This window comes from Runella sp. SP2, from assembly GCF_003711225.1.
Taxonomy (GTDB): Bacteria; Bacteroidota; Bacteroidia; order Cytophagales; family Spirosomataceae; genus Runella.
In genome coordinates, this window is the sequence record NZ_CP031030.1 from 1,091,552 (window position 1) to 1,149,222 (window position 57,671).

The window sequence follows — 57,671 nt, forward strand, 5'->3', positions numbered from 1 at the left end:
TGCACCCGTGTTTTTATAACCACTGTCAATCGTTATATATCCTGTGGTATCACGAAGAGTGTTGATGTCGATGGCTTTTTCTTTTTCCGACCCTTCGATGGTAGGAAATTCATAGGTTTTTCCTTCTACTATTAATTGTGCTTTATCTGACATACAGTGGGTATTTATGAATATTAGATGGATTTGGACTAAGCTACAATTTTCCGAAAAAATTTCGGATTTTCTTAGTGAAAACCTACTTTTTTTAAACGTTTTTCGCAAAATTAGTATTGATATACGTTGTTTGCGGAGTTCTAATGTTGTTAAAAAAGTAGGGTACTAAGACCTTTACTAATGTTGAATTTCTCCATTTTTGATGACCAATTTGACATTGCGAACGTCGTTTATCCGAACGTCAGGGCGTCCTTCAACCGCCACTAAATCAGCCAAAAAGCCTGTTTTGATTTGACCTAGTTGTTCTTGGTGGAAAACGCGGGCGTTGACCGACGTCGCCGAACGCAGCACGTCGAGGGGTTTCATGCCATAATCGACCATCATTTCCATTTCACGGGCATTGTCTCCGTGAGTAAAAACACCTACGTCACCCCCGAAACAAATCGTAACTCCCGCATCTAGGGCTTGTTGGAATGTCTTTCGTTTGTTTTTGATTCTTTCAGGTTCGGGTTCAATGCCTTTTTTCCAACCTCGGTATTGCGTAATGGCATCGCCTGCGGCCAAGGTAGGGCAGAGTGCAACGCCCTTTTCTTTCATCAGCGCAAAGATTTCGGGCGTACCTGCATCGCCGTGTTCGAGGGTTTCGCATCCACCCAAAATCGCCCTACGCATCCCTTCGACACTTCCCGCGTGGGCAATGACGGGGCGGCCGCTACTCTGTGCGGTTTCTACAATAAGTTTGATTTCGTCAATCAAAAAAGTAGGGCGGGCTTCACCCATCAAACCCCACCGATAATCGGCATAAATCTTGATGACATCGGCTCCTTTTCCGATTTGATTTCGTACGGCGCGTATGAGCGGGTCGCGGCCGTCGGCTTCTTCTGCGCCTTGGGGTACGGTTACATCGGTACTAAAACCTTTGGGTGCGTAACTTCCCGTGGCAATCAGGGCTTTGGTGGCAATAATCATACGTGGGCCTGGGATAATTCCTTGTTGAATGGCTTGTTTTAACCCAACATCGTCAAACTCAGCCCCTTCTGTGCCTAAGTCACGCACGGTCGTGAACCCTGCCATTAATGTTTTTTTTGCGTGAACAACCGCTCGTGAAGTACGAAGAGAACGTGCTTCTTTGAGCACTTGGTCGTCCCAAGTTGTTTCGTTGTAAGGGTGTAAAAATAAGTGGGAGTGTCCTTCGATAAAGCCAGGAAGTAACGTACATCCTTTCAACTCAATAATTTCAGCTTTGGAAGATTGGGGTAAGGCGGTTATTGATTTGGCATCGCCTACGGCTACTATTTTATCGTTTACGACCAGTAAATGCCAATTTTCGCGAATTTCTTGCCCATCAAAAATGCGGTCGGGGCGTAGCAGGTACGATTTCTGAGCGACAACGCCATGAGCCGCCAAAAGAACTATCCAAATGATTCGATTTAGTTGATGAAGTGACATGCTTGTTAATTTGTATCCTACAAAAATAGGCGTCAAACTGTATTGATAACCTCAAAATGTACCCGAAAGTTTTAACATTAAGCTAAAAACAGAACGTTAGCCATGATTTTTAAGAAGGTAAAAGAAGGGTTCTGAAATTTTACCAAACGAACGTTTGGTAAAATAGATTTGTTTTTTCACCTTTGTAAACCACGCGGTCAGACGATAGTCAGACCGAAAGTAGTTTGCAAGAAGTGGTGTATCTGTCTGACTGTCGTCTGACAGAGTCGTAGTCCCTCACCATAAGGTTAGACGATAGACAGACCGAAAGTAGTTTGCAAGAAGTGGTGTATCTGTCTGACTATCGTCTGACAGAGTCGTAGTCCCTCACCACACGGTCAGACAATAGTCAGACCGAAAGTAGTTTACAAGAAGTGGTGTATCTGTCTGACTATCGTCTGACAGAGTCGTAGTCCCTCACCATAAGGTCAGACGATAGTCAGACCGTAAGTAAGTTTGCAAGATGTATCTGTCTGACTATCGTCTGACAGCGTGTATTAAGAAGTATCTGTCTGACTGTCGTCTGACAGAGTTGGTACCTATAAACAACCTCAAATGCCCGTTCAGAAAGTCACCAAAGAAGAAGTTGTAAAACAAGCCCTGTTTTTGTTCAAAAAACAAGGGTATCATCGTACAAGTATGTCAGACCTTGCGGTGGCTTGTGGGCTGTTAAAAGGGAGCTTTTATCATTATTTCAGCAGCAAAGATGCTTTGATGTTGGAAGTGCTTGAAACAGTCCATCAGTATTTTGCCACAAGGGTTTTTTCTATTGCCTACGACGAAACATTACCGCCCCGAGAACGCCTTGAAAAAATGATTGCGAAACAAATTTATGTTGCTGCAAGCACAGAAGGTGGTTGTTTGATGGGAAATATGGCGATAGAAACCGCCCTAATTACGCAGGAGTTCTTGCCAAAAATGCGGGAGTTTTTTGAAGAGTACCTACGCGCATTGGCACATTTATATAGTTCCAAATTTGAACCAACGATTGCCCAAAAGTTGGCTGAACAGGCCATAGTTGAATACGAAGGAGCATGGATTATGGTGAAATTGACCCAAAATAACCAGTTTTTACACGATGTGCATCAACGCGCTCTTGAGCGATTTGAAGCTTAAAATTATTACTTACAACCTATACAGCTTTATTGAAAATGAAAGAAATAGCACTCACGATACCGACAGCCGATGGCTTTGACTTATCGGCAGTTCTTTATGAATATCCAGGCCAGCCCAAAGGAGTGGTGCAGTTTAATATAGGCACTGGAATGCGGAAAGAGTTTTACGGAAACTTAGCCCGCTACCTTGCCGAACAAGGGTTTATCGTGTGTCTTTGGGAATATAGAGGTATGGGAAAATCGCGGCCAAAAGAGAAAGAGGCTTTTGCGGCGATCAGGATGCAAGATTGGGCCAAAGACATGAGCGAAGTCTTGATTTTTTTGGATCAGCGTTATCCCGATTGGCCCAAATTAATGATTGGCCATAGCATCGGAGGGCAATTGCTAGGCTTGATGCCTAATCATGGTATTTTAAAAGGAGTGGTATTGCTAACGAGTTCGACGGGTACGTGGTGGCGTCAGACCTTTCCGTACCGACTGAAAGCCTATTTTTTCTTTAATATATTGTCGCCGCTGACTGCTCCTTTGGGGTACTTACCAGCAAAGCGAATGAAAATCATGGAAGACCTGCCCAAAGGCTTGATTATGGAATGGCGTATGTGGTGTAATTCGGAAAATTACCTCTTTGATTTTCTAGACAAAACCATTCCACAACATTATTATGATGAAGTAAGGCTACCCATCAAATCGTACTGGACGACCGACGACCCTATTGCTAATGCGCATACCGTTCCTGCCTTACTACGCCATTTTCGGAATGCTGATATTATGAATGAAGCCCTTCGGCCCAAAGACTACCGTGTAAAGCGGCTAGGGCACTTTGGCCTATTTTCGAGAAAATTCAAGGACACAATTTGGAAAAAAGTAGCCCAAGACCTCGAAGCGATGGCTTCCAAAAATCACCATTATAATAATCCAGCACTTCGGAAAATCAATTTGTAAACAATTAAACAACACATTTTATGAACAAAGCAGAAGTAAAAGGACTGCTCCAAGAGCGAGTCCAAGGGGTTGTTGTGTTTTCAGAAAACCAAACATCCGAAATTTTTTATGCCAAACCCGCCGCTGATGTATGGTCGGTGGCTGAGAATGTTCAGCACCTGATTTTATCGGTGCAGCCATTGGCGCGTCTTTTTGGCGCACCTAAATCGTATTTTATTGAAAAATGGGGAAAAGCACCCCATTCGTCGAGAGCGTACGAACAGATGGTAGGGATTTACGACGCGGCGTTGGGTGGAGGAGGAGTAGCAACGGGAGCGTTTGTTCCATTGACTATGGCACCATCAAAGGAACAACTGTTAGCGGAGTTTGTACAAATACACCAAATGTTGTTGCAATTGGTGGAAGCCAATTGGTCGGAAGAAGAGCTGGACGAGTACCCGATACCACACCCACTTTTGGGGCTAATCACCGCCCGAGAAATGTTGTATTTTACCGCTTATCACCTCCTTCATCACCATCAAATTATGCAGAAAAGGGCAGCACAGGTAGCTTAAAAAAGTAGCCCTAAAAGCGAATTTGTACATTTTTGATAGCAAAAAGGATTATTAAATGTAGTACTTTTCCTATTTTCGTTGTACTATTTAAAGAACTTTTCATTTTTAGCAAAAATTTATTTGTACTGAACTAAGTAGGGTTTGAATTTTTCAGTCAAGAAGAAAGAGTGTTTGTACTATTCTAAGAAAAGGTTGAAACCCAAGATATGAATTTATCAAGAGGGTGTTTTTGACCTATTTTTTTGTAAATCAAAATCTTACACCTTTGCATTGTCAAAGCGAAGTCACCGCGACTGAGCGGCACAAGATGGTACAAAAACTATAACACACTATGAAAAAGATCACAATGCTTTCGACAGTATTCGCAGCTATGATGCTTGCAACCGCAGGAACTGCTTCGGCAGAAACTCACCTCCTTACCAAAGATGTAAAATTGGTAAAGCGTGACACCAAGAAGGTTGAAGTAAAAATCAACCAACCTAATGTAGGCGTACTTGATGTAGTAATTAAAGATATAGACGGCGTAGTTGTTCACGAAGGAATTTTTGAAGTGAACGAAGGCGTGTCAACTCAATTGAACCTTAACGCACTTCCAAACGGTGAGTACGTTATGAGTTGCTCTAACAACAATTTCTGGTCGGCACAAACACTTTTCATCAAAAATGGTAACGTGGAAATCGATGAGAATAGCTACAAAGAAGCAGTTCTTCCAAAAGTAGAAGCGATTGGTGTGAATCGTTTTGAAGTATCAACTTCTAACAAAAACGTAGCCGACATGAGCGTAGCCATCTCAGATTTGGCTGGAACACCAATTTATAACAGTTATTTGTCAGCAGGTAGCCGTTTTAACTTGAGCCACTTGCCAGCAGGTGAATACGCGTTTGAATTTACCGTGGCTGATAAATCTTTCAAGAAATTCGTGAAAGTGAAATAAGCCAACAGTTGCAATGACTTCTCAAAAAAACAGACTATAACCACATCATCTTGCGATTTTGCGACACCCGTCGGCGGATACCCGCCGACGGTTTTTTTTATGGTTAGTCCAAAAACCAACCTGCAATCCATTGAATTAATGATAAACCTACGCTAAATAAAAAAGCTGCTGTAATGCTTGATACGCTGAAACCATCAACCAAATAAGCGCAAAGGTAAACAAGGGCGATGTTGATGATAAAGTAAAATAACCCCAAAGTCAGGATGGTAATGGGGATAGACAAAAGCTGTAAAACGGGCTTTACAAAGGTGTTGAGGAGTCCCATCACAATCGCGACAATTACGGACGTAGTGAGCGTATCTACGTAAAACCCTTGTAGCACGCGGCTCGAAACAATCACCACAACGGTGCTGATAATGAGTCGAATAATCAGACTAGTCATTGGTTTAGAGGTTTATTGGTTAGAAAAGTTGATTGTAAATAAAGGTCAGGATATGAGTATCCTGACCCACATTTATCAGGTTGTAAAGTAAGTCAGGTTGTGAGCAACCTGACTTACTTTTATTAAGAAACTGCAAGGTTAGCCGAATCGAACTGCAACTTGATGAGATTGGCGTAGAGACCCTCTTCGTTGAGGGCAAGTTCGTCGTGCGTACCTGATTCTAAAATAGTACCATCTTTGATGACATAAATGCAGTCCACGTTGCGAACCGTCGCCAAACGGTGCGCAATAATAATTGTCGTTCGGTTTTGCATCAATCCGTCGAGGGCTTCCTGCACCAATTTTTCCGACTCCGCATCGAGCGAACTGGTCGCTTCGTCCAAAATCAAGATTTTAGGGTCTTTCAAAATAGCGCGTGCAATGGCAATGCGCTGCCGTTGTCCACCCGAAAGTTTTATTCCACGTTCGCCTACAACCGTTTCTAAACCTTCAGGGAAAGACAAAATAAAGTCTAAAGCGTTGGCTTTGCGGGCAGCTTCGCGGACTTCTTCCTCGGTGGCATTGGGTTTTCCGTAGGCAATATTTTCACGAATGGTTCCGCCAAATAGCATCACTTCTTGCGGAACTACGGCGATGTTTTGGCGGTAAGCCGTGATGTCAAGTCCTTGAATGTCTTGTCCATCGACCAATACTTTTCCGCCAACGGGCTGATAATAACGCATCAATAATTGAACAATCGTTGACTTCCCAGCCCCGCTGTAGCCCACCAGCGCAATTTTACGACCTGCGGCCACCTCAAGCGAAATATCTTTCAATACCGTTACGTCGGGACGAGTGGGGTAGGTGAATTTAACGTTTTGGAACGAAATCGTACCGCTTACGGGGACAACCGCTTTGGACGACTCAATTTCTACTTCCGATTGTTCGTCCAAAATCTCCAATAGACGCTCCGAAGCACCCAAGGTTTTTTGGATTTGGGCGTACATATCTCCCAAGCCACCAATCGATCCACCAATAAACATGGTATATAAAATAAAGGTCATAAGCTCTGAGAGTGGCATTTCGCCGCTTTGAACGAGCGTAGCACCGTACCAAACTACACCGATGATACCACCAAACAACGCAAAAATAATAAACGAAACGAACCCACCACGGAAGCGTCCCGCTTTGAGCGCAGCCACAACTACGTTGTCGAGGGCTTTGCCATAGCGTTGAACCTCAAGGCGTTCGTTGGTAAAAGCCTTTACTACGTTGACTGATTGCAGCGTTTCTTCCACAATGACGTTGGCGGCGGCCAATTCGTCTTGGGCTTTTTTAGAAAGTTTGCGAATAAAACGCCCAAACACAATCGCAATCACAATCGCTACGGGGAAAGTAGCCAACATGAAAATAGTCAATTTCCACGAAATGAAGCAAATGATGCCAATACCCACAACCACCGTGGCGAGCGAACGGAACAGTTCCGCAAGGGTAAACGAGAGAACGTCTTGCAAGGATTGAACGTCGGACGTAATGCGACTCATTAGCTCGCCCACGCGCCGTTGTTCAAAGAAAGAAACAGGCAGCGATATGATTTTGCTATATACCGTCCGACGAATATCGGCCATGCTTTTTTCGCTGACAATCGAGAAGAAAAAGATGCGCCCAAATGAGAATACAGATTGCAGAATTAAAACCCCTACAAGTACAAGTACCACCTGATTGATGGTGTACGACGATTTTCCTTCAATCACCGCCGTTATTTCCCCAATTAGTTTTGGGAAAAGTAAGTTGGTGGTTAGGGATAAAAACAAGAATAAAATGCCGACGATAAAGGTGCTTCGATAGGGAAGAATGAATCGAAATATCTTTAGTGTTTTTTGGAGGCTCTCTTTGGTGAGTTTACGTTTTTTATCTTCGGGCGACAACTCGGTGCCCGTTCCTCTGCCTTTAGCCATTGGTATGAATGAATAGTGAGTTAAATAAGAGACAATCTGATGACAAAGGTAATCACAACTTGGTTCATTCTTCGTCCTTTTGTCCTTTGTAATTTGCTTCTTCAAAAATCTGCCGAACGTTGGTGTTTGCCATCAATTCGGCCAGCGTGGTGTTTGATTTTTTGTGCAAATATGCTCCCACAATGCGCCAACCTACCCAACGGGCAATGCCGCCTGGGCAGTATTGACTGATTTCGGGGGTAGCGGGGCGTTCACTTATGAAGCGTTCTTTTTCGGCGTCGCGGGTTTGGTACAAAAGCTGACGGTCTAAGAAGTAAGCCCAAATGTCTTGTTGAGAAGCATAGACATCGGTAAGTTGTTCGCCCGAATAACCAATGATGAGGCTGTCGGGTGTTTCGGGAGAAACGTGTTTGACAAACTCAAACCCTTTACCGTACCAAATCATGTCGGCCAAGAGCGTTTTGTCCTCGTTAGGAACTTTGTTGTATTTCTGAGAAATGAAAAACAAAATCCCTGGGGCGATGTATTCTTTTTGGTAGCGACGAAGCTGATAATCAAAAAGTTGTGGACGGTATTTGGCTTTTGGCCCACCAAAGTAATCCAGCCCAATGACAATAATGCTGTCGGAAACGTACAGGTCAGTACCCATAAAACCCGTGATGGTGGTGACGATTTCGGGGGCTTTAAAATCAGGATAAGAAGCCTTGATTTGTCCAAAAGCTTGTTGGAGCTGGGTTTGTAAAAAAGTCAAGTCCGCAAACTGCGTTTGAAGTTCTTGGCTAAACTGTTGTAAGTCGCGATTTGAAATATTTTGGTACAACTGATTGGTAATCATTGAGTCAGCTACGCCCGATGGTAGGCCAAAGTAATCTCTCAAAATTGGATTTTTCTGGAGTAGCAATGATAAATCGGCGGGGGATTTTGCCGCAAAAATTTCTTTTTCGAGGCGACGAATGCCAACGGGCACTTCTTGGGGTTTTTCTTCGCAGGCACTAAAACCGAGCCCAAAAGCAATAAGAACGATGAATGAATAAATAGCTGCTTTCATTGAAAATTTTGATAACGTAGTTTAAACGTAGAAGCTGGTCAAAAAAGTTTGAAGGAAGGCTAGAAAACCACTTTTGGCGTTTTGAGCGTCGGAGACGCTAGGCCGTTTGCGCCCAAATTGTGGTTCGGGGCAAGGTAAAGTCAAGAATGTGGAAGGGGATTGTACTTTGAATCACAAATCTGACTCGTGATAAGCCCAAAAATATATGACCACTAAATAAATTAATGACCAATAGGGTAAAAATAACTTAGTTGTTGTTGTATATTTGGGCTCAATATATCAGTACTTATAATTCATGAAGATTAATAATCGAATTGGTGTATTTCATATATCAAAAGAAAATAAATCACACGCAAAAAAGTTGCCAATTATTCAGTTCATACGAGGAGTTGCTTCAATTATGGTAGTTGTTTACCATTTTAAACATGTCCTCATTGCCAATGATTCTTTTAAACAAGTGATTGACTTACTATTTTCAAATGGTGCAGCTGGGGTAGATATTTTTTTTGTTCTCAGTGGATTTGTTATGGTTTACTCAAATAACGATTTGCCTGAAATGGAAAAGTCAAGAAAGGCATACAGGTTTATAGTGAAGCGTATTATTAAAATTATACCTTTGTATTTTTTTTTAACGCTTTTGTATCTATTTATCTTAATAATTAATGAAAATATTATATTTGATTTAAATACTGCAAAAATTTTAATAAAAAGCCTTTTATTTCTTCCAGTAGCTTCTAGCGATCCGCCTCATTTTGGCTATCCGATTCTTTCCGTTGGTTGGAGTCTTAATTTTGAACTGTATTTTTATATAATATTTTGCTTGTCTTTTTTTTGGGGAAAATGGCAATACATCTTTATGCTAGTATATTTTACTTGTACTCTTCTGTTACCTGTAGCCATATTAAATAAACCTTTTACATTTGATTGTAAAATCACCCATTTTGATAACACGTACTTTAATTTTATAACAAACCCAATTATTTGGGAATTTGTTTTCGGTATGATTATAGGTCTAATATTTAAGAATAGAAATGAGTCTGAATTGAGGAATAAACGTTATTTTTGGATAGGTTTTTTATTTACATCATTAGGTACTTGGCAAATTCTTTCAGGTTTTTGGGGAGGGCATGGTCCAATAAATTGGGGGATAGCGTCGATATTATTTCTTTCAACAGGAGTTTTTATTTGGGGTAGAGAAAGTGTAAATAAGTATTTTAATTTTATTGGAAATATCTCTTACTCACTCTATTTAGTACATATTCCACTATTAAGTTTTATGAATATGATTCTAAAATTGACAGGGTTGGATTTTTTTGCAACAGGGTTTTCATATTTGTTTTTATTAGTATGCCTATCGATAATTTTAGCATACCATTGTCACAATTTGGTTGAGAATAAAGTTTATCAAAAACTCGTAAATATTTTTTTAGTTTAATAGTCTTGTGCTTTTGAAAGTGTCTGGAAATTATCTAAAATATTATTGAAAAATCACATCTTTTTTTGTGTTTTTTTAGAGTTTAATATTTTCGATTTGGTTTTGCTGAATAATTGAGATTTGTCGTAAGTCATTACAGAACAATCGTTTGATAAAAAGGGCATATCTATCTGTAATATATTCATTAGTATAGGTTGTATTGTGACCTGAATTAGGTTGTACAATCCATTCAAATGGAGCGTTAAGCTGTTTCAATCGACTAATTACTGGATATGAGCCATGTGTAGTAAAGTAATTGCCGCAGTTGAGGACAGGGCCTGAAGTATAGGGAAGAATAGTATCATTAGCCCCCTGAAATACTAGTGTAGGTTTGAGGTTATTAGCATTGATTAAGTTCAAATCTGTAATTGCATATCCTAGGTGACTCAATAACCCTTTGATTTTAAAGTTTCCAAGATTGGCTGGTTTTAAAGGGCCTAACTCTTGAGTAATTCCAGGGTATAGTATTTCGAAGTTGTTTTCATCCATATAGTTTAACGCTGTAATGGTCATAGATCCAGCGCTGCTACCAGCAAGGAAAATATTCTGAGTATCAATTCCAAAACTACTGCTATTGTTCACAAAAAATGCAATTGCAGCATAGGTGTCCTGAACAGAACGATATAGTGCTTTGATGAGTGCAGAGGAAGTGCCTCCACAAGGATTTGTTTCAGAAGCATTTTCGAAACCAATTCTATAATTGATAGCGGCTGCGGCATATCCTTTTTGAGCCATTAAAGTTGCTTTCCCCATTTCCGCTCCAAGATCACCAAATAGATATGCGCCTTCATGAATCATAAGTACAAAAGGTCTTTTAGCTAAGGTATCATTTGATGGGGCGATGAATTGAAAGGCCAAGTTAATAGGCGTTGATTGAAAGTTTGGGGCTGTAGTGTATATCCCAGCCTTTTTTTCTAATTGGGCATCATCATAAATATTAATGTCGCTGAAACGAGTACTTATACAGTTGAAATTGGGTGTAGGGTTTACAATTACAGAAGCACCCTTTATAATTCTAATGGATACTTGAGGGCATGGGCTACAGTTTTGTGAATAGGTTAATGAATGTACTGAACTAATCAGAAAACATATAAAATAATAGATGTATATTTTACTTTGTCTCATGGTGAATTAACTTTTATTAAGTAACCACAAGAACTGTGCCATTTTTTTAGAGTTTAATATTTTCGATTTGGTTTTGCTGAATAATTGAGATTTGTCGTAAGTCATTACAGAACAATCGTTTGATAAAAAGGGCATATCTATCTGTAATATATTCATTAGTATAGGTTGTATTGTGACCTGAATTAGGTTGTACAATCCATTCAAATGGAGCGTTAAGCTGTTTCAATCGACTAATTACTGGATATGAGCCATGTGTAGTAAAGTAATTGCCGCAGTTGAGGACAGGGCCTGAAGTATAGGGAAGAATAGTATCATTAGCCCCCTGAAATACTAGTGTAGGTTTGAGGTTATTAGCATTGATTAAGTTCAAATCTGTAATTGCATATCCTAGGTGACTCAATAACCCTTTGATTTTAAAGTTTCCAAGATTGGCTGGTTTTAAAGGGCCTAACTCTTGAGTAATTCCAGGGTATAGTATTTCGAAGTTGTTTTCATCCATATAGTTTAACGCTGTAATGGTCATAGATCCAGCGCTGCTACCAGCAAGGAAAATATTCTGAGTATCAATTCCAAAACTACTGCTATTGTTCACAAAAAATGCAATTGCAGCATAGGTGTCCTGAACAGAACGATATAGTGCTTTGATGAGTGCAGAGGAAGTGCCTCCACAAGGATTTGTTTCAGAAGCATTTTCGAAACCAATTCTATAATTGATAGCGGCTGCGGCATATCCTTTTTGAGCCATTAAAGTTGCTTTCCCCATTTCCGCTCCAAGATCACCAAATAGATATGCGCCTTCATGAATCATAAGTACAAAAGGTCTTTTAGCTAAGGTATCATTTGATGGGGCGATGAATTGAAAGGCCAAGTTAATAGGCGTTGATTGAAAGTTTGGGGCTGTAGTGTATATCCCAGCCTTTTTTTCTAATTGGGCATCATCATAAATATTAATGTCGCTAAAACGAGTACTTATACAGTTGAGAGTATAATATCTCGAGGAGTCTTTTCTAACGGAATATTGACTATCTAAGGGTATTGTTTTTTGTGGGAGTTGAGTAATTGGAGGTAGTAATGGACTGGACTCATTTTCACTTACAGGCTCTGAATATGGGTATTGGCAACTGAAAACAGATGAAAAAGTATATAAAATTATGGCTATTTTAAAAAAAACTGCATTTAAAATGCAAGTGTGATGTAAAAATGGATGTGGTAGTTTTAAGCCAGTCTTGTTCATAAAATTCACTTATCTGCATCAGAGAAGTTTTAATTATCAATATAAAAGTATAAAATTCAAGATTAATGAAAAAGTAAGAGTCAGTAAATATACATCAAACTTATTTTCCGTTAGTTTTACCACACAATAAGTAAACACTATTTTTTCTCTCATGGCCAGATATTTGATAGCATTGATGTGTTGGGGATGGATGTGTAGCGCCCTGGCTCAAAAATTACCACCGATTCAGTACGAAGACCGTACGTATGAGACGACGATTAAAACGGTAGCGATTTATCCTGCTCCCAACGATATTCAAGACCCTGCCCGAACTACCTATTCGCCCGTTGTCAACGTTGAAAGTACGAATCCATTGATTGTAGAATTTGACGACCTAAAAGCGCGCTATCGGACGTTGAGGTACCGTATTTTTCATTGCAACGCCGATTGGACGTCGTCGGGTTTGAACGACATTGAATTTACGTACGAATACAACGACTACCCGATTAATACTTATCAGGCGTCGTTTAACACCAAAATCCCGTATTACCATTATACTTTTGAAGTACCGAGGCTAAAACTTGCGGGGAATTATGTGGTGGCGGTTTACGAAGATTCGCGGCCTGCCAAAGTGATATTTACGCGTCGATTTATGGTCTATCAATCGAAGGTAAGCGTGTTTGCTCAGGTTCGGATGTCGTCGGGGATAGCAGAACAGCGCACGCATCAGCAGATTGATTTTGACGTTGATTACCGTGGTTATGAAATTCTTTCTCCGCAAGATGATCTCAAAATTGTGATTCGTCAAAACTACCGTTGGAACAAAATGATTACGAATCTACGCCCAACCAACGTCCGTATTTTTGACCAAAAACTCGAATACCGCCCTTTCGATTTATCCAATAACATGCTGGGAGGGAATGAGTTTCGGTGGTTCGATACCCGTATATCGCGCGGGGTAGGTATGAGTGTGGACGATATTCAACAATTGCCTGACCAGACCATAGCACACCTTCGGGTTGACCAGTCGCGGGTAGGTGGAGGAGCTACTTTTCAAGCACAAGATTTTAACGGTCAATACATAGTCTTGAACCGTGATGCCGCCAATAGTACCAATGAGGCCGATTATATCAATACAGTCTTTACGCTTCAAAGTCCGCAATATCCTAATGCGCAGGTGTACGTGGGAGGGGCTTACAATTTATGGCAATTGGAAGATGCTAATCGGATGACTTACAATGCGACCAAAAATGTCTATGAAGCTAGTATTTTGATTAAACAAGGAATTGTGAATTACTATTATTTGGCTGTTGGGGCCGATGGAAAAATCAACGATACGGCCTTTGAAGGAAGTTATTCGAGTACGTCCAACGATTACGAAATATTTGTCTATCATCGCCCACCCGCCGCTCGTGCTGACCAACTCATTGGTTATCGTTTGGTTGAATTTGGACGGCGGTAAAAACCTCCCGAAAGTTTTAAACTTTCGGGAGGTTATAAACTTTTGGGAGGTTGAAAATAGTAGATATATGATTGACTATCAACAATTTATTGTATTTGCCTTTGCGACGTTAATGCTGAACCTAACGCCAGGTTCGGACATGATTTACGTCGCTACTCGAAGCACCTCACAAGGAACAAAAGCAGGAATTGTTTCGGCTTTGGGAATTGCGGGAGGGTGTGTAGTACACACATTGGCCGCTGTATTGGGGCTGTCGGTACTGATTGCCGAATCGGCTTTGGCGTTCAATATTGTGAAGTACTTGGGTGTGGCTTATCTGTGTTATTTGGGAATCATGGCACTCAGATCGACGAGCAATTTATCAACAGAGGGTAAAATGGAAGCCATTTCCTTGAAAAAAATGTTTTGGCAAGGGGTTTATACCAACGTGTTGAATCCCAAAGTGGCGTTGTTTTTCTTGGCCTTTTTACCCCAATTTTCCGACCCACATTCGCCCGATTTCAAATGGCAAGTATTGGGTTTAGGAATTTGGTTTAACTTTTCGGGAACTGTTGTTAATTGTTTGGTGGCGGTATTGTTTGGAAAAGCAGGTGCTTACTTGAACCAATTGCCCAATTTTGCCCGCATTCAAAACAAAGTAACGGGCGTGATGATGCTCGGGCTTGGGGCTTATTTGGCGTTGGCAAAACGCAGTCAATAAACTACTTGAGCTTCTCGTTTTCGTGGTGGCGCGTCGCGTCGCGTTTGGTTTTTTTGTCCAAATTTTTCTGAAAAGCCTCTGTCAAATCGACGCCAGTTTGGTTGGCCAAGCACATGAGTACCCACAGGACATCGGCCATTTCATCCGCCAAATTCTTCTCTAAATCGGATTTTTTGAACGATTGGTCACCGTAGGTACGGGCCATAATGCGGGCTAATTCTCCCACTTCTTCGGTCAAAATAGTCATATTGGTCAATTCGCTAAAATAGCGTACCCCGTAGGTTTTAATCCACGTATCTACTTCTTGTTGTGCTTGTTCTAAAGTCATGGGATTGACGAATTTTATCAATACAATTAACCAAATAACGGTTAACAAATAAATGCTCCCTAATCAACCAACCAAATGCGGTCGGCGTCGTTGCCTTGTTCTTTCCATTCAACCAATACACGCTGAGAATCAAGGGTGTTGACTTTCATGCCTGTGTAATCGGGTTCAACGGGGATTTCGCGGTTGTACTGACGGTCGATGAGCACCAAAAGCTCCACTTTGCGGGGGCGACCGAAGGCTTGCATGGCATCGAGCGCAGCGCGAACCATCCGACCCGTGGCAAGCACATCGTCAATCAAAATCACTTTTTTGCCTTCAATCACGAAATTGATTTTGGTGGCGTTGGCTTTTAAGGGTTCGCGACGACGAAAATCATCGCGGTAAAAGGTAGCGTCCAAATATCCAAGTGGAATATTAGAACTAGTTATTTGGCGAAGTTCGTGGGCAACGCGTTCGGCAAAATAAATACCACGGGGTTGAAGCCCCAACAAGACAGAATCCGAAAAATCTTGGTGGTTTTCGAGCAGCTGTTGACACAGCCGACTGATCATAATTTCGAGCAAAGGACTGCTCAGAATAAGGCGATTTTGATTCATGCGTGCTATCACATTTCGAAAAATTGATTAAAACCTTGACGTTTTAAGCCATCTTTAATGGGCTGGTCGTAGGTCCAAAATAAGCAATCTAATTGAAGAGTTAGAGCTACAAAGGGAGTGTCTTTTTCGTCAATAAGTTTGCATAGCCGATAAGCTTCTACGAAACTTCCAATCGAAATAAAATCTTCATTGATGAAGGTGATTTTCTGTAGAAGAAGATTCAAATACTCGTAGAATTCATCTTCTAATTGAGCATTATTCTTTAAAATTTTTTCTTTGTGTTTGAAAATTTCTACAATTAAAAACTTTGGAGCGTAAAATCTGTATTGTTCTTGAGAAAGAACTTCTCTTATAATTGAATGTTTCAAACGCAGTGCTTTGAATACAATGTTAGTGTCGATTACAACTGCAATTTTACTCATTAATAAAACGCTCCTTGTTTTTACTCCACCAATCACTTTTGATAGTTTCACCTATTTCTTCAACCGATTGGTCAAAATCGAGTTGATGAGCTAGTTCCTCTGTTCGTAGTTTTTCCATCAAACGTAGTAACCACTCTTTATCAAACATAGATTTGTCAAGAGTGATTAAGTACTTATCGCTGCTAGTGTCTAATTGAATAGTGGACATGTGCTTTGTTTTTGTACAAATATAGAAATAACCCACCGTTACTCGCCCAACATTTCCAAAAACTCCGTTTCAGAAATCATTTTGACGCCTAATTTCGTGGCTTTGTCGAGTTTGGAAGCTCCCGCTTTTTCACCCACAATCAAGAAGTTAAGTTTTCCCGAAACCCCGCTAACAAGTTTTCCGCCGTTGGCCTCAATTTTATTTTCAAGTTGTTCGCGGCTCATGCTGGCAAACGTGCCTGAATATAAGAACGTTTTCCCTTCGAGGGTGTTTGATTCCATTACGACAGGAAGGTCGTCGGTTTCCATCTTGAGACCTGCGGCACGGAGACGCTCAATGTAAGCACGGTTTTGGTCGTCGGCAAAGTATTCTATCAAACTTTGGGCAATTTTTTCACCGATTTCGGGGACGTTACGCAGTGCTTCCAAATCAGCATTCATCAGCGCGTCGATGTTTTTGAAATACGCAGCCAATTTTTCGGCCACCGTAGCACCAACAAAACGAATTCCGATGGCAAACAAAACTTGCTTGAACGAAACTTGTTTTGATTGTTCAATCCCCTTCAAAATATTTTCAACCGTCTTTTCCTTGAACCCAATTCGCTTGGTTTTTCCCGTTTCTTCGTCGGTGATGACTTTTTCCAAACCAAACAGCTTTTCGTAGGTAAGGTCGTACAAATCGGCGGGGGTTTGAAGGAGTCCTTTGTCGAACAATAACTCAATTTTTCCTTCGCCCAAACTGTCCAAATTCATGGCTTTACGGTGAATAAAATGCTCGATTTTACCACGGATTTGGGGAGGGCAACCGCGGTCGTTGGGGCAATAGTGGTTGGCTTCGCCTTCCTTGCGAATGAGCGGTGTAGCGCATTCGGGACAGTGCGTCGGGTATTGGATGGGCGTGAGCGAGCGGGAGGCTCGTGCTGCGGTGTCCACGCCCGTAATTTTTGGGATGATTTCACCGCCTTTTTCCACAAAAACCACATCGTTGAGCATGAGGCCAAGGCGTTCGATTTCGTTGGCATTGTGCAAGGAAGCACGTTTCACGCGGGTGCCCGATAACCAAAGACCCTTGCCGTCTTCGTTGAGGTTGTCTAAGTTGGCCACGGGCGTCAAAGCCCCAGTTCGCCCGACTTGGTACGAAACTGAACGCAAAACACCTGGCTTGTTTTCTGCTTTGTATTTGTAGGCAATCGCCCAGCGCGGACTTTTGGCCGTAAAGCCTAATTCACGTTGTTGGGCGAGCGAATTTACTTTGATAACAATCCCGTCCGTCGCCAAAGGAAGCGTATGACGCTTTTGTTCCCACTGGTGAATGTAAGCCAGAACGTCGTCGATGGTAGCGCATTTTTCCCACGAAGGCGACACGTTGAAGCCCCACGCTTTGAGGGCTTCGAGGCTCTCGGAATGGGTTTCGAACACCTCTTCGTCGCTCAAAAAATAATATACGTAACAGTCCAATCCACGTCGTGCTGACTCCGCAGAATCTTGAAGTTTAAACGCGCCCGACGCCGCATTGCGTGGGTTGGCGTAGGTTTGTTCGTCGGCCTCTTCGAGTTCTTTGTTGAGTTTTTCAAAGGACGAAATAGGCATAAAACCTTCCCCACGGACTTCAAACGCAGGGGGCAAGGGGCGAAGGGCAAAGTTGGATTTCGACTCTTGTACTTTCAACGGCATTGTTTTGATGGTTCGGACGTTGGCCGTGATGTCATCGCCTCGAACGCCGTCGCCCCGAGTTACACCTCGTACTAATACACCATTCTCGTATGTCATACTGAGCGAAATTCCGTCAAATTTTAATTCGCAAACGTATTCAAAATCAGCGCCATTGAGCCCTTTTCTTACCCGTTCGTCAAAGTCACGGAGGTCTTGCTCGTTGTAGGTATTTCCCAACGAAAGCATAGGGTAACGGTGCTCGACGGTTACAAAATTTTTGGTAATAGTCCCTCCTACGCGTTGGGTGGGAGAATCGGGGCGTTTGAGGTCGGGGTATTGATTTTCGAGCGAAGCAAGCTCTTCCAGAAGTTGGTCAAACTCGTAATCGCTGATTTCAGAAACGCTATCTTGGTAATACCGATGGTTGTAAAAATTGAGACGTTCGGTCAGTTCGTTAATGCGGTCGGCTACAGACATGGCTATGAGAATGTTTGCAATAGGATAGGCCGCGAAGTTAGAGAATCTAAACCAAAAAGCCTACCTTCTTACCATCCGTGGTGGTACAACAAAAAGCCGAATACGTACAACCAAAGCACATCAACAAAGTGCCAATAAATGGTGATGAGTTTTATTTTAAGCTGATTGGGAGGGTTGACACTAAAGACAAAAGCGTCCACGTAGCTGTGGTTTTTGATGGATTGATACACCGCCCACGCCAACACCGCAACCCCGATGACAATGTGTAGAATATGAAGACCAGAAAGAAGGTAAATAAAGCCAACAGAAGGATTATTGACGGTTGAAATGCCCGCCTGAATAAGCTGAACCCAACCCAAAAATTGTAAAATGACAAACAAGATGCCCAAGCCAAGGGTGGCTCCAATAAAAGTACGGAATTTGGGAAACTGGTCTTTTTGTAAGGCAAGATTAGCACCGTGCAGGGTAACACTGCTGGCAATAATCAGGCACGTACTCACCCAAAAAAGTGAAGGAAGTGGCACATCCGTCCAATGGACTCCCACTGATTTTCGCATGACATACACCCCCAACAGAAGCGTGAACAGAAACAGACTTCCCGCTAGCCCCAGCCAAAGCATAAAGTTGAAAGGTTCACGGCGTTTGGTGAAACGATTTTCTTTTTCGATGAAGGCTTTTGCCATGGTGTTTAGCGGTCAAGTGAAGGTCAAAAATCAAGTGAGTTCTCCATTCCAAACGGTGTAAGGACTAAAAATGTTCTGTAAATCGGTCACTTTCTCAAAAATTCCAAACACGGTTGAACCCGAACCCGTCATGCTGGCGTACGAGGCGCCGTGTTCGTACAACTGGGCTTTTATTTGAGGTAAAACGGGGTATTTTTGAAAGAGACCGTTCTCAAAATCATTCTTTACCCAATGACGCCATTCTTCGATGGGGCGTTGCAATGCTTCACGTAAATCTACCTCCGTTTTTTGGGGAACCACACCCGCGTAGGCTTCGGCGGTGGAGATGTGGAGGTTTGGATAGACCAGGACAATGCCTTTACCTTTGAGTGAGAGCGAAATGTCTTCAAATTGGTCTCCTTTTTCAAAACAGAACTGAGGTTGGTTTTCGATAAAAAAAGCACAGTCGCTGCCCAAGCGTCGGGCATAATTTTGGAGGTCGGCCGTAGAAAGCGATAGTTTGAAAGTATCGTTCAGGAGTTTCAGCACAAAAGCAGCATCCGAAGAACCACCACCCATACCCGCACCAATGGGGACGATTTTGAGTAAGTGCATGGCCACTGGCGGCAAATCAAAATCAGCCTTCAGCAATTCGTAGGCTTTTACACAGAGATTTTTGGCAGGGTCGCCTGGGATATCAATGCCTGAAGAACTAAAACTAAATTCAGTGGTGGGAATGATTTCAACGACATCTGACCAACCTACGGGGTAAAAACAAGAAGCAATGTTGTGAAATCCGTCGGGGCGTTTTTCGGTGATTTGAAGCCCGATATTGATTTTGGCGTTGGCAAAGGCGACCATACTTTTAAAAGAAAAACTTCCCGAAAGTTTAAATTTTCGGGAAGTTGGGAGAAGTCTATTTAGTATAACATCCGAAACTTAATCGTTTCTTCAACGTTCTTGATTTCGTCAATGAACCCGTCCTCATAACTGCGTTCTACGTCCATAATGACGTAGCCAATTTGCTCGTTGGTTTTGAGGTATTGACCTGTAATGTTAACATTGTATTTGGCAAAAATGTTGTTGAGTTTGGCCAAAATACCAGGTACATTTTTGTGAATGTGCAACAAACGGTGCGAGCCTTTGAGGAGCGGAAGTTGCACTTCAGGGAAGTTGACACTGCCCGTTGTGCTACCGTTGTTGATGTATTCGAGTAAGCGCTCAGGCACGTAGTGGCCAATGCCTTCTTGGGCTTCTTCGGTGCTACCCCCAATGTGCGGAGTTAGAATCACGTTGGGCAATCCACGAAGTTCGCTTTCAAAAGGTTCGTTGTTAGTCTTGGGTTCATACGGGAACACGTCAACCCCAGCGCCCCATACTTTGCCGCTTTTGAGGGCTTCCACCAAGGCTTCGACGTCCACCACGTGGCCACGGGCAAGGTTCAAGAATACTACGCCATCTTTCATCAACTCAAACTCACGTTTGCCGATGACGTTTTTATTGTCCTTCCGACCGTCGATGTGCATACTCACCACGTCGGCAATACGCAAAAGGTCGTCCAACGACTTGAGTTTTTTGGCATTTCCGATGGGCATTTTATCCACTACATCGTAGAAATAAACCTCCATACCGAGGGCTTCACCGATGACCGAAAGCTGCGTTCCGATGTGGCCATAGCCAACGAGGCCCAGTTTTTTACCACGAACTTCAAAGCTATTGTTGGCCGATTTGTCCCACTTACCTTCGTGCATCCCGTTGCTTTTGGTCACCACGTTACGAATGAGCATAATCATTTCGCCCACGGCCAATTCCACCACCGAACGCGTGTTGCTGTAAGGGGCATTAAAAACGGCGATTCCTTTTTCGGTAGCAGCTTTGAGGTCAATTTGGTTGGTGCCGATGCAAAAAGCACCGATGGCAATCAAACGCGGCGCATTTTCAAGAACGCGACGCGTAACGTTTGTTTTGGAACGAATGCCCAAAATGGTAACGTCCTTGATTTTTTCAATCAACTCGTCTTCGTCCAAAGCACCTTTTAAAAACTCTACGTTAAATCCTTGTTCCTCAAATGCTTTACGAGCTACAGGATGGACGTTTTCGAGCAAAAGAATCTTGATACGGCTCTTTGGATATGATTGTGAACGAGGTAAATTGTTCAAAAACAAAAACTCATCCAACGACGGTACGACGTGGTCAGCGACGCTTGTTACTTTGGTCCGCTCCACGTTTTCGGTGAAGGCATAAAAACGACTTGCTACGCCCGCTTCGCGGAGTTCGTAGTCGGTATAGCCATCGCCAATGACGCAGACATCGCCAGGCAGTGCCAGCGATTCGAGCAATTTTACTTTTCCTTTATCTTGCGACAACACGTTTTCGTCGTCCACGCCAATGATGTTGTCATCGGCGTCAAAACGGAACGTATTGGCATACACATTTTCTTCTTTGAGCCCTAATTCAGTAACGATAGGGACAATAAACTCCTTAAAACCACTCGAAACGATAAGGATAGAGTCGGAATAGTCGCGGAGGAACGCTCGGTTGCGAGCAAACGAATCTGATACTTTGGTACGCAAAAAATCAACCAGTGCTTCGACGTGGCTGCGATTTGCTTGAAGAAGCGAAATACGCTGGCGCAAACCTTCCGCAAACGACAGTTCGCCGTTCATGGCGGCATCGGTCAAATCACGGATTTGTTGAACTACTTTTTCGCGGTTGGGATTGCCCGCGAGGGCAATGTTAGCCAATTCGTCCAGACCTTCGACTTGCGTAAACGTGCTGTCGAAATCAATGACGTAATAGGTTTGTTCAATCGTGTTGGTGAGCATTCTGCAAAAAATTATAAACTGAGATAAATATGTCGAAGTTTCGTTAACAGTACAGGTAAGTTTTGTTGAACTGTATTGTAAATTGTTTGGGAAGAGATTCCAAAATATTCATGGGCAAGTTTATTACGCATTGCCCTCATTAACCTCCATTCAACTTCAGGGTATTTTTGTCTAAACTCTTCAGAAAGATTAGCCGTTGCTTCCCCAATGATTTCAAAACTGCGATACACAGCGTCTTGAATGAGAAGGTTTTGACTAAATTCAAATTCAGTTTTTTCCCCAATATAATTAAATATAAGCTCAATACTTTCAATTATATCTTGCATATATACACGTTCATCCCTCATACTAATCGGATTAAATCTTTGATAATATAGGGGCGAATCGAGGGCTTAATGGCACTAAATTCAACAATATCAATTTTACGTTGCGTGAGTTTTTCTAAGTCTTCCTCCATTTGCAACAATTCAAAAAATGTCATTCCCTCTTTTTCAATAGCTAAATCAATGTCGCTAAATTCATGTTGCTCACCACGAGCAAATGAGCCAAACAGTGCTGCTTTGGTGACACGCTGCTGACGTAGATAGTTTTTTATCTCGTCAAAAAAAGCAAAAGAAGAAACCATGCGCTCTTTCGTAAAATTTACTGCAAATTTACCGTTCCTTTTTGGCATTTTTGCAAACTTGTCAAAAAATGGAAGGTTCTTTTAGAACTTTGTCAATACAATGGCAGAAAAAAATCCATGAAAATACTTCATACCGCCGATTGGCACTTAGGTAAACAACTGCATAAATACAGCCTCGAAGAAGAGCAAAACTTGTTTTTGAACTGGTTAGTGGCGTTGATAAAAGAACGTGAAATTGATGTGTTATTGGTGTCGGGTGATGTATTTGATACTGCCAACCCCTCTAACCAAGCCCTGACTCAGTATTATGGTTTTCTCAAACAATTGGTGGGCACGGGCTGCCATGTGGTGGTAACGGGGGGGAACCACGACTCCCCAGGCGTCCTGAATGCTCCGCGTGAATTGCTGCGTTTTTTGGACATAAAAGTCATTGGAAATGCGCAAGACCCGATTGAAGAAGAACTCGTGCATCTTGTTCTTGCAAAGGGAGAAGTGGTGATTGCAGCGGTTCCTTATTTACGCGATGCTGATTTGCGAAAATCAGTCGTGGGTGAGGGGTATGACGACCGTTTGTTGGCGTTGCGCCAAGGGATTCGAGGGCATTACGAACAGCTCGCGCAGTTGTGTGCCGAGCGTTACCCTGCCCAGTGTGCGATTGCGATGGGGCATTTGTACGTCAACGGTGCGTCGGTGAGTGAAAGTGAGCGCGACATCCACGTGATTGGGGGAGAAGCGGCCTTCTCGGCGGAGTATTTCCCAGAGGGGTTTGATTACATCGCCTTGGGGCACATTCACAAACCGCAACGCATTGCTAATTCGGACGTAATTCGGTATTCGGGCTCGCCGATTCCGTTGAGTTTTAGCGAAAGAGACGACCGAAAATACGTGCTAGAACTTACTCTCAAGGACAATAAAATTCAAGCCATTGAGCCGATTTCGGTGCCTCTTTTTCGAGAATTACGTTGCTTTACGGGCAATTTGGAAGAAGTAGAAGCCGCACTCAATGCGTACGAAGTCACGACTCCTCTGCCACCTTACGTGGAAATCCACGTGACTGAGCCTTTTGCTGACCCACAAAAAGAGGTGTATTTCGGTTATTTGATTCGAGAGTTTGAGGCGGCACCTTTCAAAATCATCAAGCCACGTTTGTCTTTTACAAACCGCACCCAAGGGGCTGACGAACTTTATGTAACAGGTACTTCGATTCAGGATTTAACACCACGGGATGTTTTCCAAAAACGCCTTTTAACCGAAAACCTTGACGAGGAAACCCAGCAGCTTTTGGCCGAAGCTTTTGATGAATTGTGGCGGGAAGTGGCCGAGCAAAACTGATTTCATTTATGAAAATTCTTCGACTTAGATTCAAAAATATCAATTCGTTTTACGGCGAACATCCTTGTATTGATTTTACGACCAATCCGTTAGCGATTTCTGGTTTGTTTATCATTTCAGGGCCAACGGGGGCAGGAAAGTCAACGTTGTTGGACGTTATCACGCTGGCCTTGTACAATGAAATTCCGCGTTTTGGCAGTATTTCAAAAACAGAAATTGAAAAATTAGGCTCCATCGTCAACCTCAAAGCCACCGAAGAGTCTAGGGCCGAAGCTTATGCTGAAGTAGAATACGAGGTGAAAGGGGGGCAATATCGTTCGCGCTGGAGTATTTCGCGAAATCGCAACGACAAATGGAACAATTACCAAATGGAAATCGCTGAACTTCCCTCTGGTAATTTGTTGGATATTAAAGGGTTGTCGCAGTTTCCGAAAAAAAATGAAGAACTTATTGGACTTACCTACCAGCAGTTTGTGAAATCAATCGTGTTGGCGCAAGGGAGTTTTGCTGAGTTTTTACGCGCCAAAGCCCACGACCGTTCTAAGTTATTGGAAGACATTACGGGGCAACGAATTTATCGTCAAATCGGGGCGGCTTCGTATCTAAAAGATAAACACTTTAAAGAGCAACTTGAACTCAAAGAAAAAGAGTTGAAGCTGGTTTCGATGCTTACCGAAGAGGAAGTATTACAACTACAACAAACCAAAATCACGACCGAAACGCATCAGGTTCAGGCGGAGAAAGACGTGCAGTTTTGGGAAAAAGAAAAGTCGGTACTGGAGCGTTGTTACGACCTTCAACAAAAATTAGAGAAAGTATTCAAAGAAGTACAAGTTCTTGAAAATGAACAAGAAACTTTTAAGCCAGATGCTTTTAGACTGCTCCAACACGAACAAATAAGCGAATGGGCGGGGGAACTGGCAACTTTGCAATCACAGCAAACACAGTTGAAAGGGCTAGAAGAGCGTAGAAAATCGCTTCAAACCCAGATAGAGGCGCAGACAACTACCATCGAAACGACGCATCAACAAATTACTCATTTGGTGCAAAAATCGGTTCCGAAAGAGCGTTTGTTGGCAGAATTGAACGTTTTTGAAGGCGAAATCTTACAACTTGATACGGAAATTGAAAAACTTAACGCTGAAATCCGACCTGTTTTTACGGCAATAAAACAAGAAGTTTCGACAACCAATCATCCTTGGCTTAGAACACTTTCGGTTGAAAAGTTAGACGAAGCGTATGCCGTTCTCCAGCAAAAAAAACAAGAAATACAGCAAGAGGTTGCGCGTTTTCGGGTAGATTTTGACGCAGAAAAAGAGCTTTCTCAGTTAACAACCCGTCAAAATGCCTTGATGGAACTCAAGGCAACTTTGACGCGACGAAACGAATGGTATGCCCAAGGACTTGATGCTAAAAAAGCGTTGGAGGAATCGACGGCAAAAGTAAACGAACGACAGCCTCAATGGGCCGCACTTCAGCAAAAAATGACTGAAATGGAGGCCAAATTGAAAGTTCTTCAAGTACAGAAGGAAAAAGAACAGCAAAAATTCAACCTCGAAGACCTTCGCAATGCCCTGCAAAATGGAGAGGAATGTCCGTTGTGTGGTTCGACCCACCACCCGTACGTCCATGCCTACGTGAATGCGCTTTCCAAGGTGCAAATGGAGCTAGATTTGCTCGAAAAGGAAAAGAAGGCGGTGGAGGCTTCTATGCAAAAAGTAGGAGCAGAGCTAAACCAAGCGCAGGGGTCAATGACAAAAGTGTCCGAAAACTTGGTCAAGATTCGCGATGAGTACCGAAAAGCCAAAGAAGAAGGTGAAAAAACGTTGGCGGCGCTGGGATTGGCATCGGATACTTCAATGGAGCAATTGGTTCAAGAGCAAAAGCAACTAAGTGACCTGCAAGAACAAATTACTAAGTGGCAGAAAATCAGTGATATTAATGCCGTGATAGGTAAGTTGTTGGGGCAATATGAAGTGCTTTTTGAGCTTCGGGTACGAAAGTCGGCGAAGGAATTGGAAAAACAACAACGTTATACTGGAAAGGATATTCGTGCCGAAAGCCAAGCATTACGGAATACGTTGACCAACGCGGAAACTACCTTACAAATAGCGCAAAAACAAAAAATAGAAACCGAAAACGCCATTGCAGAAGAGAATGAGAAAGTTAAGGTATTGACTGATGCATTGACAGCTAATTTAGCCACCAAAGGCATTGAAAGTATTGCAAAAGCCAACGAACTTTTGCTTCCCAACCAAGAAGTTGAAAAATGTCGTACCAAACGTAAATTGCTAGAAGACCGCGAAAAAGAGTTGGTTATCAATCGTAAGACTTGGGAAGAACAACTATTTGAAACGGCTCAACTTCGCCAAGCTGAATTACCCTTAGAAGACGTTGATTTTAAATTGAAAATCAGTCGAAGCTTGCGAGACCAGTATTTTCGAGAGGTGTCGGAAATTGGGGCTAAATTATCAAATCACCAGACCCAGCAGGCCAAATTTTCAACCCTACAAACGGAGCTCGAACAATTAAGCAAGGAACGAAAAAAATGGGATTTACTCAATCGCTACATTGGCGACCGCGAAGGCAATAAGTTTAGCAATTTTGCCCAAAACTTAACGCTTTCAAACCTAATTGGACTGGCAAATCAACGTCTGAGACACCTTTCAGACCGCTATATTTTGGATAAACCGAAAGAAGATACCGAAAGTCTTTTTGTGATAGATACCTACCAAGGCAATTCCCAACGGGCAGTTAATACGTTGTCGGGCGGAGAAACTTTCACCCTTAGTTTAGCCCTCGCCTTGGCTCTTTCTGATTTGGCTTCGCAAAACGTAAGCATCGAAAGTTTGTTTATTGACGAAGGCTTTGGAACCCTCGACCCCGACTCGCTTGATATGGCGTTGAGTATGTTGGAGCGCCTACAATCAGAGAGTGAAAAAACAATTGGAATTATTTCGCACGTGGAAGCATTGAAAGAGCGTATTGGGACGCAGATTCGCCTCTTCAAAAATGGAAATGGGCAGAGTACGATGGAAATTGTGGGGTGATAATTAATCATCAAGCCCCACAGCACTTTTTGTATTTTTTGCCGCTGCCACAAGGGCAATCATCATTACGATTGATGGCAATGGTTTTGCCCGAAAGATAAAACCACTGATTGTGTTCTTTCACAAAGAGCGAGTGTTCGTAATGCACTCGACTCTTTTTACTTTCGTCGATATACAGCGCTTGGAAAGCTACTTCTCCTTGCGAATCGAGCGCCGAACCTTTGGCAGTTGAGATAATTTTCAACCCTTTCCATTGCGACTCTTTTGCCCATTGTTCAATGGATGCTTTATCAAACTGAGCACGTTTGCTAGAATGTGTAGTTGCAATCAGATAATCACCAGCTACGACGCAGTACGCCGAATAGCGTGATTTCATCAGCTCTAAGGCGGTTACAGCAGTGCGTTTTCCTGAAATAATGTTCCCACAGCATTCGTCGAAGGGAAGGGTGGAGCCACAGAAACAGGTTGAAGTCATTTTAGCAAGAGGTTTTGGTTAGTGAATGTTTTGGATTAATTGGGTTTTGAGAAACCCTGCGTTTGGATATGAGTATCCAAACGCACGAGAGTGCCCTCGGTTACATATAACCGCGGTTGAGGTTTCTCAAAACCTCGATTACAGAACAGGGTTTTGAGAAACCCTGCGTTTGGATACTCATATCCAAACGCACGAGAGTGCCCTCGGTTACATATAACCGCGGTTGAGGTTTCTCAAAACCTCGATTACAGAACAGGGTTTTGAGAAACCCTGCGTTTGGATATGAGTATCCAAACGCACGAGTGTGAGTATCCAAACACACAAAAAAGCGGCTCAGCGCCGCTTTTTTGTGCTATTATTATTGCCCAAAAGGCCTAGTCAATCAATCTAAACAGACGATTCCAACGGATTTTGGTTAAGATAGACTTTGGATTTGGGTCTATCGACATCCAAATAAAAACCGCTTTACCTACAACGTGGTCGGCAGGTACAAAGCCCCAAAAACGTGAGTCTGCTGATTCGTAGCGGTTGTCACCCATCATGAAGTAATAATCTTGCTTAAAGGTATAACTCGTAATGGCTTTGCCGTCTATGGAAACTTTACCTTTATCGAGCACTACTTTCTCGGGGTCGTTGTGGTCAAAGTACTTAATCACGTAGCCATATCTGGTGACGTTGGCTGAGTCAAGTTGGACAGTCAGACCTTCTTTAGGTACTTGCATAGGGCCCCAAAAATCAGGGTTTTGCTTGGCCGCGGCTGGGAAAAGTCCCATTTCAGGAGCATCCGCAGTGTATCTGCCAACGTGAGTGACCGAACGAATAAAACTGTGCTTCTTCAATCCATCCACAATTTGAGGGGTAGTACGGATTTGATACACAAAATGATTTGGCTTGGCCGTATCACCAGGAAACGTACCATAATCTTGAATGTCTTCATTTTCAAAGAAACGGTCGTCGAGCAAATCGCTTGATTCTAAACGGTACATTAGCTGAGCTTGCGGAGGCGTTTCTCCCTCCTTTCCATTGATATAAACCAAGCCATTTTTAACTTCCACCACGTCGCCTGCTACCGCAATACAACGTTTGATGAAGTTGGTACGTAAGTCAACGGGGAAGTTTTTATAACCTCCATTCCCAACGAGCGGGTCCTCAAACGGTTCTTCTGGGTCGCCAGGATAGTTGAAAACAACTACGTCGTTGCGTTTTACCGATGTGAAGCTTGGAAGGCGAAACATCGGGAGTTGAATTAAGGTAGAAAACGAAGGAATATTGGTTCCCCAAATGGTTTGGTGCGTAAGCGGTACTTGCAGGGGCGTACCAGGCGTTCGCGCTCCGTAGTGGAGTTTACTTACAAACAAAAAGTCGCCAATGAGTAGGCTTTTTTCCATGGATGACGACGGAATGGTGTACGCTTCCAGGAGTAACCAACGAATAAGGGTAGCTGCTACAACAGCAAAAACGACCGAGTCGAGCCATTCTCTAAGGGCCGATTTTTTAGGTTTGGGTTGAGACATAAAAACAATTCTTATTGTAAACAAAAAACTATTCTCCTAGCAGTTCATCCATGCCAAACACGCCTTCGCGGGGAGCCAGCCATTCAGCAGCAACGACCGCGCCGAGGGCAAACCCTTGGCGATTGTGGGCAGTGTGTTTGATTTCGATGCTATCTACTTCAGAATCGTAGCGAATAATATGAGTACCAGGAACTTCTCCTTCGCGCAAAGATAGAATGGGGATTTGATTTTCGGTACCCTCCTCGGTATTTACCCATTCCGTTTTGTTAGAAAGCTGTTGAATTAAACCTTCTGCCAATGTGATGGCCGTTCCACTTGGCGCATCCAACTTATGAATATGGTGGATTTCGGTGGTATGCACCGAATACTGCGAATAGGGGGCGATGAGTTTGGCCAATTGCTTATTGAGGCGGAAAAACAAATTAACCCCGATGCTGTAATTTGATGCGTAGAAAAATGCCGCTTTGTTTTCGAGACACAGTTGTTCAATTTCGGGGCGGTGGTGCAGCCAGCCTGTGGTTCCACATACGGTTGGCAAGCCTTTGCTCATGCACCATTTGAGGTTTTCATAGGCCGCTTCGGGGGCACTAAATTCGATGACGGCATCCACGTTATTGCGGCTAAAAGTCGCTAGTTCGTGGCGGTTAGAGATGTCAATTTTTCCAACTACTTGGTGGCCACGGCTCAGGACGATTTGTTCAATCACTTTGCCCATTTTACCGTAACCTAAAAGAAGAATATTCATAATTTATGTTTTGCAATTCGTAATTTATTTGATAGGAACGACAACTTTTACCCCATATACTTGGCCTGTAAAAGAGTTGTTGTAAGTATCAGGCTCAAATCGAAAAGACAAATCTTCCGACATATCAAACGTTTTGAGGTGAGCCGACACGTTGGCTTCCACGGCGGCCAGCGCCCAAACACCTACTACCAACAAAAAATTGAGGTCCCGATAGCGGCGGTAAAAATCTTTCCCCTTCGTAATTTGGTCAAGGGTGAGGGTACGTGTTTGGTTTTGGCTTCGCAAAAACACCTCTGCTTCCGTTCGCAGCTGCTTACCCGTGGTTAGATCATAGCTAAAGTAATACGGCCACAAAAAATCTTGGTAACGCACGTGGTAAAACCGTATAAAATAAGCAACGGCTCCTAAGCCTCCATATACGAAAGGCATTTTCCAATATTGGCGATTGTATGCTTGCCCTAGCCCAGGAAACATCAATGAATAGTAGGCGGCTTTGCGCGGACTATGTTTCTTTAAAGCAGCGTCGTTCAATGAACTTTTTGCGAGGCTGCTTTTGCTCACTTTTTTATTTTTGAGCGAATCCAGTACCGTCGAATCAGCGGCCAAGGAGGACACTGCCTTTGATAGACGCTTTTGCAGGGAGTCTGTTGCTGTTTGTTGCGCCTTCACCACCATTACTCCCGACCATAGCCACAAACTGAAAAAAATCCCTAGTGTTCTCAAGGCTCAAACTTTAAAACGTTTAAAATACGATCCAACTCTTCTTGGGAGGTAAATGGAATTTTAATTTCACCTTTTTGTTTGTCATCGGTTTTGATAGAAACCTTTGAACCAAAAAACGATGAAAGTTTAAATTGCAAGGAGCGCAGTTCTTGTTTCAACAGCGTCGGCTTGCGGTCTTTGTTGGTATCGTCGGGGTCGAGTTTAAGTGCCTGAACGGCTTCCTCTACTTTTCGGACAGACCAAGCTTCTTCAATCGTTTTACGGAATATTTTGAGTTGTGTCTCAGGGTTTTCGATGTTGATAATAGCCCGTGCGTGCCCCATCGTGATTTGGTCATCGCGTAAGGCAGCTTGAATCAACGGGGGAAGTTTGAGCAAACGAATGTAGTTGTTGACCGTCGTACGATTTTTACCTACGCGTTCTCCGAGTTCTTCTTGTTTAAGTCCACAATCCGAAATCAGGCGCTGATAACTGAGGGCAATTTCGATGGCGTTTAGGTTTTCGCGCTGAATGTTTTCAATCAATGCCATTTCCAACATTTGTTGGTCATTGGCCGTACGAACGTAAGTTGGGATGTGGGTAAGTCCAGCAAGTTTGGATGCTTGTAAACGCCGTTCTCCCGAAATCAATTGATAGCGATCTTTCCCGATTTGTCGTACCGTAATCGGTTGAATAATTCCCTGAATACGAATTGATTCCGCCAATTCATTGAGCGCTTCTTCATCGAATCGGGTACGAGGTTGATAGGGGTTTGTTTCAATGTGTTCGACCGAAACTTCGTTCATCATGCTCACACCTTCGTGAGGCAACGGGCTTGAAGAACGATTGACGTTGTCGCTGTCTTGGAGTAAAGCACCCAAACCACGACCAAGTCCTGTCATTTTTTTGGGAGCAGCTTTTCCGACATTTTCCATGTGCTAGAATTGTATGTTTTTAGATAGATTTTTGGAAAATCTACTGTGTATTCAAATTGGTGTCAATTACAGCGCTCTACGGCTGGTGGGTTCGTCTTGCTCTAGCAAGCCGTTTTTGTTCAAAACCTCACGAGCAAGGTTTAGGTAACTAATCGCGCCTTTACTGTCCGAATCCTGCGCAATGGTAGGCACACCGTAACTTGGCGACTCACTCAAACGGATATTGCGTGGAATGATGGTGTTGAAAACCATGTGCTTAAAGTGAGCAGTAACTTCATTTACTACCTGATTGGATAGACGTACCCGCATATCATACATGGTCAACAAAATGCCTTCAATCGTCAAACTTGTATTCAAACGCGTCTGAATGATTTTGATGGTATTCAGGAGTTTGCCTAAACCTTCAAGGGCAAAGTACTCGCATTGTACTGGTACAATCACCGAATCAGCCGCCGTAAGGCTGTTGATGGTAATCAAACCCAACGAAGGCGAACAGTCGATGATGATAAAGTCGTACTCTTCTTTGATGGGCCATAGGGCCTCTTTCATTTTTTCTTCCCGACTTTTGAGATTAATCATCTCAATTTCAGCCCCTACGAGGTCGATGTGCGAAGGCAACAAGTATAGGTTTTCAAAGTTGGTTTCCACAATGGCTTGTTGTGGTATGACTCCCTCTACCATACACTCATAGATACTGTACTCAATCTCTTTGGGGTTGAAGCCCAAACCTGACGTAGAGTTGGCCTGTGGGTCGGCATCTACAATCAGCGTCTTGAAATCTAATACAGCCAAACTCGCTGCCAAGTTGATGGCTGTGGTGGTTTTGCCAACTCCACCTTTTTGGTTGGCTATTGCTATGATTTTTCCCATTGTTATTAGGTTTACCGCCTTCAAATATCCGTCTTTATTCCCAATAACCCAAACTGTTCCACGTAAAAAATGTTAAATGTTTCACGGTTTGGTACTTTTCGACCAAGTTTTAAACTAAAAACAAGGCAAAACCTGCGCAGTAGGCAGGTGCTAGGAGGGGCATAGGCATGTTATGAAATAATGAAATTTTGGTTTGGAGCATGGAGATCTGTGGGTTAGCCTAAAAGTAGAAATAAACAAACGCGACTTTATTTCAAGTATATACGCGACATATAGGCTTAACCATTCATAACCAATGAACTACTTATTGATTTTGTCGGCGGCGGCAACTGTGACATTGGCCGCTTTTTCGGGAGATATACACCGTAAACCAGAGCGGATTTTTGACGGAAAAAGTTTTAAAGGCTGGGAAGGCGATACCCTAAAAACGTGGCGAATTGAGCAGGGGGCGTTGGTGGGTGGTTCTTTGCAAACAAAGGTGCCAAACAACGATTTTTTATGTACAAAACGGAGTTATTCCGACTTTGTCCTAAAAGCCAAATTTAAACTAGTGGGCACCGAAGGATTCATCAATTCGGGGGTGCAGTTTCGGAGTAAACGACTCACCAATCCGTCGTATGAAATGGAAGGATACCAAGCTGATTTGGGTGATAAATATTGGGGAAGCCTGTACGATGAATCGCGGCGGAATAAAACGTTGGCGGGAAAACCCGCCGAGGAAGTTGCCAAATTGCTCAAGCCTAACGACTGGAACGATTACGAAATTAGAGCGGATAAACGTCATATCGTTCTTAAAATCAACGGAGTAACGACCGTGGATTATACCGAGCCTGATACCAATATTCCGCAGTCGGGTCTCATTGGCCTTCAAATTCACGGGGGAGGAAGGGCGCTGGTTTATTTTAAAGATATTTTTATTGAAGAACTGAAATAAGGAAGACTAAACCTATCACTCGAATGGACAAACGAACATTTCTCAAAACCTCATCTATTCTTTTAACAGGTAGCATGCTTTCTAATTTGATGTCGTGTAAAAAAGCAGATCCGCGTACCAATTGGGCGGGAAATTTGACGTATAGTACGGGTAATCTACACATTCCAAAAAACGTGGAAGAGCTGCAAGAAGCGATTAAAAAGTGTAAAAAAGTGCGAGCACTGGGTACGAAACACTGTTTTAATACCATTGCCGACAGCAAAGAAAACCAAATCTCGACCGAGGCTTTTAACAAAATCATTGGTTTGGACAAAGACAAAAATACGGTAACAGTAGAGGCTGGAATTAAGTACGGAGAAATGTGTAAGTATTTGGATGATAACGGTTTTGCTCTTCATAACTTAGCCTCTTTGCCGCATATTTCGGTGGCGGGGGCGTGTGCTACTTCTACGCACGGCTCGGGTATCAAAAACGGAAGTTTGGCGACGGCCGTATCTGCTATTGAGTTTGTAAACGGAAAAGGAGAATTGGTAACATTAACGCGCGAAAGTAGCGGAGAAGAATTTGGAGCAGCAGTAGTCAATTTAGGGGCATTGGGTATTGCGACCAAAATTACGCTTGATGTTCAGCCTACTTTCAAAATGAAACAAGTGGTGTATCAAAACTTGCCCATGTCGGCCTTGGAGAAAAATTTTGAAGCCATCATGTCGGGTGGGTATAGCGTGAGTTTGTTTACCGATTGGCGCAATAAAAACGTAAGCGAGGTATGGGTTAAAAGTAAGGCCGAGGACATGAAAGAAGTCGCTCCTGAGTATTTTGGGGCAAAATTAGCTACCAAAAATCTGCACCCCATTGAAGCCTTAGATCCCGTTAACTGTACAGATCAGATGGGGGTAGAAGGCCCTTGGTACGAGCGTATGCCTCACTTCAAAATGGGTTTTACGCCCAGCAGCGGAAAAGAGTTGCAGTCGGAGTATTTTGTCGCTTTTGAGCACGCGTATGAAGGTTTTATGGCGATTGAAAAATTAAACGAAAAAGTAGCCCCTCATTTGTTTATTACCGAAGTAAGGGCGATTGCAGCGGATGAATTACCAATGAGCCCATTCTACAAAAAAACGTGCGTAGCTTTCCATTTTACGTGGAAACAAGAAGTGGAGGCGGTAATGGCGCTTTTGCCCGAAATCGAAGAGGCGTTGGCACCCTTTGCGCCTCGTCCTCATTGGGGTAAAATTTTTACCCTAAAACCTGCAGTACTTCAATCGCGCATTGAAAAACTGGCTGATTTTAAAAAAATAATGGAAAAACACGACCCCGAAGGCAAATTTCGGAATGAGTTTATCGAAACCAACCTTTTTGGAAGTTAGTTAAACAGCCCTCTTAAATGAGGTGATAGAAAGCAAGTAAGACCTTTATTTTTGGGAAAATGTGGGGCATCCAAAACAAGGAAGAGCTTATTTGATAATAGGTCGGAAACAAAAAGCAACCAATGGCGCAAAAGGTAAGCCCGTTTTGAAAATGAGGAAGTGTCTCGGTTTTGGAAAGATAGACAATCGCAAATAACAAGAGTACAAAACCGTAGGCATAACTTCTGGAAAAATCTAAGACCAAGCTGCCCGCAGCTATCACACCCACTGCGCTAAACATAAACATCAGTAGGTACAGCCAATCTTTTTTTGCCACCATACCCACAACCACACCAAAAAGAAGAAACCAAGCACATTCGTAGGTTACGGTCAGGCCCATTGGAAACGAATTGTACTGATTTGCGTCGAAGCCCAGCATTGATTTATCGGTTCGCATTCCCAAAGACGACATAACGTAAAGTCTCAAAACAATAAATAGCAGGATACCAACCACCGACGCCCAAGTAGCGCGGTAGCGTTTGATAGAAAATACGTTGCTGAGGGCGACTTTTTGGGCATTGCTTTCTTGCCAAAACCACCACAAAACCGCCGCACTACTGCCAATGACGGCGCGTTCATCGACAAATCCACCAAGGGCAATACCAAGGATAATCAACAATGGATTTCGGAAATTAAGGATGACTAAGAGGAGGAGATAGGCAAGCGGGTCGTGGTAGAAAAAATCAAAGAAAGTCCACTTGGTGACGAATAAATTGGCAAACATAAACGTAGCCACGACACTTGCGGTGGAGCTTAGGTGCTTAGAAAGGAATCGAATTAATAACACAACGAACAAAATCCCGACGACAAATTGGATACCAACATAGTGCTTTGCCTTTAGCCCTACTGTGTGAAGGGCAACGGGAATGAGCGGGCGAAAAACCCGTTTTTTGAAGTGAGACTGGTCGCCTTCGCTGAGTACTTTTCCCGTAAACAAATGCTCGGGTAGGTTCTGAAATGGATGGGTGCCAATCCAATCAATCACTTCAAACCGAGCCGCAAGGCGTTGTCCTCCTGTGTCCATTTTTACCAGTGCCTGATAATCAGGGAAAGAGGTAAACAAGATGTACAAAACCGTAAAGACAGCAAGCTTGGTTTTCCAATGAGGGCTATTGGTAAAGATTGCTAACCAGTTGAAAAGTTTGTTGCTCCAAAAATTCCAGAAAGTAAAGGCCATGACGTAAAAGGTAAGAGGGCGCAAAGATAGCTAATAACATAAAAAAGGCGTCAGAATTTGTATCTGACGCCTTTTTTGTGGGTGACTTGGAGTTGGTTAAACCGCAAAACTCTCGCCGCATCCGCAAGTACGGCTGGCGTTTGGATTGACAAACTGAAACCCTTTGCCATTGAGACCATCCGAAAAATCGAGGATTGTCCCAGCTAAGTAAAGGATGCTCTTTTTATCAACCACAATCCGAATTCCTTTGTCTTGGAACTCCATGTCGGTGGGTTGTTTGGTTGAATCAAATTCCAAATTATACATCAGCCCAGAACAGCCTCCGCCAACCACTCCTACACGAATGTGGCTGTCTTCAGGACGCCCTTCTTCACGACGTAATTCAAGGATTTTATCTTTTGCTTTATCGCTTACTGTGACCATGTCTTTATTAACTTTCGATAGTTTTTGAAGGCAAATTACTTGATTCTTCAACCAAAATCAATGGCTAAAAGTTTCCGAACTTAGGGTGACGACCGTAGGTTTCTCCGTAAATCCTGTGGTTATGGTAAAACAAATCGTAATTTTGAGGGTTAAACCTACGATGTATAAAGTAGAACTATGAAGCATTTTCATCTTAAAGTTAAAGAAGTTATCAAAGAAACCCCCGATGCGGCTACGATTGCTTTTTGGCATCCGTTGAGCGAAATGATTAAATACCAAGCGGGACAATTTTTGACAATATTGTTGACCATCAATGGCGAAAAAGTGCGTCGCTCGTACTCAATGAGTAGCTCGCCCCATACCGATACTGCACCCGCCGTCACCGTCAAACGTGTTCCAGGAGGTTTGGTTTCCAATTGGCTTTTGGACAACGTCAAAGAAGGAGATTTTTTGGAAGTGCTCGAACCCATGGGGCATTTTCAAGTATTGCCCGATGCGCGCAATGCCCGCACTGTTGTGTTGATTGGCGCTGGGAGCGGTGTTACTCCTTTGATTTCTATTGCCAAATCGGTGTTAAAAGTAGAGGCGGAGAGTCGGGTAGTGCTCTTGTACGGCAATCGGAAAGAAGAAAGTATTATTTTTAAACAACAACTCGACGAGTTGAGCCGTATATATGGCAATCGCTTTGTGCTTTATTATGCCTTAACTCAGCCTTCCGACGCGTGGGTTGGTGTGCGAGGCCGTTTGAATAAATCAACTATTTTAGAGATATTCGAAGGAATAGGAGGGTTGAAAAACGCATCGGCTGAGTATTTCTTGTGTGGGCCAGATGGATTGATGGAAATGACCAAAGAGACGTTATTGACGTGGGGCGTAGCCGAAGAAAAAATCCATCGGGAGAGCTTTGCCACGGCCACCACCCATGTAGTCCATGAGGCTGAGGACGACGGAAGCCTAAAGACGCAAGAAGTCAAAGTCTTGTATGAAGGCGAAGAATATACCTTTAATGTAGAACCGCACCAAACGATTTTGGAAGCTGCCCTCGAACTCGATATTGACTTGCCCTATTCGTGTCAGGCGGGGATGTGTACAGCTTGCATGGGAAAATGTACGTCGGGAAAAGTGCAACTGGACGAAGAAGATGGCCTTACCAAATCGGAGTTAAACCAAGGGTATATTTTGACGTGTGTTGCTCATCCACTTACCAAAGGAGTGGTTATTGAGATTGAATAATAGTTTTGGCATTTTTTTTGCCCACCTTTTTGAATTAAATAATACGAGTATGGAAATTACATTACGCCCCTACGAACTCAGTGACCGCACCTCACTGGAAGAAATTTTTATGATGAATACTCCTAAATACTTTGACCCCAAAGAATTGGGCGACTTTCTGGAGTATTTGGATATTTTTGGAGATGACTATGTCGTAGCCGTTGTGGATAGGAGAATTGTGGGTGGTGGTGGCTATTGGGTGCGTTCGTTTGACCAGCAAGGAGGACTTTCATGGGCATTTGTGCACCCCGATTTTCAAGGTACGGGGGTTGGAAAAGAATTGGCTTTGTACCGAATTGATCAAATTCGCCAATCGGGAGTTGCTAAAACTATTTTGGTTGAAACGTCGCAACATTCGTTTGGTTTTTACGAAAAACTTGGATTTAAACTTCTAAACCGCCAAATCGACTACTGGGCCAAAGGAATCGACTTGTACTCCGCAGTGTTGGAGTTATAAAAGTATGCCGATTTTAAACACATAGAATACATAAGAATAAACACATAGTAAACATAAAATCCAGCAGCATTGGCGGTTTTATATGTTTACTATGTGCAAAAACTATCTAAACTATGTGGTTAACTGCAAAGCTTCGTACAGCTTTCAATTATAAACGTGACACTGCCTGTTGAACAAAAGCCGTCAACTCGCTACCTGTCAGCATTCCTTGCGAAAGCAACGCCAAGTTATACGCATGACGAACCAATTGCTTTTGTTCGTTCTCGTCTGCATTCAGGATTTTCTGCGTCACGGGGTGGTTGGCATTGATGGCCACGTTCAACATCTGAGGCATATCGCCAAACATTGATTTCTGACCAGAGGTAGCCGCCATGTCGTTCATACGACGGATAAATTCTGGAATGGTAATAACCACTGGCAACTCGTCGGTAGGCATGGGTTCCACGCTGATGGTTAGTTTAGGAGCGCCACCGAGGGTTTGCTCAAACAAATTCTTCGCTTTTTCCTCGTCGTCTTTCGACAATACGCTCTCCAACTTGATTTCTTTTTCAATAAGCTTGTCGAGCGTATCGGCATCTACCCGCTTGATGTTTGTTTTTTCCAGCTTGTACTCGATGCCATTGATAAAGTGCGGGTCAATCACACTATCAAACACGAGTACATCGTAGCCGCGTTTGGTAGCCGATTGGATGTAAGCGTCTTGCTTTTGTAAGTCGCTGGCGTACAACCATACCACCGTGTCATTCTTATCGGTTTGATTTTCTTTGACTTGGGCGGTGTATTCCTCAAACGTAAAGTGTTTGCCTTGGGTGTTTTTAACCAAGCAGAATTCTTTGGCTTTCTCGCCAAATTTTTCGTCGGAAATGATACCGTACTTGACAAATAGGCCAATGTCATCAAACTTTTTCTCAAATCCTTCGCGGTCGTTGCGGAAAATTTCAGAAAGCTTGTCGGCTACTTTGCGCGTGATGTATCCACTGATTTTCTTGACGTTGCCGTCGGCCTGAAGGTAGCTACGCGACACGTTGAGCGGAATGTCAGGAGAGTCGATAACCCCGTGAAGAAGCGTTAAGAAATCAGGTACTACGTCTTTGACTTCGTCCGTAATAAATACCTGACGGCTGTACAATTGGATTTTCTCTTTGCGTGCCGAGAAGTCGTTTTTTAGTTTGGGGAAATACAAAACCCCCGTCAAATTGAACGGATAATCGACATTAAGGTGAATCCAGAACAGCGGGTCTTCGCCCATTGGGTGAAGTTCTTTGTAGAACGCCAAATAATCTTCGTCCTTGAGCTCAGAAGGCGCTTTTACCCAAATAGGAGTGGGGTTATTGATGATTTTTTCGTCGAATTCAATCTCAATAGGCAAAAACTTGCCGTATTTTTCAAGAATTTCGGTGAGGCGGTATTTGCTCAAAAACTCTTCCGAATCTTCGGCAATGTGGAGGATAATGTCTGTACCACGGTCGGTTTTTTCGGCGGGTTCAATGCTAAATTCGGTGCTTCCGTCGCATACCCAACGAGCGCCTTCGGAGCCATCTTTAAACGATTTGGTAATGATTTCCACCTCTTTGGCTACCATAAACGCCGAGTAGAAACCTAATCCAAAGTTACCAATGATATTGCCACGGGTATCTTCTTTTTCTTTGTATTTTTCAACAAACTCAGCCGCGCCCGAGAAGGCGATTTGGTTGATATATTTTTTGATTTCTTCGGCTGTCATCCCGATACCACGATCGCTGATGGTAATTGTTTTGGCCTCTTCGTCGAGTTTTACTGATACTTTTAATTCACCAAGTTCGCCATTAAACTCACCAAAATCGGCTAATTTCTTGATTTTTTGAGTGGCATCGACGGCGTTTGAAACCAACTCACGCAAGAAAATTTCGTGGTCTGAATAGAGGAATTTTTTGATAATTGGAAAAATATTGTCGGTATGAATCGACAATTGCCCTTTTTCGGCCTGTACGTTTGCTTCCATAATTCTGTTTTACGGTTTTTACAGTTTTTGGTTTTCTGCGTTGATTACCTAAAAAATGTATTCCACTGCTCTATTATCTGACATAATGGCAAAAAATAAAGCTGTCAGAGTTTCAAACCTGACAGCTTTATTTTTTGGTCCACAGTCCGCAGTCAATGGTCAATCCTCTCTATCGACCATGGACTATGGACTTATCGACTACTTCTGCACAAACTTCACCCAAACTTCACGCATAGGTACTTGTTTGCGGCCTGTGGTATCTTTAGGATTAATACCCGTGCCTCGTCCTTCGGCGTCCACTCGTACGAAGCTAATGCCTGATTTTATAAATTGATCTTTCAGCGCATACACCCGTTTTACCGATAGCACCTTGTTGGTCAATGGCGGCTTGGCATCGTTGGCGTAGGCTACGAGTTTGATTTGAGCGGTTGGGTATTTTTTCAACAAGTCGGCCAATGCCTGTACAGGCTGAGAAGCTGCTGCTTTCAATTGAACCGTATTGTCTTCAAAATCGACGTTATCAAACTTAAATGCTTTCCCTTTGGCTGCGGTAGCATCTGCCAAATAGGTAGCCATTGGACTCTCGGTCGGGGTTGCGGCGGGAGTCGTTGGAGTAGCAGGAGCAGTAGTGTCGGCCGTTTTGTTAGCAGTAATTGGTTCTTGAATCGTACGGGCTTCGGCAAGCGTATCAGCATCTACTTCTGTGTCAACCGTTGAGGTGTCGCGCTGAGTCCAGAAGTAAATACCAGCCCCAAGAACCGCAACGACCAATAGACCAAGCCCCACCCATTTGAAATTAATTCGTCCCAAACCCGAATCTTCTACATCGACGCCGACCAAAAATGGTTGCTTAGCTGGAATAGGCTCAGAACTTTTGGTGATGGTCGTCGATTGTTCGGCACGAGGTACTTCAAAACTCTGTAAGAGGTACTGAATTCCCACGGTTTCGATGATGCGGTCGTTGAGGTCAGGTACGATAGTAAGGAGACTTTCGCGTTGTTCTCCCAAATAGGCCGCCAACGACTCGGCATCAAATTGTTTTTCAGCGACTATTTTTTTCAACACTGAGATGATGATTGACATCGAAATGCCACTCAACGACGACGCAAGCGAATTTTTTGTCCCAGAGTATTTCGTCACCATGCTACAAACAGGGCTTTTGAAGCCAGGAAGTACCGTGTTGAGGATTTTTTCGCCAGCGGCCTTGAACTCGTCTAGTTCTGTGGGCGTTTTTAAAATTCTGGGCAGTTGTTCGGGGGAAAATGGCGTGTTTTTTGCCTGATTAAAAATAAGTTTCATCCCCGATTCGTTGGAGGCTCGCTTGATAAGCCCTCCCACAATCGAAGCGGCAAAAGCATCAAGTGCTTTTTGGATTTTCTCTGGTTTTTCGTTGTTCTGTACCGCAATCTGATTTACGATACCCTCAGTCAATGTCTCCTTCAGAGATGCAAATAAGTTCATTTTCAATGTTTTTTTATGAGTTAGAGCCCCAGAAGGAAAAGTGAGAGAGTACGCAACCATGTCCTTCACCTTCCAGCGCTACAACCAATAGTGACTCGATTTTTTCAAATGGGGCGGAAAGTTACTTAATAGTTAAGAGTCCATAGCCAACACCTGATAGTTTTTTTTAGCAATCGAAGCATTGTCGTTACCTTTGTACAAAAGAAATTTACTTAAAATTCTACGTTTTTGGACAAATTAACTGAACCACTCATTTTAGTCACTGGCGCAAACGGCCTTTTAGGTAGTGCCATTGTAAACTATTTATTGGTAAATGGGCACCGTGTCCGTGGCTTACGTCGTAGCGGAAGCGACATGCAGTTGTTGAACGGCGTGGAGGCGAAGGTGGAATGGGCCGAGGGGGATGTATTGGATGTTTTGGCGTTGGAAAAGGCATTTGAAGGCGTTACCTACGTGATTCATACGGCGGCTATTGTTTCCTTTATTCCCAAAGATCAAAAACTAATGTACGAAATCAACGTGCAGGGAACGGCCAATGTCGTTAATTTAGCCTTAGAAGTAGGTGTCAAAAAAATGGCCTTTGTGAGTTCGGTAGCGGCGCTTGGACGACCCGACCCGCGCATGATTGACGCGTCGAAACCGACGGTGATTGATGAAAACCAAAAATGGGAAGAATCGCCCCTGAATTCGAATTACGGAAAAAGTAAATATCTGGCAGAGTTGGAAGTTTGGCGTGGCGTGGCGGAGGGACTTTCGGCGGTAGTGGTCAACCCAAGCATGGTGCTTGGCGAAGGCGACTGGACGCGGAGCAGCACACAATTGTTTAAGTATGCTTTCGATGAGAATAAGTTTTATACCGAAGGGCTAATCAATTATGTTGACGTACTAGACGTGGCAGAAGCGACGGTAAAGCTGTTGGTGTCGGAAGTTAAAAATGAGCGATTTGTACTAAGTGCAGGTAGCACAACTTACCGCGAATTATTTACTAAAATAGCCGAAGGCTTTGGAAAACGGCCACCTTCAAAGCTTGTATCACCCTTTTTGACAGAAATTATTTGGCGGGTAGAGGCACTTCGTTCATGGTTGACGGGAAGCAAGCCCCTCATCACCAAAGAAACTGCCAAAACCGCCCGAACAAAGTTTGTTTACAACGGAGAAAAAATCCAAAATGCGCTTGGATTTACTTATAGGCCGTTGGATGAAACGGTGGTGCGGGTTTGTAAAACGTTGAAAAAATCCTAGCTTCCTTATAGAAACAAAAAACCCCGAAACATAATTGTCTTGGGGTTTTTTGTCGTTAGGGTTACGCCATCAACTTCTTGTACTTAATCCGTTTTGGTGTTACGTCCGTTCCTAAACGTTTGCGGCGGTTCTCTTCGTAATCGGAGAAGTTTCCTTCAAACCAATACACCTGAGAGTCGCCCTCAAAAGCCAATATGTGTGTACAAAGACGGTCTAAGAACCAACGGTCGTGGGAGATAATCACGGCGCAGCCCGCAAAGTTTTCGAGGGCTTCCTCCAAGGCGCGTAGGGTGTTGACGTCCAAATCGTTGGTAGGTTCATCGAGCAGCAATACGTTGCCTCCTTCTTTGAGCATCATCGCCAAGTGAACACGGTTACGTTCTCCACCCGACAAGTTGCCAATTTTCTTTTCCTGATCGCTTCCTGTAAAGTTAAAACGGCTCACGTAGGCGCGGGCATTGCTTTGTTTGCCACCGAGCAAAACCCAATCGTTGCCTTCCGAAACTTGTTGATACACAGTTTTGTTGGGGTCGAGTTGGTTGTGTTCTTGGTCGGCGTACGCAATTTGCACGGTTTCTCCGATGGTAATAGAGCCGCTGTCGGGTTTGGCTTGTTCCGTAATGAGTTTGAACAAAGTCGATTTACCCGCACCGTTGGGGCCAATGATACCCACAATACCCGCAGGAGGGAGCGAAAAGGTAAGGTTTTCAAACAAAAGCTTGTCGCCAAACGCTTTAGAGACACCTTCCATCTCAATCACTTTATTACCCAAACGCGGCCCAGACGGAATGAAAAGCTCCAATTTTTCTTCTTTTTGCTTCATGTCCTCATCCAAGAGCTTTTCGTAAGCCCCCAAACGAGCCTTCGACTTGGCTTGACGTGCCTTGGGTGCCATGCGTACCCACTCCAATTCACGTTGAAGGGTTTTCTGACGCTTTGATTCTTGTTTTTCTTCTTTGGCCAAACGGTTTTGTTTTTGCTCCAACCACGAAGAATAATTTCCCTTCCAAGGAATACCCTCACCACGGTCAAGTTCCAAAATCCAGCCAGCCACGTTATCCAAGAAATAACGGTCGTGCGTTACGGCAATGACCGTTCCTTCGTATTGGCGAAGGTGTTCTTCTAACCACAGTACCGACTCGGCATCTAAGTGGTTGGTAGGTTCGTCCAAAAGAAGCACGTCAGGTTTTTTCAATAAAAGTCGGCAAAGTGCCACGCGGCGTTTTTCTCCACCCGACAAATTTGCAATGAGCGCATCCGACGGCGGGCAGCGGAGGGCGTCCATGGCACGTTCGAGTTTGCTGTCCAAATCCCAGGCGTCGAGGGCGTCAAGGCGCTCCTGAACTTCCCCTTGTCGTTCCAGCAATTTATCAAAATCGGCATCGGCGTCGCCAAAAGCTTCATTTATTTGATCAAACTCTTTCAATAAATCAACCACTTCCTGCGTTCCTTCTTGGACAACCTCAAGAACGGTCTTGGTGGGGTCAAATTGGGGTTCTTGTTCAAGTAAGCCCACCGAATATCCTGGTGAAAAAACAACTTCGCCAGTATATGCCTTGTCTATGCCTGCAATGATGCGTAAAAGAGTGGATTTTCCTGAGCCATTTAATCCTAAAACGCCTATCTTAGCACCATAGAAAAACGACAAATAAATGTTTTTGATGATTTGTCGGTTGGGAGGAATTACTTTACTTACCCCCGACATCGAGAAAATAATAGTTTCGTTGCTCATTTTTCGTTTAATTTGTGGTGGCAAATATCGTAAATTGCCCACCAAAACCTTCAAAAGCAGATAAATAAAGTAAACCAGTGATGGAAAATGCCACCTTAATGGACGAATACGGCTATGTCTCAGACGGCAAGGTATTCTTAAAAGGGTATTTAGGGAACCCAGACCGCCAAATTGGCGAAGTAAAACGCACCGAACAAGAAGCCATTGATTATTTTAAAAATCGCTTCAATATTGCTTCGAGTAAGGTGGAACAGTTAGAAAGTGACGTCGAAGAAGCCCAAAACAAAGGCTCTTACCTGACAAAATTGGTGCAGCTACGCAAAAAACTGCTCAGTTTTGACGGACTCGGTGATTTTGTCCCGCTCTTAGAACGGCTCGACAAATTGGAAGTGGTGCTTGAAGACTTGATTAAAGTCAACCAAGAAAAAAACCTGGAAATCAAGCGCGCTTTGTTGGATGAAACGCGGGCTGTACAAGTCGAAAACGACGATTGGCAAGCAGCAACGGATATGTTGCAAGAAATTAAGTCGAAATGGATTCGTACTGGCCCTGTTGACAAAGAATACCAAGAGGAAGTTGAAGGTACATTCCAGTTGCTGTTGGATACATTTTTCCAGCAACGCCGTGATTTCTTCTCGGAACTAAACCGAGTAATTGCTGACCGTATTGAGCGCTATACGGAGCTTATTGCCAAGTCAGATTCGCTCATGCGTATGTATGATCTTGACGAAGCAAGCCGCATTTTGCGCCAAGTAAGGGCAGAATGGAAAGAAGTGGGAGAAATTCCAGTGAAGCGCTCGGCCAAATTGTACAAGCAATTTAAGCGCTCAAACCAACGGATTATGGACAAAATCAACCGTATCCGTGGCATTGTGACGCAGCCGCAAGAACACCCAATGGTGACCAAGCAACGTGAAATGTGTCGCGAAGCGGAGCAACTCGCCCGTTCGAGTGACATCATTCAGGCGTCTGAGCGTGCAAAAGCGCTATTGAATCAATGGAAAGAAATACGCCTTCCACCCCGAGTGGGAGATAAAAATATTGCAGAGCGTTTCCGTTCGGCTTGCGATAAGATTTTTGAGTTGAGTTATTTGGCCCGAGTTATCTCACGTAAATATCCTGCGTTTGAAATTCGTACGCCACAAGACCAGCTTAACATCAAAATTCGTGAGATGGAATGGCTCATCAAGCGTGAGAAAGCAGATTTGGAGGTGACCATTGCCAATGCGCAAAATATGCCGCCTGATCCTGAAGCTGAACGCCAAGTGATGGGTAAAATCAACATTCAGCGCCGTAAAATCACGATGAAGGAGAAGATTTTAGAGGAATACAAAGTAGCGCTTACGCGAATCTAAATTTGGCCTTCTTTGGAAGCTATTTAAGCAAACATCCCGAAAGTTTTGAACTTTCGGGATGTTTCATTTTAGACAGTTTATATGAAATCCTTACTGTATTGAAGAAAAGAATTGGTAGGAGCCAAGTAGGAAATCTTGAACCGCAGTAGCGTGGTTTTTACCTTTGAGGGTAATCAGTTCTACATTGGTTGCGCCTCTTGCTTTCATGGCGTTGAAGGCGTTTTGTGAATTGAAGTAAAAGACCAAATCGTCGGCGTCACCGTGGTACAAACGCATGGGTGTTTTGGGCTTCCAATCATACACGTCGTTGTCTTTTACTGCATTGGTGAAGCCTGTATCCGTTCCGTCGGTGAGCCCTTTGACAAACGCATCGGTAAAAATGGTATTAAAGCTCACGTTGATATTGGCATTCTCTTTAGACGACTGAATCTGGGCTGCCCAAGGATCTTTGAAGTACTGAGTCGCGGGGCGATTGAGGCCATAAATACGGTCGTAGGTGAGTAAGGTCCACAAATAAAGTTGATTGTATCCGACTACTCCCGTGGTTTTATTGGTGGTAACGTACTTCATGAACGCTGTTTTATCGTACGCACCCGCCCCGCAGCTCGATGCTTTTAGGTTAAATTCGGTACTGGCTTCTTCTTCGATTTTCTTTTGAAGCGACATGGTTGCAAAACCACCTGCCGAATAGCCCGCAATGTACAGGCGTTCATCCCACTGAATTTTTTCTTGGTTAATAAACTCTTTCGATGCCCGAATCATGTCCAAACAGGCCGATGCCAAACTGGCACGGTGCTCGTAAGGATGCGGTACGGTGTTAGACGAACCATATCCAATGTAATCGGGGTAGGCAATTATGTATCCCAACGAAGCAAAAAGCGAGCCTGCTAAACTTGCCTCCGAATTGGCTGCAAAGTACGACGGCGCTTCTTGGTCGGAGCGAATGGTTCCGTGCTGTACACTGATAAGGGCCGAGGAGGTGGTTTTGGCAGCAGGATAAATCAATGCCCCAGAAGCCTGAATTTCGGTACCATCGGTGTTTTTTGTTTTATAAACGATTTTATACACTTTGATGCCGTATTGGAGAAACGGAGCAATTTGGGCAAAAGCAGGGTCGCCTGCCGCTATTCGCTGTACAAGCTGGTCTTTGGTAAATTCCCCAACGAGGGTGCTGCTTACTAAATACTGGTTGGAAGGCGTTGGGTCGCTGTTTTTGGAACATCCACTAACAATGACAACCAGTGCCAGCAACCAGAGGTAAAAAGAATGTTTGATGTGTTTCATACGAAGAGAATATCGTGTTTGGGTTCTATTTCTAAACGTACAAAATTAGAGAAAGTTGCCCGCCAATTTTGAAAATAACCTATAATTTGTCGAGATGAACGATGAAAACTTGCTTGTTTTCTTGTTCTACCTGCGGTTTTTTTAACGCACGATTGAAGGCAATCTTTTTTCCATCGTGCGACCATACCAAATTGGATGGTGAAGGGGTCGTTGGGGGTGTCAGAATCCGCATGCGACTTTCAAAGGATTCATTTCCAAGTTTTACCAACACAATGCTTCCGTTCCAAACGTAGCAAAGGTGCTGCCCATCGGGATGCCATCTAAAATAGCCTTCAACATTGGATGGATGAAAGGTGAGTTGAGTGGGTGTACCGCCAAGTGGTGATAGGGTGAAAATTTGTTGCACACCTTTGTCGTCTTTAGCCAAAAACGCTAATAAACTACCATCACCCGACGAACGAACAACGCCCGTGCATCCTGGAAAAGCAGTGTCGGCGGTGTGGGTCAGGCGGCGTTGGCTTGTGCCTTTGGGCGGCATGGGCATCATGGTATCAGTACCTTCGAGTGGCCCCAATTCACCTGCTCGCGTAATGTCATCAGGAATGTCCACAACAAAAACTTCATCAACGTCTTTGCCATTTTTATCTTTTACCTTTCCCACAAAAGCCCGTGCTATTTGGCGCTGGCCGTCGGGCTTTAGGTACCCATTTAGACCCACCCAACTATCGCCAGCGGCGTGGCTGATTTCGTCCGAACCCGCTTGTGGGGTAGGCGTTACCTGAACGACTACCGCGCTAAACCATTCGCTCGATACATCTTCGCCGTTGGTTGTTTTAGAAACGGTTACTGAATGCCCGCGTTTCGACACGCCAATGGTGCGGAGGTTGTGTTTTTGTTGCGTTTTGTCCTCAAGTGCTTTTAGGATGGCATCATTGTAGGTATAGCCTATCCAATTCCCGTCGCCGCTCCATTCGTGTCGGTGGGTGCCTCCGCGCAGTGCACCAGCTGTAAAGGGCGGCGTCACGTCACGGGCATCCATGTAAATAGGAACATTGGGCGCTTGGTCTTTGATGATAATTCCCGTCCGTCGCCATTGTTGATAAGGATTGGCGGCGGTCACACTCACCAGGCCATGAATAAACACCACGGATGCTTCGGTGTGGGCATAACTCACCGCCCCCGCGCCAGGGCCCCATGCCGCGTTGTTGGGCAGGGCGTATAGTACTTTTTTCTCTCCCGTTTGGGTATGAACTTTTTCAATTTTGGCCGAAGCTGCAATTCCACCGTCGTCGGTGCGGGTGTCATAGACCAACCACTGGTCATCGGGTGAAAAATTGTCGTTGTTGTCCAAATCGTGGTGGTACGAAAGGTCGTTGGTTAATTGCGTTTCTTTTAAATACTGGTTACTGTTGCAAGAAGTCATGGCAAGGGTTGTTAAGAATAAAACTGTTTTTGGAAGACGCATATAAATTGGCTCATTATTAGGTACGACAAAAATTAACGAGTTGGAGCGCTGATGACGCCCAAATAGCGCCCCATCCAATAAGGTAATAAAAAGGAATCGCCCGCGCTTAACTCACTTTGGCCGTTGGTGAGGCGGTCGAGCTTGAAAAGATTGCGGTTGTGTTTCAATTCTGGACGCTCGTCGGGCGGGAGAACGTGCGTGATGGTTTGTCCACGAAAATTGGCAGGAATGGGTTCGATGTCTTTTCTGTGACTATTCATAACTTGCCATTCGACCATGTCAAGCGGAAATTCTTTTAAATACCAAATCGTTTCTTTTTGGTCAAATTGCTGCGCGCCTGTCATGGCATAACACAAATTCCACAAGCCATTTTTCTCTGGACGTTCAAAATTCCAATGCTCTTTGATGGCGTGAAGGTATTGTTTTTTTAGCTCAGGGGTAAACGCGTACGGATACAAACACCAATACGCCAAAAAGTACATTTCGTCGTCGGAGTGATTCCACTCTTCTGAGAGCTCAGCGGCAAGTTTTCCTTGGTTTTCATCAACGCGCCCAATCTCAGCCATCGGGCGCATCAGGTTTTCCAAATAGCCGTGTTTTTGCATCAACTCGTACGCCTTTTGTTTGTAAATCTCTTTTTTGGTAAAATGATAAGCCGTTTGTAAAAAGCCGATGATGTTGGAAGCATACAATTTGCGGTCACCAACTGTTTTGGAAAAGCCATTGACATACGCAGGATTCCACTTTCCCCAAAGGGTGGGTTTGCCGTCAAAATCAATCAAATACCAATCATTTTCGATGATGTAGGTCATTAGTTCATCCATCAAAGTAATGGCTTTTTGTTTGACTTCACCGTCTAGGTTTTGTGCCAAAAGCGTCAAAGCAAACATTTGTCCCACGGTTTGGTCGCTACTAGTAGTACCGCGCCAATCCCACACGCTGTCTTTGGCCTGCACCCAGCCGTTGGTCATGCCACCATCCCACGGAATGGCCTTAAATTTATGGTGTCCGTGCCGTTCAAAACCTCGAGCAAAGTACCCTTTCATGTTGGTAATACTAAAGAGCCGTTGCATGGCTTCAAACGATTCGAGGCAGTTGTCAAGGGCTACTTTTTCTGCCGTTACTTTGTATCGAAACAATTGGCTAACGAGGTACATCGACGTCCAGAGGTTGTCGCTATCGCGCTGTCCCATTTCAAAGGTGGACAAATCGCCATTTTTTAAGGTAGAAACGTCGCAGTTGAAACCATAACGAATGTGGCGTTGGCGCACTTGTTTCTCATAGACCATTGCTTTGTCGTGGAGGGTCATTTTGTCAAAATGAATTTCGCCCACGCCTTTGTCGGTAAGTAGTTGAACGGTTTGGTTAGGGCCTGCTGCAATGCTCACCACCCGATTGCTAGGAATCCAACGTTCGCCATAATAATAGTTAAAGCCACCTTCGGGCCGACGCATAAAGGCCCCCGTGGTAGAGCCCAGCCATAGTTTGTCGTTGATGTACGCCATGGCGGTCAGCTGTGGGCAAGGTAGTTTTTCTTGAAGCGCAGTGGCCTTGAAAGTAACGGCCGAAACGGCAAAATAGCCGTTTGAAGTACCTACAAACAGGGAGTCTTTGGCCAAGGCAAAACAGCTCAGATTATTGCCCTGAAATTCGGTTTTAACCTCTTTTGTAGCCAATGAATAGGAAATAATCTGCTGCGAAGTAAGCATCAAAAAACGGTTTCGAGGAGCATCAAACACCATCTCCAAAATAGGCTGCTTAGGCGCTGGTTTTGTGTCCACAAGGGCATTGTTTTGGAGCAATGTAAGCCGTTGAGCATCGGAAATCAAAAACGTAAAGTTGGGCGACGACGCCAGCTTTTGGGCCGAGCCAAGCGAATGTGGCGCATATACTTTTCCTGCCCACGCATTGCTAAGCACCGCACGGTCGTCCAGAAAAACCAGTTGACCTTGAAGAAGTGCCATATCTGCTATTTTTCGACTGGCCATCGGAACGTACGAGCGGTCTGGGCGAAGTTGGCCTGGGTACTGGAATTGTCCCCCGTGGGGCTGCATGAGTCCTGCTGAAGTCAAAATTCGCACCCGCCCGTCTTTGTCGGTAAGGATTTTACGAAGCTGCACCGAACTGTCTTGAACATAGTATTTGATGCTATAATCTTGGAGGTATGGCTGGTCGGTGTAGGCCGTTGGGCGCAGTTTTTGAGATAGCGAAGGTAATGCTGCCCAAAAGGTTAGTAACAATGCAAGTGTGGAAGTGAAACGCATAGTTGGCTTATCAGAAAAATAAATATCTATAGTACGACGGATGTTGAAGGGAAGGCTATTTCACTGCTAAAAGGATATTTTGGTATGATAAAATTTTATACCATAAGCTAATGTCCGAATTGTATATATTGTTTGATAAATAGCCATAACTCTGAAAAAAAAACGCTTGATAAATAATTTGGGGGAATTTATTTAACGGTTTGGAAGTGCCAAAAAATAGTGCATAATTGCGCCCGTCAGTTCGTTGTTTATTAGCTGTTTAGAAGGAAAAAAGCTAGTTTTTTGACATTTGAGAACTTTAATTTTTGGCCTTGAGAAAGCAAAAAAACAACAGATTTTGTACAAAGAAAAAGGATGTTTGTATGCTTAAAAAGGCATTTTATTTACTTTTTCGTTTCGTATCTATTTTGCTATTGGATATTTGTTTCTTTTGGGCTAATTTTATAAAACCATCAGTTGAAGATTGATAATAAAGTATAATTTTGAAATGTCGTTATGAATGCCATCCCGCCAAACCTAACTGGAGAAACCCTTGTCATCGAAATTGATAAGGCCAATGTTGCTGAATGTATGGAGTTCCTTATCAAAGCACACATCCCTTTTAAAGTAGAATACAAAGGAACTAGCGCTACTGAGTCTCCCTTGGAGATTGCCTCGTTAATGAGTGATGCCGACCCTGCTTTAACCCCTAGAAAAAAAGAAAAGCGCCTGAAAGAAGCGCAACTGGTAGAAAACATTTACCGACAGTACATTTCTGATACCGACTTTAGCACTTCCGCCAACATCAAGGACATTGTCAAAGAGTACAGTATCAGTTTGTTAAACTTTCAACAAATCTTTAAAACCGTTTATGGCAAGTCTTTTTACCAATTGTACATTGATAAAAAAATGGACTATGCGGCCGATTTGCTCCGAAAAGGGCATAAAGCAAAAGAAATTGCCAAAATGATTGGTTACGGTGACAAATCGAGCATTAAGTTTAACAAGATGTTTCAGAAGCACTTTGGACTGACGCCCAAAAAGTTTCAGATGGAAGCAAGGGCCGCTTCCTAAGATTGGGGCTTGAATCCAACCCAAGGGGCTTGATTTGCGTCATGGTTGAAAGAAACTTTCCCATGAAAAAAATCTATTTTTTTATAGCAATCACTTGCTGGTTGATGGGTTGTGGAAACAACCCATCGCCCTTGAATAATGTTGGCCCCAAAATCAGCGAGATACGCGAAAATGGAAAACTGCAAATGGCGTTTTTGTACAACAAACAAGGGTATGTTACAGAAATCCAAAAGTACTACTCGGATGGGCGTAACGTCTGGGAATCATGGCGTTATGAATATGAAGGGAGTCGGGTCGTCAAACAAGAATATTGGTCGTCGCATCCGCTTCATCTAAGTACGTTTCCCGCGCCAGGTAAGCCGCTTGCCCTGCAATGGGCTACTAAATACGAGTACGCCTCTAACCAGCCTTATCCTTCCAAAGTCATTACGTATTCGATGAACAACCCCAAAGAAGTCAGTTCGTATCAATTGAATAGCTACGATAATTCGGGGAGACTCCTGAAAAGTGAAAGGTTTACGCCCGATGGGCAAACGAATGGTGTATCGGTCTATGAATACGACCAACGGGGAAATTTGCTTTTTTGGGGAGGTTCGTATTGGGAGTATGACACCAAGCCAAGCCCTTTGCGGAAGCTGAATGTTCCTTATTGGAACCCAAGTTGGCCAAGTCCGAACAACGTAACGGCCAATTTTAGCTTAGATGCCAGCGGAAACAAAGCCAACGTATGGCGGTATGAATACACCTACGACGCCGTTTCGGGTTTTCCTGCAACCTATAAACTGTATGTGGACAACAAATTTATGGCCGATGGAGAATACGTCTATGAGCCATAGGTGGAGAATGGAATACTTCATCGAAGATTTTAGCACACGGATAGCTCAGATTTGACACGGATTTTAAGGATGTATTTGATGTTTGTTTTTTAATTTGCCAAATAATCAAGTTGTTCTCCAAAATGAAAATATGCTTCATTGCCCTGATGCTGTGCAGTACGGCTGCGGAATATGCCCGTGCCCAGTCGTTTAAAGTCGTTGCTTTTTTTACGGGTAAAAACGACCAAGCGCACGTCAGTTTTGTCAAAGAAGCAAATCGTTTCTTTCCAAAAATGGCGGAAAAGTACCATTTTCAATACGATACCACTTCCAACTGGGATAACCTAAACGCTGATTATTTGTCTAATTATCAGGTAGTTTTGTTTTTGGATACGCGCCCCGATAAACCAAGCCAACGGCAGGCATTTGAAGAATACATGAAAAAAGGAGGGGCGTGGATTGGCTTTCATTTTGCCGCTTTTGCCCTAACACCGTCTAAGTTTCCGCAAGATTGGAATTGGTACCATGACACATTTTTGGGAGCGGGGCAATACAAGAGCAATACGTGGCGGCCAACATCGGCGATGCTTAAAGTCGAAACCAAAAAGCACTTTTCAACCAAAAATCTCCCCACAACTTTTACCACATCCCCCAACGAATGGTACCGCTGGGAGCATGACTTACGGCAAAATCCAGACATTGAAATTCTGTTGTCGATTGACCCCGCTAGTTTTCCGTTGGGAACGGGGCCTAAGCCGCACGAGATTTGGCACAGTGGCTATTATCCAGTGGCGTGGCGCAATAAAAACTACCGAATGTTGTACCTCAATATGGGACACAACGACATTGACTACGAAAACAAAACCAACAAAGAATTGTCGTTTACGTTTGAAAACGAAACCCAAAACCGTTTTGTAATGAATGCACTATTGGGTTTTGGGAAAGGGAAGTAAGCATAACAACGGTGCTGATTTGTTACTCTGACATTTCGTAGATGGATTTTCTGTACTCAATTCCCCATTGAGCTATTTCATCAATGATACGCTCTAAGGTTTTTCCGTATTCGGTCACTTCGTATTCGACCGTAATGGGCTTGGTATCGAGCACAGTACGGCGTATCAGATGGTTCATTTCCATGTCTTGCAATTCTTTTGAAAGCATTTTTGCCGCAATACCATCTACTTCTCTCAATAAATCCATAAAACGCATTTTCTCACCTTGCATGAGTGTGCCCAAAATGTGGATTTTCCATTTCCCCGATAGTATTTCCATCGTGTCTTTAATAGCCCCAATGCGAGTTTTGCAAATGGCCGTGGTGTTTAGACTTGCTTTCTTTTTCATGCTTCACAGTTCAAAATGGTAGAACAAAGGTATCACAAATGGAGATAGTTTCTAAAGGGAAAGTAGTTTCTAAAAGGAAACGCATACTACTTAAAAACGATGGTTGCGCTACTTTTGCAGTGGTTTTATGAACAAGTTAATGAATGTGCTTTTGGGGTACATATTTCTTGACAATCAACTCAAAATGAAAATATTTAGTACCGCAATTGTCTTGGCAAGCGTTTTTTTGAATTGCCAAGCACAACAAAAAAACAAAACAATGGCCAACGAAACAGTAAACAGCAACCCGCTTTTGTGCGACCCAGTAGAAGGAATTTGTGGACTTCCCGATGCAACCGATAACCTGAAAGTTGCCACTACGCAGACCCAAAAACCAGTGAAGGTGGTTTATTTTACTGACCCTATTTGTTCTTCGTGTTGGGGAATAGAACCACAGCTACGAAAACTAAAATTGGAATACGGAAACAGTATCGAAATCGAATACCGCATGGGAGGCTTGTTGCCCGATTGGAGCTACAACAGCGGCGGAATTAGTAAGCCCTCAGACGTAGCGCATCACTGGGACGAAGTGAGCGTGCATTACGATATGCCCATCGACGGTGACGTTTGGTTAGAAGCCCCTTTGCATTCGTCGTATCCGCCGTCGATTGCCTTCAAAGCAGCGCAAATGCAGAGTAACGAAAAGGCGATTTTGTTTTTAAGAGAAATACGGGAAATGGTTTTTTTACAGAAGAAAAACATCACCCAATGGGAACACCTCGCCGCCGCTGCGAAAAAAGTAGGGTTAGACGTGGCACAGCTAAAAACCGATTTTGAAGGTAAAGCCAACGCGCTTTTTGAGGAAGATTTGCGCGTAGCCAAAGCGTACGGGGTTAGGGGATTCCCAACCATGTTTTTTGCAACCAACGGGGGGAGCCAAGAAACTGTGTATGGTACAAAGCCTTATATTTTCTACGAAACAGCCGTGTTGAGACTGCACGAGGCAGCGACCAAAAACGAGTACGATAAAACTTGGGAAACCCTCTTTAAAAAGTATCAATCGTTGACAGCGAAAGAGTTTTCGGTGCTTTCCAATACCCCACGGAATGAAAGCGAAAAAGTATTAAATGAGCTTTCTGACCAAGGAATTTTGACAAAAATCACCACCAAAAATGGGGCTATTTGGAGAAATGAGCCGTAGTGCGTCTTTCGTCAATTAGAAATCAAGCGCTACTTGGTACCTTTCATTGATGTATTTTTCGAGTGCCGTGATGGCGGTTTCAAAGTTTTGGGGGTTTCTTAAATGGCTATACGGAGGCGCTTCCACGCCCGTTCCTGCAAAATAAGGCTGCAAAATCGCTCTGTGTTTCTGGATATAAGCCCCCATCACTTGGGGATTAAAATCTTTCTGGATAAATTCCTTCACGGCTGCTTTGTAATACGCAAAATAGGCGGGGTCGTCGATGATATATCGTATCAAAGGCCACTGACTCGTCACCTCTTTCATGTCCATACTGAGGGCAAAGCGCGAATTGTTAGAACCACCTCGCATTTGAAACGATAGGTTGAGATCGTAAGGAATCCAATGCAGGACGCTGTCGGTATTGGCTAAGAAATAGTTGTGCGTCAAAACCCCGTACGAATCCCAATTGCCGACTGTGTTGTTGACAGCCAAGTACCTCAAAAACTCCTTGACGTCAAGTATTGTCTCTAACTCCTTCTTCCATTGCGCATTGTCGCTGACGCGTAAAGGGCTATTGAGGGTTGTAATCAGTTGTTTTACATCCGAGTAGTCGGCCAACGTTTGATTGTTTTGTTTTTCAAATTGGCTAGTAATAAACTGCTGCATATTCGACTCGGGCTTATATACGTTGCCCATTTTTTTGCCGCTTTGCGTTTCTACCATGTGTTCTTCCACAGTCTCAATCGCCTGATATACCCCGCAGTTGCGCAAGCCTTGCCCAAAATCAATCACTACCTTATAATAAGCGACTTTGCAGGCCATGACGCCATTGTTTCGGAAGAGATGGGTGAGTAATTTTTCTCTCAGAAAAGAGTCGTCGCCATAGCTTGGCGCAAACGAAAGTTCTTGAAAGCCATAAAAACGTTGATTTTTGATTTCGGGGTTTTGGTCTTCCCACTCGTCGAATTTGAGTTTAAACGGTAGTTTATAAATGCCACTACGCCACGAACCATTGAGTGATGCGTTGCCTTTGAGGCGAAAACCCACCTTTTTCCAGGTAAGGTCGCTTTGTTGAACTTGGGCTTGGACAAAAATGGGGTCGCCATACACCGCGTCTAAAGGCGCACCCACGGGTGGAGTCATGCCTGGAATGGTGCTAGCGCTGCCAAATTTGCGCGCCGTGCGCCATTCCATGTCTTTCTGGATTTTATCCCAGTTTTCCTTGCCTAGTTGGATGGTGATGGTACGCACCTGATCCTCAGGAAAAACCCAAGCGTAATCTGGGGTTTTGCTGAATTGGGCAGGGAAAATATCAGCGTCGTTTTTGCAACCGATAAAAACGACAATTAACAAACAAAGGAGAATTTTACCATTCATGTGAGTAGGGGCAAGGCTTGCGGTAGTAAGGAAAGTCGGGGTTGTTCTCTACTCACATGAGCTAATTTTTTTATCGAAAAAGCACGATAATGGATTGGCTGTGCCTTTTTTGCTACGAAGATGGCACACTAAGAATAGCTAACCTTGCTCAGAAGAAATTTTTCTTTAATTATTATTTTTTGTAATTTCTTTGAAACTTATTGCTGTGCATCCTTCTATGTTTCTGATAAAGACTATACCATCAAAAATCTTGTTCCATTGGTAGTTCAAATTCATGTGTTGCGAGTTTTCAAAAGAACCTTTCATTGAGAATGTCTTTTGGTTTAACTTTAACTTGTTAAACTCGCTCCAGTCAACAAACGCAAACTCCCATTTTTTATTTATCCATGTTTCAAAACTATTCTTTTTAGGTTTTTGTGCGTGTATAGGGTATTGAATCGTAGCAGCCCATTTAGAAGTTGCATAATAGGAAGTAAAGCCTATTGAATAATATGGATATGGATTCATAGTTTTGTCGCCTAAATAGTGTCCAGTCATTACTAGGTTATTCCTATTATCATTTAACTCATTAATAGATTTCATAATGTGGGCGTTGTGAGCCCAAACAATAACTTTTTGATTTGGATATTTGTGTTCTAAAAGCCACATTAAATTATTAAACATTTGTCTATCTCTGTATATATGCTTTGTTGAATTATTCTCTTTTTTTTGAAGAAATGGAAGGATATTTAGAAAGGAAGATTCTACATTTCGGATGATGTTTAATTCTTCCAAACTTAAATCCTTGAGCGACTTCTCTTTTAATAGATTTTTCAAGGCGTTTAATCCGCTTTCACATCCATTAGGATTAGCTTTTTGTCCATTAAAAAATGTCGTTGATAAGTTGTCAAGGGTGATTTTTGCATTTAGCGAATCTTGTTTACTCTCAACGAGTTTGAAAAGTATTTTGGTTAGCCTAGTTTCTAAGTTAGTAAAAGTGTAATTGCTCTGATTTTGACAATCCATTCCTGCAATAATTAAGGGATTTGGCGTGGTGTGTGTTTGAGGAATATAGTCATAAAAAAAAGAGCTTGCATTTTTACACCACGACCATAATCCTAATAGATTATGAAAAATAAAATAATTAAGTGAATCTTTTGATTTAGATTTTATATTTTCAAATCCATAGGTTAATCCAAAAAAATCGTTCTCAAAAACTACAATATTAAATCCTTTTTTTTCATGCAAATAGCGAATAATTCTTCCTTTCGCCTCAAAGGTCGTTCCATCGCCGTGCATTTGTTCCCCTAATGCGACTATTCTAGCATTTCCAATAGCTTTCCCTAGGGGTTCTAAATCGGTAAAATCATTATCATTTATTTCGATACTTTTGATTTGGATAGCTTTGGTTTGGACATGTTTTTTTAAAGATTTTTGCCCATGTAAAGATATATTAATCAAAAAAATAATCGTCAGTAGTGTGAGTTTT

General features: G+C 43.3%; 53 protein-coding genes (2 of these 53 running past the window's edge). 19 read left to right on the plus strand and 34 right to left on the minus strand.

Annotation, left to right across the window (positions count from 1 at the left end):
* Both DTQ70_RS04590 and DTQ70_RS04595 read right to left on the minus strand, forming a co-directional pair.
* On the minus strand, positions 1–153 hold the 5' portion of the coding sequence (locus tag DTQ70_RS04590; RefSeq protein WP_122929721.1) for a citrate synthase. 1,134 nt of this gene lie to the left of the window's left edge; 153 of the gene's 1,287 nt are visible here — the first part of the coding sequence; its start codon is at positions 151–153; the stop codon falls past the left edge of the window.
* A 177-nt stretch (positions 154–330) separates the two neighbouring features.
* On the minus strand, positions 331–1,602 hold the full coding sequence (locus DTQ70_RS04595) for an amidohydrolase family protein (protein WP_122929722.1): 1,272 nt from the start codon (positions 1,600–1,602) through the stop codon (positions 331–333).
* Between the two features lie 594 nt (positions 1,603–2,196).
* On the opposite strand from DTQ70_RS04595, the gene DTQ70_RS04600 reads away from it, so the two are divergent.
* From DTQ70_RS04600 to DTQ70_RS04615, 4 genes are all read left to right on the plus strand, one after another.
* The gene (locus DTQ70_RS04600) at positions 2,197–2,757 is read left to right on the plus strand and encodes a TetR/AcrR family transcriptional regulator (protein WP_122929723.1); all 561 of its coding nucleotides are present in this window, start codon (positions 2,197–2,199) and stop codon (positions 2,755–2,757) included.
* 35 nt (positions 2,758–2,792) lie between these two features.
* Positions 2,793–3,698 (plus strand): alpha/beta fold hydrolase, encoded by a 906-nt coding sequence (locus DTQ70_RS04605; protein WP_122929724.1) that lies wholly within the window; start codon positions 2,793–2,795, stop codon positions 3,696–3,698.
* A gap of 20 nt (positions 3,699–3,718) precedes the next feature.
* Positions 3,719–4,252: a DinB family protein gene (locus DTQ70_RS04610; RefSeq protein ID WP_122929725.1), complete on the plus strand. Its 534-nt coding sequence runs from the start codon at positions 3,719–3,721 to the stop codon at positions 4,250–4,252.
* Positions 4,253–4,583: 331 nt separating this feature from the next.
* Positions 4,584–5,186 carry a hypothetical protein gene (locus DTQ70_RS04615; protein WP_164489869.1) on the plus strand — a complete coding sequence of 201 codons (603 nt, stop codon included), beginning with the start codon at positions 4,584–4,586 and terminating at the stop codon, positions 5,184–5,186.
* A gap of 103 nt (positions 5,187–5,289) precedes the next feature.
* Here the strand turns inward: DTQ70_RS04615 and DTQ70_RS04620 are convergent, their stop codons facing one another.
* The 3 genes from DTQ70_RS04620 to DTQ70_RS04630 all read right to left on the minus strand — a co-directional run bounded on the left by DTQ70_RS04620 (position 5,290) and on the right by DTQ70_RS04630 (position 8,613).
* Positions 5,290–5,628, minus strand: a complete 339-nt coding sequence (locus DTQ70_RS04620) for a phage holin family protein (protein ID WP_122929727.1) — start codon at positions 5,626–5,628, stop codon at positions 5,290–5,292.
* A 122-nt stretch (positions 5,629–5,750) separates the two neighbouring features.
* A complete protein-coding gene (locus DTQ70_RS04625) occupies positions 5,751–7,565 on the minus strand; it encodes an ABC transporter ATP-binding protein (protein WP_122929728.1) in 1,815 nt (604 codons plus the stop codon).
* A gap of 64 nt (positions 7,566–7,629) precedes the next feature.
* The gene (locus tag DTQ70_RS04630) at positions 7,630–8,613 is read right to left on the minus strand and encodes a gliding motility protein (RefSeq protein WP_122929729.1); all 984 of its coding nucleotides are present in this window, start codon (positions 8,611–8,613) and stop codon (positions 7,630–7,632) included.
* A 295-nt stretch (positions 8,614–8,908) separates the two neighbouring features.
* Between DTQ70_RS04630 and DTQ70_RS04635 the strand changes: the two genes are divergently transcribed.
* On the plus strand, positions 8,909–10,048 hold the full coding sequence (locus DTQ70_RS04635) for an acyltransferase (protein WP_122929730.1): 1,140 nt from the start codon (positions 8,909–8,911) through the stop codon (positions 10,046–10,048).
* A gap of 75 nt (positions 10,049–10,123) precedes the next feature.
* Here DTQ70_RS04635 and DTQ70_RS04640 read toward each other — a convergent pair whose 3' ends face one another.
* Positions 10,124–11,212 carry an alpha/beta hydrolase gene (locus DTQ70_RS04640; RefSeq protein ID WP_122929731.1) on the minus strand — a complete coding sequence of 363 codons (1,089 nt, stop codon included), beginning with the start codon at positions 11,210–11,212 and terminating at the stop codon, positions 10,124–10,126.
* Between the two features lie 46 nt (positions 11,213–11,258).
* Positions 11,259–12,446, minus strand: a complete 1,188-nt coding sequence (locus DTQ70_RS04645) for an alpha/beta hydrolase (RefSeq protein WP_122929732.1) — start codon at positions 12,444–12,446, stop codon at positions 11,259–11,261.
* Between the two features lie 151 nt (positions 12,447–12,597).
* Between DTQ70_RS04645 and DTQ70_RS04650 the strand changes: the two genes are divergently transcribed.
* Together DTQ70_RS04650 and DTQ70_RS04655 are read left to right on the plus strand one after the other, a co-directional pair.
* Complete coding sequence (locus DTQ70_RS04650; protein ID WP_122929733.1) at positions 12,598–13,887, plus strand: DUF5103 domain-containing protein; 1,290 nt, start codon at positions 12,598–12,600, stop codon at positions 13,885–13,887.
* A 67-nt stretch (positions 13,888–13,954) separates the two neighbouring features.
* A complete protein-coding gene (locus tag DTQ70_RS04655; RefSeq protein WP_206019630.1) occupies positions 13,955–14,587 on the plus strand; it encodes a LysE family translocator in 633 nt (210 codons plus the stop codon).
* Between the two features lies 1 nt (position 14,588).
* On the opposite strand, the gene DTQ70_RS04660 is transcribed toward DTQ70_RS04655, so the two are convergent.
* The 10 genes from DTQ70_RS04660 to DTQ70_RS04705 form a co-directional block, all read right to left on the minus strand.
* Positions 14,589–14,915, minus strand: a complete 327-nt coding sequence (locus tag DTQ70_RS04660) for a nucleotide pyrophosphohydrolase (protein ID WP_122929734.1) — start codon at positions 14,913–14,915, stop codon at positions 14,589–14,591.
* A gap of 59 nt (positions 14,916–14,974) precedes the next feature.
* A complete protein-coding gene (gene pyrR, locus DTQ70_RS04665; protein WP_122929735.1) occupies positions 14,975–15,511 on the minus strand; it encodes a bifunctional pyr operon transcriptional regulator/uracil phosphoribosyltransferase PyrR in 537 nt (178 codons plus the stop codon).
* 8 nt (positions 15,512–15,519) lie between these two features.
* A complete protein-coding gene (locus DTQ70_RS04670; RefSeq protein WP_122929736.1) occupies positions 15,520–15,933 on the minus strand; it encodes a PIN domain-containing protein in 414 nt (137 codons plus the stop codon).
* Positions 15,926–16,141 (minus strand): hypothetical protein, encoded by a 216-nt coding sequence (locus tag DTQ70_RS04675; RefSeq protein WP_122929737.1) that lies wholly within the window; start codon positions 16,139–16,141, stop codon positions 15,926–15,928. Before DTQ70_RS04675 ends, DTQ70_RS04670 begins: the two co-directional genes overlap by 8 nt.
* A 38-nt stretch (positions 16,142–16,179) precedes the next feature.
* Positions 16,180–18,270 (minus strand): NAD-dependent DNA ligase LigA, encoded by a 2,091-nt coding sequence (gene ligA, locus DTQ70_RS04680; RefSeq protein ID WP_122929738.1) that lies wholly within the window; start codon positions 18,268–18,270, stop codon positions 16,180–16,182.
* A 68-nt stretch (positions 18,271–18,338) separates the two neighbouring features.
* Positions 18,339–18,953 (minus strand): cytochrome c oxidase subunit 3, encoded by a 615-nt coding sequence (locus tag DTQ70_RS04685; RefSeq protein WP_229600069.1) that lies wholly within the window; start codon positions 18,951–18,953, stop codon positions 18,339–18,341.
* A 30-nt stretch (positions 18,954–18,983) separates the two neighbouring features.
* The gene (gene ispE, locus DTQ70_RS04690; protein WP_122929739.1) at positions 18,984–19,793 is read right to left on the minus strand and encodes a 4-(cytidine 5'-diphospho)-2-C-methyl-D-erythritol kinase; all 810 of its coding nucleotides are present in this window, start codon (positions 19,791–19,793) and stop codon (positions 18,984–18,986) included.
* A 59-nt stretch (positions 19,794–19,852) separates the two neighbouring features.
* A complete protein-coding gene (serA, locus tag DTQ70_RS04695; RefSeq protein ID WP_122929740.1) occupies positions 19,853–21,757 on the minus strand; it encodes a phosphoglycerate dehydrogenase in 1,905 nt (634 codons plus the stop codon).
* 11 nt (positions 21,758–21,768) lie between these two features.
* Entirely contained in the window at positions 21,769–22,104 is a 336-nt protein-coding gene (locus DTQ70_RS04700; RefSeq protein ID WP_122929741.1) for a DUF86 domain-containing protein, read from the minus strand.
* Positions 22,101–22,430 carry a nucleotidyltransferase family protein gene (locus DTQ70_RS04705; protein WP_206019631.1) on the minus strand — a complete coding sequence of 110 codons (330 nt, stop codon included), beginning with the start codon at positions 22,428–22,430 and terminating at the stop codon, positions 22,101–22,103. The genes DTQ70_RS04700 and DTQ70_RS04705 overlap by 4 nt, the downstream gene beginning before the upstream one ends.
* A 69-nt stretch (positions 22,431–22,499) precedes the next feature.
* Between DTQ70_RS04705 and sbcD the strand changes: the two genes are divergently transcribed.
* Together sbcD and DTQ70_RS04715 are read left to right on the plus strand one after the other, a co-directional pair.
* Complete coding sequence (gene sbcD / locus DTQ70_RS04710; RefSeq protein WP_122929742.1) at positions 22,500–23,714, plus strand: exonuclease subunit SbcD; 1,215 nt, start codon at positions 22,500–22,502, stop codon at positions 23,712–23,714.
* An 8-nt stretch (positions 23,715–23,722) separates the two neighbouring features.
* The gene (locus tag DTQ70_RS04715; protein WP_122929743.1) at positions 23,723–26,764 is read left to right on the plus strand and encodes an AAA family ATPase; all 3,042 of its coding nucleotides are present in this window, start codon (positions 23,723–23,725) and stop codon (positions 26,762–26,764) included.
* A gap of 10 nt (positions 26,765–26,774) precedes the next feature.
* Here the strand turns inward: DTQ70_RS04715 and DTQ70_RS04720 are convergent, their stop codons facing one another.
* The 6 genes from DTQ70_RS04720 to DTQ70_RS04745 form a co-directional block, all read right to left on the minus strand.
* Complete coding sequence (locus DTQ70_RS04720) at positions 26,775–27,239, minus strand: YchJ family protein (protein ID WP_122929744.1); 465 nt, start codon at positions 27,237–27,239, stop codon at positions 26,775–26,777.
* 374 nt (positions 27,240–27,613) lie between these two features.
* Entirely contained in the window at positions 27,614–28,753 is a 1,140-nt protein-coding gene (gene lepB, locus DTQ70_RS04725; RefSeq protein ID WP_122929745.1) for a signal peptidase I, read from the minus strand.
* Between the two features lie 28 nt (positions 28,754–28,781).
* Positions 28,782–29,498 (minus strand): 4-hydroxy-tetrahydrodipicolinate reductase, encoded by a 717-nt coding sequence (gene dapB / locus DTQ70_RS04730; RefSeq protein ID WP_122929746.1) that lies wholly within the window; start codon positions 29,496–29,498, stop codon positions 28,782–28,784.
* A 24-nt stretch (positions 29,499–29,522) separates the two neighbouring features.
* A complete protein-coding gene (locus DTQ70_RS04735) occupies positions 29,523–30,221 on the minus strand; it encodes a DUF5683 domain-containing protein (RefSeq protein ID WP_164489870.1) in 699 nt (232 codons plus the stop codon).
* Positions 30,218–31,135 carry a ParB/RepB/Spo0J family partition protein gene (locus DTQ70_RS04740; RefSeq protein ID WP_122929748.1) on the minus strand — a complete coding sequence of 306 codons (918 nt, stop codon included), beginning with the start codon at positions 31,133–31,135 and terminating at the stop codon, positions 30,218–30,220. The genes DTQ70_RS04735 and DTQ70_RS04740 overlap by 4 nt, the downstream gene beginning before the upstream one ends.
* A gap of 66 nt (positions 31,136–31,201) precedes the next feature.
* The gene (locus DTQ70_RS04745) at positions 31,202–32,005 is read right to left on the minus strand and encodes a ParA family protein (protein ID WP_028522222.1); all 804 of its coding nucleotides are present in this window, start codon (positions 32,003–32,005) and stop codon (positions 31,202–31,204) included.
* Between the two features lie 295 nt (positions 32,006–32,300).
* On the opposite strand from DTQ70_RS04745, the gene DTQ70_RS04750 reads away from it, so the two are divergent.
* Both DTQ70_RS04750 and DTQ70_RS04755 read left to right on the plus strand, forming a co-directional pair.
* A complete protein-coding gene (locus DTQ70_RS04750; protein ID WP_122929749.1) occupies positions 32,301–32,939 on the plus strand; it encodes a DUF1080 domain-containing protein in 639 nt (212 codons plus the stop codon).
* Positions 32,940–32,962: 23 nt separating this feature from the next.
* Positions 32,963–34,303 (plus strand): FAD-binding protein, encoded by a 1,341-nt coding sequence (locus tag DTQ70_RS04755; protein ID WP_122929750.1) that lies wholly within the window; start codon positions 32,963–32,965, stop codon positions 34,301–34,303.
* A gap of 13 nt (positions 34,304–34,316) precedes the next feature.
* Here the strand turns inward: DTQ70_RS04755 and DTQ70_RS04760 are convergent, their stop codons facing one another.
* Together DTQ70_RS04760 and DTQ70_RS04765 are read right to left on the minus strand one after the other, a co-directional pair.
* On the minus strand, positions 34,317–35,519 hold the full coding sequence (locus DTQ70_RS04760) for a hypothetical protein (RefSeq protein WP_122929751.1): 1,203 nt from the start codon (positions 35,517–35,519) through the stop codon (positions 34,317–34,319).
* Between the two features lie 96 nt (positions 35,520–35,615).
* The gene (locus tag DTQ70_RS04765) at positions 35,616–35,942 is read right to left on the minus strand and encodes an iron-sulfur cluster assembly accessory protein (protein ID WP_028522226.1); all 327 of its coding nucleotides are present in this window, start codon (positions 35,940–35,942) and stop codon (positions 35,616–35,618) included.
* Between the two features lie 177 nt (positions 35,943–36,119).
* On the opposite strand from DTQ70_RS04765, the gene DTQ70_RS04770 reads away from it, so the two are divergent.
* Entirely contained in the window at positions 36,120–37,175 is a 1,056-nt protein-coding gene (locus tag DTQ70_RS04770; protein ID WP_122929752.1) for a ferredoxin--NADP reductase, read from the plus strand.
* Positions 37,176–37,224: 49 nt separating this feature from the next.
* Positions 37,225–37,671, plus strand: a complete 447-nt coding sequence (locus DTQ70_RS04775; protein ID WP_164489871.1) for a GNAT family N-acetyltransferase — start codon at positions 37,225–37,227, stop codon at positions 37,669–37,671.
* Between the two features lie 148 nt (positions 37,672–37,819).
* Here the strand turns inward: DTQ70_RS04775 and htpG are convergent, their stop codons facing one another.
* Together htpG and DTQ70_RS04785 are read right to left on the minus strand one after the other, a co-directional pair.
* Positions 37,820–39,652, minus strand: a complete 1,833-nt coding sequence (htpG, locus tag DTQ70_RS04780; protein WP_122929754.1) for a molecular chaperone HtpG — start codon at positions 39,650–39,652, stop codon at positions 37,820–37,822.
* Between the two features lie 198 nt (positions 39,653–39,850).
* On the minus strand, positions 39,851–41,113 hold the full coding sequence (locus tag DTQ70_RS04785) for a DUF937 domain-containing protein (protein ID WP_164489872.1): 1,263 nt from the start codon (positions 41,111–41,113) through the stop codon (positions 39,851–39,853).
* 228 nt (positions 41,114–41,341) lie between these two features.
* Between DTQ70_RS04785 and DTQ70_RS04790 the strand changes: the two genes are divergently transcribed.
* Positions 41,342–42,355 carry an NAD-dependent epimerase/dehydratase family protein gene (locus DTQ70_RS04790; RefSeq protein ID WP_122929756.1) on the plus strand — a complete coding sequence of 338 codons (1,014 nt, stop codon included), beginning with the start codon at positions 41,342–41,344 and terminating at the stop codon, positions 42,353–42,355.
* Positions 42,356–42,416: 61 nt separating this feature from the next.
* Here DTQ70_RS04790 and ettA read toward each other — a convergent pair whose 3' ends face one another.
* Complete coding sequence (gene ettA / locus DTQ70_RS04795; RefSeq protein ID WP_122934267.1) at positions 42,417–44,087, minus strand: energy-dependent translational throttle protein EttA; 1,671 nt, start codon at positions 44,085–44,087, stop codon at positions 42,417–42,419.
* Positions 44,088–44,167: 80 nt separating this feature from the next.
* Between ettA and DTQ70_RS04800 the strand changes: the two genes are divergently transcribed.
* Positions 44,168–45,442, plus strand: a complete 1,275-nt coding sequence (locus tag DTQ70_RS04800; RefSeq protein WP_122929757.1) for a DUF349 domain-containing protein — start codon at positions 44,168–44,170, stop codon at positions 45,440–45,442.
* A 90-nt stretch (positions 45,443–45,532) separates the two neighbouring features.
* Here DTQ70_RS04800 and DTQ70_RS04805 read toward each other — a convergent pair whose 3' ends face one another.
* From DTQ70_RS04805 to DTQ70_RS04815, 3 genes are all read right to left on the minus strand, one after another.
* Positions 45,533–46,726 (minus strand): S9 family peptidase, encoded by a 1,194-nt coding sequence (locus DTQ70_RS04805; protein ID WP_122929758.1) that lies wholly within the window; start codon positions 46,724–46,726, stop codon positions 45,533–45,535.
* 79 nt (positions 46,727–46,805) lie between these two features.
* Positions 46,806–48,149, minus strand: coding sequence for a DUF3748 domain-containing protein (locus tag DTQ70_RS04810; RefSeq protein ID WP_229600070.1), 1,344 nt, complete (start codon positions 48,147–48,149; stop codon positions 46,806–46,808).
* Positions 48,150–48,223: 74 nt separating this feature from the next.
* Positions 48,224–50,455 carry a hypothetical protein gene (locus tag DTQ70_RS04815; RefSeq protein WP_122929760.1) on the minus strand — a complete coding sequence of 744 codons (2,232 nt, stop codon included), beginning with the start codon at positions 50,453–50,455 and terminating at the stop codon, positions 48,224–48,226.
* A 495-nt stretch (positions 50,456–50,950) separates the two neighbouring features.
* Here DTQ70_RS04815 and DTQ70_RS04820 point away from each other — a divergent pair, with 495 nt between their 5' ends.
* From DTQ70_RS04820 to DTQ70_RS04830, 3 genes are all read left to right on the plus strand, one after another.
* Positions 50,951–51,508 carry a helix-turn-helix transcriptional regulator gene (locus DTQ70_RS04820; RefSeq protein ID WP_122929761.1) on the plus strand — a complete coding sequence of 186 codons (558 nt, stop codon included), beginning with the start codon at positions 50,951–50,953 and terminating at the stop codon, positions 51,506–51,508.
* Between the two features lie 62 nt (positions 51,509–51,570).
* Positions 51,571–52,344 (plus strand): hypothetical protein, encoded by a 774-nt coding sequence (locus tag DTQ70_RS04825; protein WP_164489873.1) that lies wholly within the window; start codon positions 51,571–51,573, stop codon positions 52,342–52,344.
* Positions 52,345–52,490: 146 nt separating this feature from the next.
* Entirely contained in the window at positions 52,491–53,276 is a 786-nt protein-coding gene (locus tag DTQ70_RS04830) for a ThuA domain-containing protein (RefSeq protein ID WP_229600173.1), read from the plus strand.
* Positions 53,277–53,298: 22 nt separating this feature from the next.
* Here DTQ70_RS04830 and DTQ70_RS04835 read toward each other — a convergent pair whose 3' ends face one another.
* Positions 53,299–53,664 carry a helix-turn-helix domain-containing protein gene (locus DTQ70_RS04835; RefSeq protein WP_122929764.1) on the minus strand — a complete coding sequence of 122 codons (366 nt, stop codon included), beginning with the start codon at positions 53,662–53,664 and terminating at the stop codon, positions 53,299–53,301.
* Positions 53,665–53,923: 259 nt separating this feature from the next.
* On the opposite strand from DTQ70_RS04835, the gene DTQ70_RS04840 reads away from it, so the two are divergent.
* Entirely contained in the window at positions 53,924–54,844 is a 921-nt protein-coding gene (locus tag DTQ70_RS04840; RefSeq protein ID WP_122934268.1) for a ClpXP adapter SpxH family protein, read from the plus strand.
* Positions 54,845–54,859: 15 nt separating this feature from the next.
* On the opposite strand, the gene DTQ70_RS04845 is transcribed toward DTQ70_RS04840, so the two are convergent.
* Positions 54,860–56,203 (minus strand): CotH kinase family protein, encoded by a 1,344-nt coding sequence (locus tag DTQ70_RS04845; protein WP_122929765.1) that lies wholly within the window; start codon positions 56,201–56,203, stop codon positions 54,860–54,862.
* A 165-nt stretch (positions 56,204–56,368) separates the two neighbouring features.
* Positions 56,369–57,671, minus strand: partial view of an erythromycin esterase family protein gene (locus tag DTQ70_RS04850; protein ID WP_122929766.1) — the 3' portion only. Its footprint extends 11 nt past the window's final position; the window shows 1,303 of its 1,314 coding nt (coding positions 12–1,314); its start codon lies off the right edge, out of view — the gene reads right to left on this strand; it ends in the stop codon at positions 56,369–56,371.

Coding starts and splice junctions, on each gene's coding strand:
- DTQ70_RS04595 (WP_122929722.1), bottom strand. CDS start 1,602: ATGTCACTTCATCAACTAAATCGAATCATTTGGATAGTTCTTTTGGCG.
- DTQ70_RS04600 (WP_122929723.1), top strand. CDS start 2,197: ATGCCCGTTCAGAAAGTCACCAAAGAAGAAGTTGTAAAACAAGCCCTG.
- DTQ70_RS04605 (WP_122929724.1), top strand. CDS start 2,793: ATGAAAGAAATAGCACTCACGATACCGACAGCCGATGGCTTTGACTTA.
- DTQ70_RS04610 (WP_122929725.1), top strand. CDS start 3,719: ATGAACAAAGCAGAAGTAAAAGGACTGCTCCAAGAGCGAGTCCAAGGG.
- DTQ70_RS04615 (WP_164489869.1), top strand. CDS start 4,584: ATGAAAAAGATCACAATGCTTTCGACAGTATTCGCAGCTATGATGCTT.
- DTQ70_RS04620 (WP_122929727.1), bottom strand. CDS start 5,628: ATGACTAGTCTGATTATTCGACTCATTATCAGCACCGTTGTGGTGATT.
- DTQ70_RS04625 (WP_122929728.1), bottom strand. CDS start 7,565: ATGGCTAAAGGCAGAGGAACGGGCACCGAGTTGTCGCCCGAAGATAAA.
- DTQ70_RS04630 (WP_122929729.1), bottom strand. CDS start 8,613: ATGAAAGCAGCTATTTATTCATTCATCGTTCTTATTGCTTTTGGGCTC.
- DTQ70_RS04635 (WP_122929730.1), top strand. CDS start 8,909: ATGAAGATTAATAATCGAATTGGTGTATTTCATATATCAAAAGAAAAT.
- DTQ70_RS04640 (WP_122929731.1), bottom strand. CDS start 11,212: ATGAGACAAAGTAAAATATACATCTATTATTTTATATGTTTTCTGATT.
- DTQ70_RS04645 (WP_122929732.1), bottom strand. CDS start 12,446: ATGAACAAGACTGGCTTAAAACTACCACATCCATTTTTACATCACACT.
- DTQ70_RS04650 (WP_122929733.1), top strand. CDS start 12,598: ATGGCCAGATATTTGATAGCATTGATGTGTTGGGGATGGATGTGTAGC.
- DTQ70_RS04655 (WP_206019630.1), top strand. CDS start 13,955: ATGATTGACTATCAACAATTTATTGTATTTGCCTTTGCGACGTTAATG.
- DTQ70_RS04660 (WP_122929734.1), bottom strand. CDS start 14,915: ATGACTTTAGAACAAGCACAACAAGAAGTAGATACGTGGATTAAAACC.
- pyrR (WP_122929735.1), bottom strand. CDS start 15,511: ATGAATCAAAATCGCCTTATTCTGAGCAGTCCTTTGCTCGAAATTATG.
- DTQ70_RS04670 (WP_122929736.1), bottom strand. CDS start 15,933: ATGAGTAAAATTGCAGTTGTAATCGACACTAACATTGTATTCAAAGCA.
- DTQ70_RS04675 (WP_122929737.1), bottom strand. CDS start 16,141: ATGTCCACTATTCAATTAGACACTAGCAGCGATAAGTACTTAATCACT.
- ligA (WP_122929738.1), bottom strand. CDS start 18,270: ATGTCTGTAGCCGACCGCATTAACGAACTGACCGAACGTCTCAATTTT.
- DTQ70_RS04685 (WP_229600069.1), bottom strand. CDS start 18,953: ATGGCAAAAGCCTTCATCGAAAAAGAAAATCGTTTCACCAAACGCCGT.
- ispE (WP_122929739.1), bottom strand. CDS start 19,793: ATGGTCGCCTTTGCCAACGCCAAAATCAATATCGGGCTTCAAATCACC.
- serA (WP_122929740.1), bottom strand. CDS start 21,757: ATGCTCACCAACACGATTGAACAAACCTATTACGTCATTGATTTCGAC.
- DTQ70_RS04700 (WP_122929741.1), bottom strand. CDS start 22,104: ATGAGGGATGAACGTGTATATATGCAAGATATAATTGAAAGTATTGAG.
- DTQ70_RS04705 (WP_206019631.1), bottom strand. CDS start 22,430: ATGCCAAAAAGGAACGGTAAATTTGCAGTAAATTTTACGAAAGAGCGC.
- sbcD (WP_122929742.1), top strand. CDS start 22,500: ATGAAAATACTTCATACCGCCGATTGGCACTTAGGTAAACAACTGCAT.
- DTQ70_RS04715 (WP_122929743.1), top strand. CDS start 23,723: ATGAAAATTCTTCGACTTAGATTCAAAAATATCAATTCGTTTTACGGC.
- DTQ70_RS04720 (WP_122929744.1), bottom strand. CDS start 27,239: ATGACTTCAACCTGTTTCTGTGGCTCCACCCTTCCCTTCGACGAATGC.
- lepB (WP_122929745.1), bottom strand. CDS start 28,753: ATGTCTCAACCCAAACCTAAAAAATCGGCCCTTAGAGAATGGCTCGAC.
- dapB (WP_122929746.1), bottom strand. CDS start 29,498: ATGAATATTCTTCTTTTAGGTTACGGTAAAATGGGCAAAGTGATTGAA.
- DTQ70_RS04740 (WP_122929748.1), bottom strand. CDS start 31,135: ATGGAAAATGTCGGAAAAGCTGCTCCCAAAAAAATGACAGGACTTGGT.
- DTQ70_RS04745 (WP_028522222.1), bottom strand. CDS start 32,005: ATGGGAAAAATCATAGCAATAGCCAACCAAAAAGGTGGAGTTGGCAAA.
- DTQ70_RS04750 (WP_122929749.1), top strand. CDS start 32,301: ATGAACTACTTATTGATTTTGTCGGCGGCGGCAACTGTGACATTGGCC.
- DTQ70_RS04755 (WP_122929750.1), top strand. CDS start 32,963: ATGGACAAACGAACATTTCTCAAAACCTCATCTATTCTTTTAACAGGT.
- DTQ70_RS04760 (WP_122929751.1), bottom strand. CDS start 35,519: ATGGCCTTTACTTTCTGGAATTTTTGGAGCAACAAACTTTTCAACTGG.
- DTQ70_RS04765 (WP_028522226.1), bottom strand. CDS start 35,942: ATGGTCACAGTAAGCGATAAAGCAAAAGATAAAATCCTTGAATTACGT.
- DTQ70_RS04770 (WP_122929752.1), top strand. CDS start 36,120: ATGAAGCATTTTCATCTTAAAGTTAAAGAAGTTATCAAAGAAACCCCC.
- DTQ70_RS04775 (WP_164489871.1), top strand. CDS start 37,225: ATGGAAATTACATTACGCCCCTACGAACTCAGTGACCGCACCTCACTG.
- htpG (WP_122929754.1), bottom strand. CDS start 39,652: ATGGAAGCAAACGTACAGGCCGAAAAAGGGCAATTGTCGATTCATACC.
- DTQ70_RS04785 (WP_164489872.1), bottom strand. CDS start 41,113: ATGAACTTATTTGCATCTCTGAAGGAGACATTGACTGAGGGTATCGTA.
- ettA (WP_122934267.1), bottom strand. CDS start 44,087: ATGAGCAACGAAACTATTATTTTCTCGATGTCGGGGGTAAGTAAAGTA.
- DTQ70_RS04800 (WP_122929757.1), top strand. CDS start 44,168: ATGGAAAATGCCACCTTAATGGACGAATACGGCTATGTCTCAGACGGC.
- DTQ70_RS04805 (WP_122929758.1), bottom strand. CDS start 46,726: ATGAAACACATCAAACATTCTTTTTACCTCTGGTTGCTGGCACTGGTT.
- DTQ70_RS04810 (WP_229600070.1), bottom strand. CDS start 48,149: ATGACTTCTTGCAACAGTAACCAGTATTTAAAAGAAACGCAATTAACC.
- DTQ70_RS04815 (WP_122929760.1), bottom strand. CDS start 50,455: ATGCGTTTCACTTCCACACTTGCATTGTTACTAACCTTTTGGGCAGCA.
- DTQ70_RS04820 (WP_122929761.1), top strand. CDS start 50,951: ATGAATGCCATCCCGCCAAACCTAACTGGAGAAACCCTTGTCATCGAA.
- DTQ70_RS04825 (WP_164489873.1), top strand. CDS start 51,571: ATGAAAAAAATCTATTTTTTTATAGCAATCACTTGCTGGTTGATGGGT.
- DTQ70_RS04830 (WP_229600173.1), top strand. CDS start 52,491: ATGCTGTGCAGTACGGCTGCGGAATATGCCCGTGCCCAGTCGTTTAAA.
- DTQ70_RS04835 (WP_122929764.1), bottom strand. CDS start 53,664: ATGAAAAAGAAAGCAAGTCTAAACACCACGGCCATTTGCAAAACTCGC.
- DTQ70_RS04840 (WP_122934268.1), top strand. CDS start 53,924: ATGGCCAACGAAACAGTAAACAGCAACCCGCTTTTGTGCGACCCAGTA.
- DTQ70_RS04845 (WP_122929765.1), bottom strand. CDS start 56,203: ATGAATGGTAAAATTCTCCTTTGTTTGTTAATTGTCGTTTTTATCGGT.